Here is a 57,671-nt window from a genome sequence, read left to right on the forward strand (position 1 = left end):
GTACGACGCAGGGGTGACGGTCCGTCGTACGTCGTAACGTGGAGCCATGCAGATCTTCGGCGTGGACATCGGCGGGTCCGGCATCAAGGGCGCTCCTGTGGACCTGGACAGGGGAGACCTGACCCAGGAGCGGCACAAGGTGCTGACCCCGCAACCGGCGACCCCCGACACCGTCGCCGACGGTGTCAAAGAGGTGGTCGACCACTTCGGCTGGACCGGACCGGTCGGGCTGACGTTCCCGGGCGTCGTCACCGGCGGCGCCATGGTCCGTACGGCGGCCAACGTCGACAAGAGCTGGGTCGACACCGACGCACGCGCGTTGTTCGGCGGCCGGCTGGGCGGTCTGCCGGTGACGGTGGTCAACGACGCGGACGCGGCGGGCGTCGCCGAGATGCACTTCGGCGCCGGGCGCGGCCGCAAGGGCACGGTGGTGCTGCTGACCTTCGGCACCGGCATCGGCAGCGCCGTCTTCGTCGACGGCGTCCTCGTCCCCAACACCGAGCTGGGGCATCTGGAGCTGAACGGCCACGAGGCGGAGAAGCGGGCGTCCAGCAAGGCCAAGGACGACCACGAACTCAGCTGGGAGCGCTGGGCGCGCCGGGTGGGGAAGTACCTCGCCCATGTCGAGATGCTCTTCAGCCCGGAGCTGTTCATCGTCGGCGGCGGCGTCAGCCGCAAGTCCGAGAAGTTCCTGCCCCTCATCGAGGGCATCAAGGCGGAGATCGTTCCCGCCCAGTTGCAGAACAACGCGGGGATCGTCGGAGCGGCGATGCACGCGGCGGAGCACGGGTGAGGCGGTAGCCCTCGACGTACTGACGCGCCGACGCGGACGTGCTGACCGCGTCGACGGGTCCAGGCAGGCGCCGGCGGCGCTCCCGTCGGCGGCTCACCCCGGCGCGTCAGCCCGCCACGCGCTTGCGGACCGCCCGCCGCCGCGCTGCCAGCGCCACCCGCCGTACCAGCACCGTCACAACCGTGATCAGCGTCCCCGCGTACAGCCAGGGCGCCTCGGTGGCGAGCGCGGTCACCAGGCCCATCAGCTTGCCGAGGAACCCCACCTCCCCGTCGAGCACGGGCAGCAGCCCCACGGCGAACCCGATCGGCACCACGACGGGCGCGGTCAGCAGGTCGCCCTTGCGCACCCACAGCGCGGTCAGCGCGCACACCGGCAGGAACAGCACCCCGTACGCGGTGGAGGCCCCGTCGAAGAGCAGGAGGTCGAGACCGCCGAGCAGGAACATGACGGCCGCGCAGAACATCCCGGCGCCCAGGCCCGTCAGCCGCGGACCGGACGGCCGTCGCGGCGCGGGTGCCGGGGCCGCCGCCGGAACGGGGGGACGCCGTGCGGCAGGAGGCCGCCGCGCCGGGGGTACCGGCGGCCTGCCTCGTCGCGGTGCGTGCTGCTGCTGTCGCGTCCTGTGCTGCTCCACTGGACCAACCTAGGTCTGTTTATGTGGCGAACAGCCTGCCTGACACGCCGTGCGCGGCAGCCTGGCCAAGCGTTCGAACCGTCGCGGGGCCCGGCTGCGACACGCCGTAGACTGGTGGATCGGCCGCCTGGCCCCCAGTCTCCTCACGTACGGGAAGTCGCAACGTGTCGCTCACGATCGGAATCGTCGGTCTGCCGAACGTCGGCAAGTCGACCCTGTTCAACGCCCTGACCAAGAACGACGTGCTCGCGGCCAACTACCCGTTCGCCACGATCGAGCCGAACGTCGGTGTCGTCGGAGTGCCGGACGGTCGTCTCGCCCAGCTCGCCTCGATCTTCAAGTCGGAGCGGATCCTCCCGGCCACCGTCGACTTCGTCGACATCGCCGGCATCGTGCGCGGCGCCAGCGAGGGCGAGGGCCTGGGCAACAAGTTCCTCGCGAACATCCGCGAGTCGGACGCTATCTGCCAGGTCATCCGCGCCTTCAAGGACGAGAACGTCGTCCATGTCGACGGCAAGGTCTCGCCCAAGGACGACATCGAGACGATCAACACCGAGCTGATCCTCGCCGACCTCCAGACCATCGAGAAGGTCCTGCCCCGGCTCCAGAAGGAGTCGCGGATCAAGAAGGACGTGGCCCCGAAGGTGAAGGCCGTCGAGGAGGCCAAGGAGATCCTGGAGAAGGGCGACACGCTCTTCGCGCACGGCATCGTCCAGGGCAGCGAGCGCGCCGAGCTCCTGCACGACCTGCACCTGCTCACCACCAAGCCCTTCCTGTACGTCTTCAACGTCGACGAGGACGAACTGGTCGACGAGGACTTCAAGAACGAGCAGCGCGCCCTGGTCGCCCCCGCAGAGGCGATCTTCCTCAACGCCAAGCTGGAGGCCGACCTCGCCGAGCTGGACGAGGACGAGGCCCTGGAACTCCTCCAGTCCGTCGGCCAGGACGAGCCCGGCCTCGCCACCCTCGCCCATGTCGGCTTCCGCACCCTTGGCCTCCAGACGTACCTGACGGCCGGCCCCAAGGAGTCCCGCGCCTGGACCATCAAGAAGGGCGCCACCGCCCCCGAGGCCGCCGGTGTCATCCACACCGACTTCCAGAAGGGCTTCATCAAGGCCGAGGTCATCTCCTTCGAGGACCTCCTTGAGTCCGGCTCGGTCGCCGAGGCCCGCGCCAAGGGCAAGGCCCGCATGGAGGGCAAGGACTACGTGATGCGCGACGGGGACGTGGTGGAGTTCCGCTTCAACGTTTAGCCGCTGCCCCGGCGTTGAAGAGTCCGGTTCAGCGACGCAGGTCAGAAGGGGTCGGCCCGGTTCGGGGCCGGCCCCGTCGCTGTGCCTGCTGCCGGATCGGCGCCGGAACCGGCTGGTGGTGCGTCAGTTGAAAGAGGTGTGCCGCACCGTTTTTCCAGTCCCGCGCTTCAAAAGACGAACGCCGGCCACAAGATGAAGTTCCTTGCCGACCTTCAAGAGAGCTGATTCTCTGTATTTCCGGCGCCCACTCTGCTCCGTTTCCCCTTTCTGCGGATCGGAGTGAATCTTCGAATGGAAAGTCCTTCACTCTGTATTGCGGGGATCCCGGCGGCGTATATTTGACCGGGGTGGCTCGCTTACGGGCGAGGAGGCGATATGAGGCTGGACTGGGACGACGCGCGACGCCTCGAGGAAGCGCGCCTCAAATTCCTCAGCGGCGAGCCCGTGGACCTCGCGGTGCGCAGAGCTGTGCTCTTCTCCTGGCAGCGTTGCCGCTTTCGGGGCATCGCGGCGGATCACGTCAGCATCCCCTACTTCGGAAATGTGAACCAGGAGGACAGTGTTCTGTCCATCGCCGGGCCGGCCCTGGACAGACTGCAGTCCCAGTTGTCGGGGATGGATGTTGTCACGGCCCTCTGCAACCCCAAGGCGCAGGTGCTGGAACGCCGGGTGGGTATCCCCGCGCTGAGCCGCTCGCTGGAGGGCCTGCGAGTCGAACCAGGATTCGGTTGGTTGGAAGGAGCCGTCGGGACCAACGGCATTGGTACGGCACTCGCCGACCGGCGCCCGGCCTTCATCCGCGGCAGTGAGCACTTCGCCGATATCAACCGGAATTTCGCCTGCGCGGCAGCGCCCATACGCGATCCGCTCAGCGGACGAGTCCGCGGTGTGATCAATGTGTCAAGCATCAACGATCTCGGCGACCCGGTGATGCTTGTCCTGGTACAGGAGACGGCCAACGCCATCGAACGTCTGCTTCTCGACGACATAGAGGAACACGAGCGATCCCTGCTCCGCGCGTTTCTGCGAGCCCAGCGCAGGACGGCCGGCGGCGCCACGGCGCACCTGATCGCGAGCGACGTCGTCAGCACGGCGGGGGAACTGCTGCGCCGCGACGACCTGGAGGTCCTGCGGAGGGCGGCGGCAGAACTCATCTCCGCCGGACAGGCTGCGGTCGTCGAGGTACCTCTTGCCCGAGGTCGCACCGCCGTGCTGCGCAGCCGACCCGTGGAAGGCGCCACCGACGCCCTCACCGGTTTCGTCGTCGAGGCCCTGCGCGCCGATGGCGCGCTCCAGCGCCTGGAGCCCATGAGCCCTCAGGCCGCGGAGGCAACGCCCAGGCCGGCATCCGTGTCGGCGAGGCCTGCCCCGGCACACGCCTCGCCGTCCGTAGGTGAGCAGCAGGGCGCCGTGGAGGGCGGGCTCGTGGCCGTGGGCGAGCCTGGCATCGGGCGTCTGGCCGTGCGGGCGCGACAACGCCTCGAACTGCTGTGCAGGGCGGCGGAGCGCATAGGCACGACCCTGGACGTGACCAGGACCGCCGAGGAGCTGACCGAGGCAGCGGTCCCGGTCTTCGCCGACTTCGTCACGGTCGACCTCGCCGAGTCCGTGCTCATCGGCGATGAGCCGACGAACCCGGGTGAGGAGATGCGCCGGATCGCCCTCGGTGCCGTCCGCCGGGGGTCACACCTCTACCCGGCGGGGACGCGGATGGAATACACCCCGTCCATGCTGCAGAACCGCTGCCTGACGACCGCGCAGTCGGTTCTCGAACCAGAACTGGAGACGGCCTACGCCTGGACGGCTTACGACCCGGCACGTGCTGAGCAGATCCGTGAGGCGGGGCTGCACTCACTCATCGCCGTCCCTCTGTGCGCCCGGGGTGTCATCCTGGGCGTGGTGACGTTCTACCGCTCCGAGCGGCCTGGTCCCTTCGAGGAGGACGACCTCTCCCTTGCCGAGGAACTCGCGAGCCGGGCAGCGGTGTGCATCGACAACGCCCGCCGCTACACCCGCGAACACACCACCGCTCTGGCTCTGCAGCGGCGCCTGCTCCCGCACACTCTTCCCGAGCAGAACGCCGTGGACGTCGCATGCCACTACCTGCCCGCACAGTCAGCCGTGGGCGGGGACTGGTTCGATGTCATCCCGCTGTCGGGTGCCCGGGTGGCACTCGTCGTCGGTGACGTGGTCGGCCACGGTCTGCAGGCGTCCGCCACGATGGGCCGCCTGCGCACGGCCGTCCGCAACTTCTCGGATTTCGATCTGCCGGTGGACGAGGTGCTCACCCGACTGGACGACTTGGTGGTCCGCCTCGACCTCGACCCGGAGCCCGAAGGGGTCGAGCCGAGTGAGGTCGTCGGCGCGAGCTGCCTGTACGCGGTCTACGACCCCTCCTCAAGGCGCTGCACCCTGGCCCGCGCAGGCCACCCGGCACCGGCCCTGGTCCTCCCCGACGGTACGGTCGACTTCCTCGACGAGCCGGCCGGGCCGCCTCTGGGCCTTGGCGGCCTGCCGTTCGAGACCCTTGATCTGGACCTGCCCGAGGGAAGCCAGCTGATCCTGTACACCGACGGCCTCGTCGAGCACCGGGATCGCGACATCGGGACGGGACTCGAGCACATGCGGAGACTGCTCTGCGGTGCCCGTGGCTCGCCCGGCGAAACCTGCCGAGTGCTGGTCGAAGGTCTGCTGCCCGCCCGACGCGGCGACGACGTCGCCCTGCTCGTCGCACGCACCCGCGCCCTGGACGCGCGGCACATCGCGCGCTGGGATCTCGCCGATGACCCGGCCGCCGTGTCCCACCTGCGGGAGGAGGCCGTTCGTCAGTTGTCCGAATGGCAATTGGAAAGGCTGACCTTCACCACCGAGCTGATCGTCAGCGAACTGGCCACCAACGCCATCCGGTACGCGGCACAGCCGTGCGAGTTGCGGCTCATCCTTGACCGTACCTTGATATGCGAAGTCTCCGACTGCAGCAGTACCTCACCGCGTCTGCGGCGTGCCACCAGCACCGACGAAGGGGGACGAGGGCTGTTCCTCGTCGCCCAACTCGCCCAGCGCTGGGGGACCCGCTACACCCCGACCGGAAAGGTCATCTGGACAGAACAGTCACTGCGCTGAGGGTGCTGGTCACGGACACGGAGATCGTGATCCTCGCGGCCCGCTACCACTACTGAAGCGCCGTCGGCGGCGTCCACGTGGTGCCTTCCCCTACGCGAGGCGATCCAGTTCCTCTGTGATCGCCTCGCGCAGCGTGTCGTGCCGGGGGCCGAGCGCGTACCGCTCGTCGTGCCAGCGCTCGCGCGGATACAGCCACACCGGCCGGCCCACGAGGTCGGCCGGCTCCCAGTCGAAGCGCGGCCACACATGGGCGTGCAGGAACGGATCGGTGTTCCCCAGGATCTCCAGATTGACCCGCCGGAAAGCCGGGTCCAGCCGCCTGCAAGCATCTTCGACGGCCTCCCCCAGCTTGTCCATGTCGGACAGGAACGCCATCCGCCTGTTCTTCGGAAGCTCCGACAGTCGCTGCATCGCGGGATCGTCCACCAGAAGCACCGAGTACCCCGGCAGGAACTGCACGTCCCCGATCACCGCGAAGCCCGCGTCCAGCCTGCGGAGCACGGCGGGGTTCTCACCCCGCAGCGCACTGCCGATACGGTCCTTCCGCCAGTCACCGGTCATGACTGGCGAACGCCTTCCCACAACAGGCGTTCCTCGCTGCGTGGGTCGTTTTCCGGGGTCGGGTCCTCGGTGAAGACCATCGTCGTGCGGGTGGTCGTGTCGTAGGCGGGCCAGCCCGGGGTGCCCGTCTTCGCGAAGGAGAGCCAGGCCGTGTGCATCGCGTTCGCGAGTGGTTGGGGTGGGTGGGAGCCCAGTAGGGGGGTGTATGCGGGGTCGTGGAGGCGGTTGAAGGTGAAGGGGAGTTCCAGGGCGTGGCAGGCGCCCAGGTGACCGTCGAACTGGGGGGAGTGCCAGGCGAATTCGTACAGGTGGGAGCCGGGGACCGACTCGGCCAGGCGGATGGCGGGGATGCGGTAGAACCAGTCCGTCGCCACCGCGGAGAGGAGTTCGCCCGGGGCGGCGGTGGGGCGGGTCGCCCGGTAGACCGGGAGGGCCTTGGCCGGGTCCAGGCCGTATGCCGTCGTTGTGGCGCGGAGCGCGGAGTCGGGAATCGCGTCCAGGAGTCCCGTGGGGACCAGGAACAGGCGGTACTCCTCGCGGTTGCTGCCGATCAGGAGGTCGACGCCGCAGTCCGGGCCGGGCAGGGACAGGCCGGCCGTGACCGGTTCGAAGGGCATCAGGTTGAGCACCGCCTCGCCCCACAGGGCCGGGTCCGGGCGGGCGCTCACCTCCGCGCGGAGTTCGGCCTGGGCGGGGAGGAGGTCGGCCAGGGGGACCGTGGCGAAGGCCTCCAAGGTCGGTTCGATGCCGAGCTTCGCGGCCAGGCGGGCCGTGATCAGGGCCGCCGAGGGCGGGCGCAGGAAGTGGTGGCAGGCGCCGCTCTGCAGGATCGCCCGGTGGAACAGTCCGCGGGCCATGCCGGTGGCCAGCAGGACGCCGATGCTCATCGCGCCCGCCGACTCGCCGAAGACCGTCACCCGGTCGGGGTCGCCGCCGAAGGAGGCGATGTTGGCGCGGATCCAACGCAGGGCGGCCACCTGGTCCAGCAGCCCGCGGTTGTCCGGGACACCCGGCAGGTGGAGGAAACCGTCCGAGCCCAGGCGGTAGTTGAGGGTGACGCAGACGACCCCGCCGCGGGCGAAGGCGCTGCCGTCGTACGCCGACGCCGAACCCGAGCCGTTGGAGAACGCCCCGCCGTGCAGCCACACCATCACCGGCAGGCCGGCCCCCGGCTCCGGGGCGGGCGTCCAGATGTTGAGGTTCAGGCAGTCCTCGCCGGGGATGACGTCCTCCGGGATGAGGGCGTCGAAGGGCGGCGCGTAGGGCGCGTGCGGCACGGTCGGGCCGTAGGCCGTGGCGTCGCGCACGCCCGCCCAGGGCTCGGGCGGGCCCGGCGCCAGGAAGCGGCGGGGGCCGAACGGCGGGGCGGCGTACGGGATGCCCAGGAAGCACGCCACGCCGCCGTCCGCGGAAGTGGAAACACAGCCGCGGACGGCGCCCTGTTCGGTCGTGCATACCGTGGTGCGTGGTGTCATGCCGTGAGGATCCCCCGCAGGGCCGCGCCGAACTCCTCCGGACGTTCCAGATGCACCGCGTGCCCGGCGTCCGGGACGGCGACCTCGCGGACCGTGCCGCCGTGCGCCGCGTAGCGGCCCAGCACATGGCGGGTCTGCGCCACCATCGGCTGCGCGGGGGTCCCGTCCCAGCCGGGCACCGCGCCGATCGCGCCCAGGTGCGCCAGGTCGAACATCGAGGTGTCCGAGACGATCACGTCGTCCTCGCCGCGGATCCACAGCACCGGCGGCTTGGGGTCGATCAGATGCAGCTCGTCGAGGCGGAAGTGCAGCGGGGAAAGGCAGTTGAGAACACCCCGGGTGCCGGGAGCCACGCCAGGCCAGGCCGTCGACGGCACGCTGTCGCCCGGATAGTGGTCGTCGCCGGTCCGCGTGGTGAGCATGGAGTCGACGTAGGCGTCCTCCTGCTCGCCCTCGGGGCGCCACGGCGGCTTGACGTAGCAGGTCGCCAGGACGGAGCGGGGCGCGACCGGGGAGTCCTCGCCGCGCTCGCCCTTGGCCAGCAGCGCGACGAACTCCGGGTTCGCCGTGCCGCCGCCTGAGCCCGCCCCGTCCTCGGAGTTGAGGGTTCCGTCCACCCCGTGCGTGCCACCGAAGCCGTACGGGGAGACCGGGTTGACCAGGGTCAGGGAGCGCACCCTGGCCGGGTGGTCGGACAGGTACTGCATGATCACGCCCCCGCCCATGGACCAGCCCACCAGGTGCGCCCGGTCGATCCCGAGGGCCGCCAGCAGTGCGGCGAGGTCGTCGGCGTGGTCGCGCAGGCCGCGCGTGGCGTCGATGGGCAGCGGGTCGGTGCCGCCGAAGCCGCGCAGGTCCAGCGCGATCGGGCGGTAGCGGTCCGGCAGCAGGGCCATGGTGGGGTGCCAGAAGGCGGACGAGGAGACGTTGCCGTGGACGAAGACGACCGGTTCGCCCTCGTCCCGGAGGTCGGTGACCTGGACGGTCAGGCGGTCGGTGGATACCCGGCGGGTGCGGATGCTGCTGGTCATCGTCATCTGATCCTTTGTCCTTTACGAGAGCCAGGTGGCGACCTGGGCGGCGGCCGAGCCGTTCCAGCCCAGCTCCAGGTGGTTGGCGCCGACGATGGTCGCGGTGCCGCCGACCGTGGGGATGCCGGTGGTGTCGAGCGCGCTGGCGATGAAGACGACACCGTCGCTCGGCCCGCGGTTCTCGTTGAAGATGCCGACGACGGTGGGGGATCCACCGGCCAGCAGGTAGGTGGTGACGGAGGCGGGTACGCCGGCGGCGTGCAGCGGTTTGATCAGCGAGCCGGCGTCGATGGCGGCCTGGATGCCACTGCCCGCGGTGTAGAAGCCCTGGCCGCCGTAGTACGTCGTGTACCAGTCCTGCGCGGCGCCGTCGACCCCGTACCTCCCGTCCCAGCGGGCCAGCATCTGCCGCTGGCCGGGGTAGTTGTCGTAGCCGCCGGAGGGCGTCATCGAGAACTCGGGGTGCGCGGTGTACAGGCCGTAGCAGGTCATCCGCGAGTGCGGGGAGGGAGCGTTGACCGTGCCGCCGCACTCGGGCCAGATGGAGAAGTCGTGCGCCCAGCCGTGCGCGTACGGGTAGTCGTAGCCGCCGTTCGGACCGCCGACGGTGATCAGCCTGCGCACGTCGCCGGCGTACGCCCGTCCCCAGCTCGGCTTCAGCGACGACACGTACGCGCGGGTCGACATCTCGCCCTTGCTCCAGCCGACGAGGTCGACCTTGGTGACGCCGAGCTTCGCCTTGATGGCGGCGATGGCGTCGCCGACGATCTGCGCCTGCATCAGGTTGTCGCCCTGCTTGTGCGCGAAGCCGACGGCGAAGACGCGGTGGCCGCGCGCGGACAGGTACTGCATCAGCCCGGTGGACGGGCAGGACAGGGCGCCGCAGCCGTAGCCGCCCGCCTCGCCCGGGTTGGCCCAGGCTCGGTCCGCGGTGTCGTTGGCGCCGTGCACGAGCAGGACCGGTGTGGTGCGGCTGCCGGTGTTCCAACCGGGTGCCGAGTAGAGCAGGAAGCGGCCGGAGCTCGGGCGGGAGACCCCGCCGAAGTACGTGACGCGCTTTCCGTCCTGGTCGCCGCGGCCGTCGGCCGGATAGCCCTCGGTGCGGAATCCGGGGGTGGTGTCGACGTAGCGCTCCACGCGCTCCCAGCCGTTGGTGACGGTGCCGGCTCCGTAGCTCGCCTCGAGGGTGAGGTAGGACGGCGGTTCGGCGGCCGACGCGGTGCCGGCGCCGGCCACCGGTCCGGCCGCCACGGCCATCAGCAGGGCGAGCAGCATCCGCCACCGGCCCGCACGGCTTCGTCTGTTCGGCATGCTCCCGCCCTCTCCTGCGCGCATCCACGGCTCCGTCCCACCGCGGCGGCCCACATTAGGCAGGGGGCAGGGAGGGAGGGCATGTGTGCGGAACCCATAAGGAGGGCGGTCTATATGGGCCAGCAGCCAGCAGCCAGCAGCCCGCAACCCGCAGCCCACCTCGTACAGCCGGCAGGCGAGTGCCGGGTGGACGAGGTGGGCTGCGCGAGCGGCGGTCCGGCGGCTGAGCCGGCACGGCGGGGAGGGCGGGCTCGAAGTGGAGCCCACCCTCCCCGCCGTGAGATGTCAGGAGACCGCCGGCAGCGGCTCCGCCTCCGCGGTGGCCGGCTGAGCGGCCTCCCGCCGCACGCGGACGGTGTGCAGTCGCGCCGTGCACCAGATGCCAACCGCCGAGATGGCCATCAGCAGCACGGCCGGGGGCCAGTAGTGGCCGTCCGCCAGCGCGGCCAGGGACACACAGACCACCGGTGCGAAGCCGCCGAAGATCAGGTTGCAGACCTGGTACGACAGGGAGATCCCGGTGTAGCGGACGTGCGGTTCGAAGCCTTCGGCGAGGATCGCGGCGATCGGTCCGTACAGGGCCGACATCACGAACCGCATCGCGAGCATCATCAGGTAGATCAGCGCGACGCTGCCCGTGCCCATCACCATGAACTGCGGCGCCGCCAGGACGACGACTCCGGCGAGTCCGGCGATGACGACCTTGTGCGCGCCGACGCGGTCCCCGAGCCAGGCCAGGCCCGGGGTCACGAGCAGTTCGAGGAAGGCCGCCAGCGTCAGGCCGTTGAGCAGCATCGACTCGGACAGGTGCAGGTGCCCGGTGCCGTAGGACAGCAGGTAGCTGGTCACCACGTAGTAGCCGCCGGTGGCCGTGGCCAGGGCGAAGACGCCGACCAGCACGGTACGCCAGGCCTTCTGGAGCACCTCCGCGACCGGCAGCTTGGCCTCACTCCCGCGCTCCTCGCGCTCCTCGCGCACCTCGGACATCACCGGCGAGTCCTCGAGCTTGACGCGGATGACGAGTCCGATGGCGACGAGGACGGCGGAGGCGAGGAACGGCACGCGCCAGCCCCAGCTGAGGAACGCGTCGTGGCCGAAGAGGTTCATCAGGCTGAAGGCGCCGGTGGACAGCAGGGCGCCGACGGACGAACCGAGCTGGGCGAACGAGCCGAAGAAGGTCCTCCTGCCCTTCGGGGCGTTCTCCACCGCGATCAGCACCGCGCCGCCCCACTCGCCGCCGATCGCGACACCCTGGACCAGGCGCAGGACGATGAGCAGGACCGGAGCCAGGGCGCCGACCTGGGCGTAGGTCGGCAGCAGGCCGATGGCGAAGGACGCGATGCCCATCATCAGCAGGGTGATGACGAGGGTCTTCTTGCGTCCCACCCGGTCGCCTATGTGCCCGAACACCACGCCGCCGAGCGGTCGCAGCAGGAAGCCGACGGCGAACGTGCCGAAGGCGGACAGGGTCTTGAGCAGCGAGGGCATGTCCGCGGGGAAGAACACGTCGTTGAAGACGATGGCCGCGGCGGTGGCGAAGGCGTAGAAGTCGTACCACTCGATCGAGGTGCCGGCCAGGGCGGCCAGCGCGGCTCTGCGCGCGTTTCTCGGATCGGGCTGGTGGGTGCGGTCCGGCATGCGGGACCTCCGGCTGAGGGTGGGGACGGGGGAGCGGGAGAGCGGCGCGGTGGTGCGCGCCGCTCCCGGGGGGAAGGGGACGGAGCGGGGACGGGAGCCTCAGCGGCCGGGGGCCGCCCAGGCGCGGGTGCCGCCGATCCAGGTCTCGCGCACGCCGATGCCGGCGAGTTCGTCGGCCGCGGTGTGCAGGGGGTCGGCGTCGAGGACGACGAAGTCGGCGAGCATGCCAGGCGCCAGCGCGCCCACCGCGTGCTCGCGGTGCAGGGCGCGGGCGGCCGCGGCGGTGTGCGCGTGCAGTCCGTCGGCGACCGGCAGCCGCAGTGTCTCGTCGCCCAGGACGGTGCCCAGGACCGTGCGCCGGGTGGCGGCCGCGGAGACCGCCTCCAGCGGGGCGGGCGGGGCGACCGGCGCGTCGGAGCTGAACACGACCGGAACGCCGGCCGTGAGGCAGCGGCCCGCGGGGTTGTAGCGGTGGCCGAGCTCGCCGACGGCGGTCAGCGTGCCGTCGCCGGTCCGCAGGTGGTGCTGCGGCTGCATCACCGGGACGACCCCCAGCGCGCCCATGCGCTCGATCTGCTCGTCGATGGGCAGGCCGCAGTGCTCGATACGGTGCCGCATGTCCGGCCGGGGCCGGTCCGCCTGAGCCTTCTCGACCGCGTCGAGGACCATGCCGATGGCGTACGGGGACTGGGCGTGCGTCGCCGTCTGCAGACCCGCGCGGTGAGCCCGAGCGACGATCTCCGCGTACTCCTCGACCGAGTGGTACAGCTGGCCGTGGTGGCAGCAGTCGGTGGCGTAGCCCTCGGGGAAGTAGGCGGTCCAGCCGCCCAGCGTGCCGTCCGCGTAGAACTTGACGCCCTGCACACGGAACAGGTCGCCGCCGAAGCCGTGGACGACGCCGAGTTCGAGCGCGGTGTCCAGCAGCGCGGAGGTGAGGTACGCCGACACCCGCATGCGCAGGGAGCCGGACTCCTGCGCCCTCAGGTAGGTCTCCATCTCGCGGCGCGAGGCCTGCGCGTCGCCGACCGTGGTGACACCGGCGGCCAGGAAGACCTCCTGGGCGCGCGCCAGATGGTCGGCCATGACGGCGTCCGGTTCGGTGAGGTGGAAGTTCGGGCCGTGGTTGCCGATCTTCACCCCGCCCGGCCCGGTGAGCAGGTCGCACGCGGCGTCCCACAGCTGCCCGTCGGGCTCGCCGGAGGCGAAACGGCCGATGCTGCCCCCCTCGGGATCCGGGGTGCCGGCCGTGATGCCGCAGGTCCGCAGCGTGTGGGAGTTGACGACGCCGCCGTGACCGGAGGCGTTCATGACGTAGACCTCGCGGTCGTCGGCGACGCGGTCGAGGTCATGGCGGGTGGGGTGGCGGTGTTCGGCGAGGCGGCGGTGCTCGTAGCCGAAGCCGCGCACCGGGACTCCGGCGGGCAGGCCGCGGGCGGCCTCGCGCAGCACGTCGACCAGGGTGTCGATGTCCGGTACGCGCTCGGGCCGGCAGTCGACCCAGGCCAGGGCCTGGCCGTACATCACCGGGTGGCAGTGCGCGTCGACGAAACCGGGGTGGACCAGACCGCCGTCGAGCTCCAGCTCGCGGTCCACGCGGCCGAGCGCGGCGCGGGCGTCGTCGGCGGTGCCGACGTGCACGATCCGGTCGCCGCGCACGGCCAGGGCTTCCGCGCGGGTCGTGGTGCCGGCGGCGGCGATCGCGGCGCCGGTCACCAGCAGGGTGCGGTCGGGGGCGTCGAGGGGGTGGTGCATGGGGCCTGCTTTCGACCAGGGGACGCCGAAGGTGCGCGGAGGCGACGCAACGGCTGATTCGTTCGCCTGGACGATAGATAACGAACGACAGATTGGCTAGAGGTGCTTCGCGAAAAAATTTCGGAAGCCATCGGTGGTCTTTGGTTACGGATCGTTCGTCAGAGGGGGTGGCTGTCCGCGGTTCCCGCTCCGGCGTCCGGTGCCGGGGCCGGGGCTCCCGGGTCGTAGCGCTCCTTCACCAGTTCCATGTGCAGCCAGCTCTCCACGCCGCTCACCTGCTCGCACGCCCGCATCCGCTCCAGGGTGGCCAGGAGTGCGGGCAGCGACTCGGCCGTGATGGTGCCGACCAGATCGGCCCGGCCGAGGCAGGCGGACAGGAACGACACGCGGTCCCAGGAGGCGAGCTGCTCGGCCACCGGATCCGCGGGACCGTCCAGGCGCACCGCGAAGCCGCAGAGATGGCCCATGCCCAGCAGTTCGGGCCGCACCAGGGCGAGTACCTTCGCGACGCCGCCGTCGAGCAGCCGCAGCGTGCGGGACCGGGTGGCGCCCGCCGACAGCCCCACCCGGTCGGCGAGTTCGGCGAACGGCAGCCGGCCGTCGCGCTCCAGCTCGTCCAGGATCCGCCGGTCCCGCTCGTCGAGTTCGGCGGCGGCCGGCGGGTCGGGCAGCAGGTAGGGGTCCTTCAGCTGGCGGGTGGTGATCAGCGGATCGACCGTCCGTACGCCCGGCAGGGTGCGCACCCGCTCGATCGCCCGGTCCAGCTCGGCGAACCCCTCGGTGCGCAGCTCGGTCATGATGGCGCGCTGCCCCGCCGTGAGGGTGACGAACGGTGCCTGGGGCATCGCGGCGATGGCGCGCGCCACCGGTCCGGCCGCTCCGTTGGTGTCGATCGACAGGTGCGCCGAGGCGGTCAGCCCGCGCACGGCGGGGTGCACGATGGCCACCACGCGCACCGCGCCGGAGTCCAGCATCCGCTGGACCCGGGCCCGGGTGGCGGGCCGTGACAGGCCCACGCGCTGGGCCAGCGTCTCGTAGGTGAGGCGGCCGTCCGTCTGCAGCTCGCGCACGACGGTGAGGTCGGTGTGGTCCAGATCCACCTGGGCTGTTCCCCTCGGTTCCTTCGGTGTGTCGGCCCGTGGTGCGGCGGCGCCCGGGTCCGGTGTCATTCTCGGGCATCGTCCGCCGGGTCCACCGGCGGGTGATGCGCATCACTGCACGGTCGAGTCAATCACCAATGGACATCAGATCAGTCGAAACGTAAGTTGAGGACGTTCCAAACGGTCGAATCAGTTGAGGAGGTCGCCGTGGGGCAACCCGTGGTCGTCTACACGGACCTGGGCGAGCTGGACCCGGAGCCGGGCGTCCGGCTCCTCACCGACGCGGGTTTCGCCGTGCGGATCGCCGGCAGCCGCGACCCCGAGGCCATCGCGGCCGCGGCCCATGACGCGGTGGCGCTGATCGTCGGCTACGCACGCGTGGACGAGGCCCTCCTCGACCGCCTGCCGCGGCTGCGCGTCCTCGCCACCATGTCGGCCGGGTACGACATGATCGACGCCGCCGCGGCCCGCCGTCGCGGCCTGTGGGTGACCAACCTGCCCGGCACCGCCACCGAGGACGTCGCCGTCCACGCCCTCGCCTCGGCCCTCTCCCTCGTACGCCGACTGCCGCAGGCCGACGCCGTCGTGCGCGGCGGGGGCTGGGCCACCGACTTCGCCAGGGCCGAACTGCCGCGCCGGGCCAGCGGGTTGACGCTGGGACTGGTCGGGATGGGCCGCATCGCCCGGGAACTCGTCCGGATCGCGACTCCCGTCTTCGGCCGCCTCGCCGCCTACGACCCGCAGGCCGACCCCGCCGGATGGCCGGCCGGTGTCGACCGGCTCGGGCTCGACGAACTGGTGGGCGCGGCGGACGTGCTGTCCCTGCACGTCCCGCTCACCGACCGGACCCGGGGCATGGTCGACGACGGACTGCTTGCCCGCATGCGACCGGGCGGCCTGCTGGTGAACGTCGCCCGCGGCGAGCTCGTCGACCCCGAGGCCCTGCTCCGGGCGCTCGACAGCGGCCGGCTCGCCGGAGCCGCCCTCGACGTCCTGCCCGTGGAGCCCCCGCCCGCCGGCGACCCGCTGCGCGGCCACCCGCGCATCCAGCTGTCCCCGCACAGCGCCTTCCTGTCAGACGTCTCGCACCGCGCGTACGTGTGCGAGCCCGCCGAGAACGTCGTCGCCTGGCAGCGCACCGGCCGTCCCCTCACGCCCGTCGTCGACCCCGAGGCCTGAACAGTCCCGAAGGAGCCCCCATGACCGACCTGCTGAGCACGCCCGCCACCCGGAGCCCGGCCGCGCCGGCCCTCGATCCGGCCGCCGAGGAGCTGCGGCTGCGCCGCGAACTGGCCGCCGTCTACCGGCTCGTCGCGCACTTCCGCATGACCGACCTCATCTTCACGCACATCTCGCTGCGGCTGCCGGGCCCGGACCACCACTTCCTGATCAACCCCTACGGCCTGCTGTTCGAGGAGATCACCGCCTCGAACCTGGTGAAGATCGACCTGTCCGGCAACCCGGTCGAGCCGACCCCGTACCCGGTCAACCCGGCCGGTTTCGTCATCCACAGCGCGATCCACGCCGCGCGCGAGGACGCGCACTGCGTGCTGCACACCCACACCAAGGCGGGCTGCGCCGTCGCCGCCCAGCGCGACGGGCTGCTGCCGGTCAACCAGATGTCGATGGAGTTCCACAACCGGGTCGGCTACCACGACTACGAGGGCGTCGCCCTCAACCTCGACGAACAGCGGCGCCTCGTGGCCGACATCGGCGGCCACCCCGCCCTGATCCTGCGCAACCACGGGCTGCTGACGGTCGGCGAGAGCGCGGCCCAGGCGTTCCTGCGCATGTACTACCTGGAGAAGGCCTGCGAGATCCAGGTGACCGCGCAGGCGGGCGGCGGCCCCCTCGTCGTCCCGTCGGCCGAGGTCTGCGAGTACACCGCCCAGCAGCTCGCGGGCGAGGCGACCTCGGACTTCGAGGACGCCGACGCGTACGGACTCGCCTGGGCGGCGCTGCTGCGCCTGCTCGACCGGACCTGCCCCGACTACAAGGACTGACCACCGTCCCCACCGCCCCGGCAGGGAACGCGGTCAGACGAGCCGACGGTGGACGCGCAGCGCCAGGTGCAGGGCCAGCGCCCGGGGCGTTCCCGTCGGATCGCCGCCCAGGAGGTCGAAGGCGCGCTGCAACCGCGCGTAGAGGGACTGGCGTTGCAGATGCAGTTCCGCCGCCGCGCGGGTCTTGTTGAAGCCGGTCTCGAAATACGTCTCCAGGGTGGTGAGCAGGAGGTCGCGTTCCTCGTGCCGCAGGGTGAGCAGGAGCCCGAGCTGTTCCCGTACGAGCCGCTCCGCCGGGATGCGCAGCTCGTCGTCGAGCAGCAACCGCTCCGCACTCAGCTCGGTGGCGTCGACCACTCCGGCCCGGAACGCGCGCGTGGGGCGGCGCACGCACTCCAGCGCCGCGCCCAGCGAGACGGCCGCGTCCTCCAGGGCCGGCATCAGCGGGCCGACGGCGATCGCCGTCCGGTCGGACGAGCGCCACTCGGTGAGATCGGCGACGAGCCGGGCCCGCAGGCCGGCGGCGCCGTTGCGGTCCCGCAGTGACAGGAGCGTATGCACGGCGAGCGGGGACGGCACGTCGACCGCGGTCCGGCCGTAGCGGGACAGCAGATCGTCCAGGCGGCGCAGTTCCGCCGACGGCCCGGTGGCGCGGGCGGCCACCCCGATGACCGGCGCGTCGGCGCTGAAACCGATCGACACGCCCAGCCGGCGGATCCGCTGCGGATGCGCGCCGTCCGCGGCGGCCAGCCGGACGAGTTCACTCGCGGCGAACTCCCGCGGACCCGGAGGCCGGAACCGCAGCAGTGCCAGCTTCAGCGCCTCCACCGTCCGGTCCTGCGCCAGTTCCAGCGTCTCGACGTCCGCGTCGGCGTCCGGGTAGAGCACGAGGGTGGCCGCGGGGACCCCGCGGATCGTCAGCCGCGTCCCCATGCCGCCGAACGGGTTCGGCTCCTCCCGCGCGGGCCCGCTCCCCGGGTCCTCCTCCGGGCTGCTGACGGTGATGAGCCGGTCGTTCGCGTCGAAGACGGCGGCCGCCGCCGACGTGTGCCGCACGAGCGCGTCCAGCACCTCCTGTACGCCACCGCCCTCGGCGAGCAGCTCGGACTGCTCCTGGGAGAGCGCGTCCACCGAGCGCAGCCGCGCCACGGAGTCGTTGATCAGGGCGCCGTTGATCACCTCGGCGACCTCCACGAACGGGACCACCCGCCGCAGTTCGACGACCGGGAACTCCCGCGCGGCCGCCTCCTCGACGAGCGGCGCCGGAACCTCCCGGAGCTCGCCGCCGGTCTCGATCGCGACGCCCGTGACTCCCCGGACGGCCAGGCTCCGGACGTACGCGCGCTGCTCGTCCTCGCCGGCGCGGGCCAGCATGGTGCCGCCGGTCAGCAGCAGCTCACCGCCGCGCAGCAGCGGCGCCACCTCCAGGACCTCGCTGGAGTGGAGCCAGCGCACGGTCCGCTCCAGACCTCGCGATCCGGCCAGGACCCGGGGCTCGGCCGGTGCGAGGCTCGGATGGGCGAGGACCCGCGACAGCGACATCAGCATGACGATTTGTTTAGCACGGCGGGACAACTGTATGACAGATCGTTTCTTGTTCCGTGTGACCGGGACCACCAGGATTGCGGGGCAAGCGGCCCGCCCCAGCGTGCGAACAGGCCGTCTCAACCTGGGGGTCAACCCATGTCTGCTTCTTCCGCACCCTCGTCCCCGCCACCGTCCACCGTCCCCGAGGTCGAGGCCGCGTTGCAGCCCGTCCCGGAGTCGGCCCGGACCAACAGCGTGTCCGGCCAGTTCTGGATCTGGTGCGGCGCCAACATCGCTCCCATCAACTGGGTCCTGGGGGCGCTCGGCGTCAAACTCGGTCTGGGCCTGTCCGACACGCTCATCGTGCTGGTCGTCGGCAACCTCATCGGCATGGCCTTCTTCGGCGTCTTCGTCCTCATGGGCCAGCGCACCGGTGTGACCGGCATGGTCCTGGGGCGCGCCGCCTTCGGACGCCGCGGCAACTATCTGCCCGCCGGCATCCAGGCGTTCCTGGCGATCGGCTGGTGCTCGGTCAACACATGGATCATCCTGGACCTCGTCATGGCCCTGCTGGGCAAGCTCGGCCTGGTCGATCCGCACGGTGCCAACCACGCGTGGAAGATCGCGGTCGCGGCCGTGATCATGGCGGTCCAGGTGTGCATCTCCTGGATCGGCTACCGCGCGATCTCCGCCTTCGAACGCTGGACGGTACCGCCCACCATCGTGGTCCTGGTGGCCATGTCGGTGGTGGCCTGGTTCTTCCTCCACATCGACTGGTCGTACGCGGGCCCGCCCGGACACGTGCTCACCGGCGGCGCGCGCCTGGCCGCCATGACCGGAGTGATGACCGCGATCGGCATCGGCTGGGGCATCACCTGGTTCACCTACGCCGCGGACTACTCGCGCTTCGTCAGCACCGGCATGCCCCGGCGCAGGCTCTATCTGGCCAGCACCCTGGGGCAGTTCATCCCCGTGGTGTGGCTGGGGGTGCTCGGCGCCACCCTCGCCACCAAGAACGGCTCCGTCGACCCGGGCCGCCTCATCGTCGACAACTTCGGGGCGCTCGCCATCCCCGTGCTCCTGCTCGTCCTGCACGGCCCCGTGGCGACCAACATCCTGAACATCTACACCTTCACCGTCGCCACCCAGGCCCTGGACATCCGGGTGCCGCGGCGCACGCTGAGCAGCGTGGTCGGCGTGCTGTCCATGGTCGCCGTGGTCTTCTTCATCTACCAGTCGGACTTCGCCTCCGTCCTCGACACCTGGCTGGTCGGCCTGGTGGCCTGGGTGTCCACCTGGGGCGGCATCATGCTCGTCCACTACTACCGGGTCGAGCGCGGCTCGATCCAGGTCGACCGGCTCTTCGACCCCGTCGGCACCAGGCGGCTGCCCGACGTCAACTGGGCCGGCTACACCGCGTTCTTCGCCGGCGTCCTCGCCACCTGGCTGTTCATGTACGGGGTGATCCCGGTCTTCCAGGGGCCCGTCGCCGTCGCCCTCGGCGGCGTGGACCTGTCGTGGCTGGCCGGCGGGGTCACCAGCGCGACGGTCTACGCGGTGCTCGGACCGCGTGCGGCACGCCCGGCCCGGTCCGCTGTCCTCCCCTCCGTCCCGGAAAGGACCGACGATGAACTTCCCCTGGCCTGACGGTCGCCGCGCCGCCGCCGCGTTCACCTTCGACGTCGACGCCGAGTCGTGCGTCCTCGCGCACGACCCCTCGGCCTCGTCGCGAATGTCGCTGATGACCCACCAGGCCTACGGCCCGCGGGTCGGTGTGCCCAGGCTGCTGCGACTGTTGCGGCGCCAGGACGTGAAGGCCACGTTCTTCGTCCCCGGATTCACCGCCGACACCTATCCCGACATGGTGCGGAGCATCGTCGACGAGGGGCACGAGGTGGCGCACCACGGCTACCTCCACGAGCCGATGCGGGGCATCGGCGCGGCGCGGGAGGCCGAGTACCTCGACCGCGGCCTGGAGGCGCTGGACCGGCTCGGCATCCGCCCGGCCGGCTACCGGGCCCCGTGGTGGGAGATGAACTGGCACACCCCGGACCTGCTCATCGAGCGGGGCTTCCAGTACGACTCCAGCCTGCTCGACGGCGACACGCCGTACCGGCTGCACGGCACTGGGGCGGCGGGCAGCCTGGTCGAGATCCCCGTCGACTGGGGCCTGGACGACTGGGAGCAGTACGCCTTCTACCCCGGCTGGACGGGCAGCGGGGTGATCGAGAGCCCGCGCAAGGTGCACGAGATGTGGCTGCTGGAGGCGCAGGCGCACCACGCCGAGAGCGGCTGCTTCGTCCTGACCAACCACCCCTTCATCTCCGGCCGCCCCTCCCGGGCGGCGGCCCTGGAACGGCTGATCGAGGACGTGCGCGCCCTGGACGGCATGTGGATCACCACGCTGGAGCAGATCGCGGCCCACACGGCCGGGACCGTCAAGGAGGTCCGACGCATCGAGCGCATCGAGGCACCCGACTCACTCACCATGACCCACGGCTAGCACCGGCCGGGCAGCGCCCGACGAACGCGCTGAGCTCCCGCGGAACCGCCTGGGCGGACCGCCGGGAGTTCGGCGCGTTCGGCCTCCGGCGGCCGGGTGTCCGGGGTTGTGGCCGCCGGAGGCCGTGCCGCCGTCCGGCCTCCGGCGGCTCGTACCGTGCGCTGTGGCACAGCCAGGAGTGCGACGTGTCCGGGCCGCCCTCGGATGGGCCTGACCCATCCGTTCGGGCCGGGCTGTCCTCACGGCCGGGGCGGGCCGGGGGGGGGCGGCGGGTTCGGTGTTGGGCGTTCGGTGCGGTGAGGGTGGCTCACGGGCGGGCGGCGCGCGTTCCGCGCGGTCACCCCCGTTGCCGTGGCCCGTCCGGGCTGTGGCCGCCGAGTCGGCGGGTCACCTGGGCGGCGGCGGTGCGTACCGCCTCGCCGAGAAGCGGCAGCCGGTCGGGGGAGACGCGGAAGCGGGGCGTCGAGGCGAGGACGGCCGCGGCCAACTCGCCGCGGTGGTCGAAGACCGGTGCGGCCACGCCCGCCTCCTGCAACGAGGTCTCCCCGTAGTTCGTGGCGTAGCCCTGCCCGTGCATCGCGTCGAGCTGGGACAGATACGCCTCCACCGCCGTCTCGTCGAGCCCGGGCAGGACCAGCGTGCCGCTGGTGAGCAGGGCGCGGACGGTGCCGCCGGGCAACTGGGCCAGGAACACCCGCACCGACGAACTGGCGGCGGTGTGGTACCGGGTGCCCAGCGCGGTGGTGTGCTTGACCTCGTGAGGGCTGGGGACCTGCTCGACGCACACGGCCTCGGAGCCGTTCCACAGCATCAGCGCCGAGGTCTCACCGGTGCGCCGGGTCAACTCCCGCAGCACCGGGTGGGCGACGCGGCGCACATCGAGGTCCGCGAGCAAGGGCCCGGCCATGGCGATGACGCCCAGGCCGAGCCGGAAACGCCGGGAATCGGCGGCCCGTTCGACCAGGCCGGCCTGCTCCAGGGTGGCGAGGACGCGGGAGACGGTGCTCTTGTGCAGACCGACCCGGGCGGCGATGTCGGTGACCCCGAGCAGGGGCTCCCGCGCGCTGAAGCAGAGCAGGACGGAGATCCCGTTGCGCAGGGCGGAGATCCCCCGGTTCTCCGCCGTTGCCGTGTCCTCGCGGCTAGGGTCCGTCCGCCTGTCCGCCATGGGCGCTCCCTCGGTGTGCACGGCACTGCGCGGTGCCGCGCCGCCCCGAGGGGCCGGTGCGGCACCGCGTGCCGTCGGGTTCCCGGTCAGACGCCCAGGATGTTGTGCTCGGGGCCGAAGGGGAACTTGGTGATGTTCTCGGCGCCGTTCTCGGTCACGACCAGGATGTCGTGCTCACGGTAACCACCGGCGCCCGGCTCGCCCTCGGGCACCATGATCATCGGCTCCATGGACACCACCATGTTCGGTTCGAGCACGGTGTCGATGTCCTCGCGCAGTTCGAGCCCCGCCTCGCGGCCGTAGTAGTGGGACAGCACACCGAACGAGTGGCCGTAGCCGAACGTGCGGTTGGGCAGCAGGCCGTGGCCGATGTAGATCTCGTTGAGCGTGTGGGCGATCTCCGCGCAGCTGATCCCCGGCTTGATCAGTTCCAGACCGCGCCGGTGCACCTCGACGTTGACCTCCCACAGTTCGAGCGACCGGGCGTCGGGCTCGCCGTAGAAGAGGGTCCGCTCCAGCGCGGTGTAGTAACCGGAGATCATCGGGAAGCAGTTGAGGCTCAGGATGTCGCCGCGGCCCACCTTGCGGGTGGTGGGCCAGTTGTGGGCGCCGTCGGTGTTGATGCCCGACTGGAACCACACCCAGGTGTCGCGGATCTCGGTGTGCGGGTACGCGCGGGCGATCTCGCGGACCATGGCGTCGGTGCCCGCCAGCGCGACCTCGTACTCCGGGACGCCCTCGTGGATCGCCGCGCGGATGGCCTCGCCGCCCAGGTCGCCGACCCGCGCGCCCTCCTTGATCAGGGCGATCTCCTCATCCGACTTGACCATCCGCTGCCGCATGGCGGCCTGCGCGATGTCGGCGAACTCCGTGCCGGGGAAGGCGGCTTCGAACTTCCGCAGGGTGTCCAGCGGCAGGCTGTCGTGCTCGACGCCGATCCGGCGCGGGGTGACGGCCCGCCCCCTCAGCGTCTCCTTGATGACATGGATGTAGTTGTCGCGGTGCCAGTCGGTGTAGACGACGTTGTCGCCGAAGGTGCGCCGCCACGGCATGCCGGCGTCGATGTTGGCGGAGACGGTGATCTGGTCGTCCGCGGTGACGATCAGCGCGTAGGGGCGGCCGAAGGAGGTGAAGAGGAAGTCGGAGTAGTACTTGATGTTGTGGTACGAGGTGAACAGGGCGACGTCGGCGCCCGTTTCGGCCATCGCCTTGCGGAGCATCGACAGCCGGCGCTCCATCTCGGCGTCGGAGAAGGTCAGTCGCTCCTTCTCACCGTTGCGGATCAGCTTCAGGCGCTCGAGGTCGGCAGCGGACACGGGTAACTCCTTCGCGTCGGTTCTCGTCGGCTTTCATTGGTTCTTCATCGGTCCGGCATCTCTCCTTCGACCGGGGAAGAAGAGCGGTCCGGTGGCGGTGGGGCGGTCCTCAGTGCTCGCGCAGCGGCTCGCGTGAGGTCTCCTTCGAGGCCAGGACGGCCCAGAGCGAGACCAGCGCGGCGGCGACGAGGTACCAGGCGGGGGAGAGGCTGCTGCCGGTCCAGGAGATGAGCAGCGTGGCGACGAACGCCGCGGTCCCGCCGAAGAGGGCGTTCGCCAGGTTGAAGCTGATGGCGAAACCGCTGTAGCGGACCCGGGTCGGGAACTGCTCGGCGAGGAAGCTCGGCAGCGTCCCGTCGTTGAGGGTGAGCATGCCGCCGAGCAGCACCTGGATCGCGATGACGGTCAGCAGCCCGGCGCCGTCCAGCAGCATGAACGCCGGCACGGTGCACAGCGTGAACAGGGAGGACGCCGTGATCAGCATCTTCTTCCGGCCGAACCGGTCCGAGGCCAGGCCGGTGAGGAAGACGAAGGCGATGTACGCCGTGAGCGAGATGGTGGTGGCGAGGAACGACTCGGTGGTGCCGAAGTGGAGTTCCTCTGACAGGTACGTCGGCATGTAGCTGAGCAGCATGTAGAAGCCGACCGCGTTGAGCACGGTGGCGCCCATCGCGAGGACCAGCGGGCGCCGGTTGGCGCGCAGCATCTGCTTGGCCGGGGTCCGCACGACGTCCTGCTCCTCCAGGGCGCGGAACGCCGGGGTGTCCTCCAGCCGCATCCGGATGTAGCGGCCGATCAGGCCCATCGGAGCGGCGAGCAGGAAGGGCAGGCGCCAGCCCCAGCCGTGCATCTGGTCCTCGGAGAGGACCCCGGTGAGCAGGGCCGCGAGCAGGGAGCCGAGCAGCAGTCCCGAGGCGGTGCTGGCCGGGACCACGGAGGCGTACAGACCGCGCCGTCCGGCGGGCGCGTACTCGACCAGGAAGGCGGAGGCGCCGGCGTACTCACCGGAGGCGGAGAACCCCTGGACGACCCGGACCACCAGGAGCAGCAGGGGTGCGAACAGGCCGACCGCGTGATACGTGGGCAGCAGGGCGATGCAGAAGGTCGCCACCGACATGATCACGATGGACAGCGAGAGCGCGCTGCGCCGGCCGACCTTGTCGCCGATGTGTCCCCAGACGAAACCGCCGAGGGGGCGGACGAGGAAGGAGACGGCGAAGACGCTGAAGGTCGCCAGCAGGGCCGTCGTGCGGTCGGTGTCGGGAAAGAAGACCGTGGAGATGGTCGCCGCCAGATAGCCGTAGGCGGCGTAGTCGAACCACTCGACGAAGTTGCCGATGAAGCTGGCCGCCACCACGCGGCGGCGTACCGCGGTGCCGTCGGCGGGTGAGCCGGCCATGTCGTCGGCGGAGGGGGCGAGCGGCGGGGGTGGATCGGGCGGCTGGGGCCGCACCGGGGCGTTTGGCTGGTCGTTCATGGAACGGACTCCCCAACATGGAGTTGCATATCCAGCAACGGTGTTGCACAACGTAAGTGGAGCCCTGGGCTCGCGCAAGGGATTCCCTCATGGTTTTTCCGTAAGAGCATCCCTGTTGCGTCAAACGCAACAAGCCGCCGGTCTGAGGCCGGCGGCTGAGGGGGTTGTTGCGCTCAGATCGCTTCGCGGATCGCCCGCTCGAAGCCCACGACATGGCTTCGCGCGAGTTCCGAGGCCTTGCCCGGGTCGCCGTCGACGATGGCCCGCAGCAGCGGTCCGTGCTCGACGACGTGCCCCGCCATGCCGGGCAGCCGGTTCACGAACAGGCACCAGATCCGGGTGGCCAGGTTGTCGTAGCGGACGAGGGTGTCCTCGAGGTACGGGTTGCGGGTCGCGGCGTAGATGGCGCGGTGCACCCGCAGGTCCAGGCGCATCAGGGCGTCCGCGCCCTGCCCGGGGGTGTCCTCGCCCTCCAGTCGCCGCAGCAGCGCGCCCAGCGCCTCGCGGTCGGCGGCCGTGGCGCGCTCGGCCGCACATGCCGCCGCCATCGGCTCCAACTGGCGCCGCACCTCGGAGATATGGGCGAGGTCGGTGATGTTGACCTCGGTGGCGAAGGTCCCACGCCGCGGGTAGGCCACGATCAGCCGCTCGTGCTGGAGCCGCTTGAGGGCTTCGCGCACCGGGGTGCGCCCGAAGCCGACGCTCTGGGCGAGCAGATCCTCGTTCACCGGGGCGCCGGGCGGGATCTCCAGCATGATCAGCCGGTCGCGGATGTCGCGGTACGCGCGCTCGGCGAGGGTGAGCGTCTCCTCGGCGGTCGCCGGCGAGGCCTCTGTCCGATCCATCGCGCTACCCCCTTGACCCGTTCCGTCGGCTGTCCTACGTTACCGCACACAACTGATATATCAGTCTGGGAGTAGTCGCATATTAAGGTGGTGCTCTATGGCAGCGAGTCCGTCGACGACGGAGGCAAGCGGCCTTCTCTCCCTCCCCCTGGTGGCGGTGGACCCCGAGATCGCCGTCGCCGTCTCCGAGGAGCTCAGGCGCCAGCAGTCGACACTCGAGATGATCGCGTCGGAGAACTTCGCGCCGGCGGCCGTGATGCAGGCCCAGGGCTCGGTCCTGACGAACAAGTACGCCGAGGGCTACCCCGGCCGCCGCTACTACGGCGGCTGCGAGCACGTCGACGTCGTCGAGCAACTCGCGATCGACCGGGTCAAGGCCCTCTTCGGCGCGGAGGCGGCCAACGTCCAGCCGCACTCGGGCGCCCAGGCCAACGCCGCCGCGATGTCCGCCCTGCTCGATCCCGGGGACACGATCCTCGGGCTCGACCTGGCGCACGGCGGCCACCTCACCCACGGCATGCGCATCAACTTCTCCGGCAAGCTCTACAACGTCGTGCCGTACCACGTCCGCGAGTCCGACCTGCGCGTCGACATGGACGAGGTGGCCGAACTGGCCCGCGCGCACCGGCCGAAGCTGATCGTGGCCGGCTGGTCGGCCTACCCCCGCCGGCTGGACTTCGCCGCCTTCCGGCGCATCGCCGACGAGACCGGCGCGTACCTCATGGTCGACATGGCGCACTTCGCGGGACTGGTCGCGGCCGGACTGCACCCCAGCCCCGTGCCGTACGCGGACGTCGTGACGACCACCACCCACAAGACCCTCGGGGGTCCTCGCGGCGGTGTGATCCTCAGCCGGGCCGGACTCGCCAAGAAGATCAACTCGGCGGTCTTCCCCGGCCAGCAGGGCGGCCCCCTGGAGCACGTCGTCGCCGCCAAGGCGGTCGCCTTCAAGGTCGCCGCGAGCGAGGAGTTCAAGGACCGCCAGCGGCGCACCCTGGAGGGCGCCCGGATCCTCGCCGGCCGGCTGCTCGCCGACGACGTCGCCGAGGCCGGGATCTCCGTCCTCACCGGCGGCACGGAAGTCCACCTCGTCCTGGTCGACCTGCGCGACTCGGCGCTCGACGGACAGCAGGCCGAGGACCGCCTCCACCGCGTCGGCATCACCGTCAACCGCAACGCCGTGCCCTTCGACCCCCGCCCGCCGATGGTCTCCTCCGGCCTGCGCATCGGCACCCCCGCGCTGGCCACCCGCGGCTTCGGGGCGGAGGAGTTCCGCGAGGTCGCCGACATCATCGCCCGCGCCCTGAAGGAGGAGGAGCTCACCGACGAGGGCGCCGGACTGCTGCGCGGCCGGGTCACCGCGCTCGCCGAGAAGTTCCCGCTCTACGCCGACCGGACCGCCCCCGACGGCCGGACCGCGAACGCCGACCCCACCGGACCCGCCCTCCCGACCGGACCCGCCGAGCAGAACGGAACCGCCGGATGACCGCCACCCCGCTGCCGGAGCATCCCGACTGGCTCTGGCGCACCCCCGAGCCGCGCTCCTCCTACGACGTCGTCATCGTCGGCGCCGGAGGCCACGGCCTGGCCACCGCCTACTACCTCGCCAAGAACCACGGCATCACCAACGTCGCGGTCCTGGAGAAGGGCTGGCTGGCCGGCGGCAACATGGCCCGCAACACCACCATCATCCGGTCCAACTACCTGTGGGACGAGAGCGCCGCCATCTACGAGCACGCCCTCAAGCTGTGGGAGCGGCTGCCCGAGGAACTGGACTACGACTTCCTGTTCAGCCAGCGCGGCGTGCTCAACCTCGCGCACACCCTCCAGGACGTCCGTGAGGGCGTGCGCCGCGTCAACGCCAACCGCCTCAACGGAGTCGACGCCGAATGGCTGGAGACGGACGAGGTCGCCAAGGTCTGTCCGATCCTCAACGTCTCGCCCACCACCCGTTACCCGGTCCTCGGCGGCACCTACCAGCCGCGCGCCGGCATCGCCAAGCACGACCACGTCGCCTGGGCGCTCGCCCGCCGCGCCGACGAGATGGGCGTCGACCTCGTCCAGGGCTGCGAGGTCACCGGCTTCGTCAAGGACGGCGACCGGGTCGTCGGCGTGGAGACCAGCCGGGGCCGCATCCTGGCCGGCCGGGTCGGACTCGCGGGCGCCGGGCACAGCAGCGTCCTCGCCGAACGGGCCGGGTTCCGGCTGCCGGTGCAGTCGCACCCGCTCCAGGCGCTGGTCTCCGAACTGCACGAGCCGGTGCACCCCACCGTCGTGATGTCCAACCACGTGCACGTCTACGTCTCCCAGGCGCACAAGGGCGAGCTGGTCATGGGCGCGGGCGTCGACGCGTACAACGGCTACGGCCAGCGCGGCTCGTTCCATGTGATCGAGCACCAGATGGCCGCCGCCGTCGAACTGTTCCCCGTCTTCGCCCGCGCGCACGTGCTGCGCACCTGGGGCGGCATCGTCGACGTCACCCCGGACGCCTCCCCGATCATCGGCACCACTCCGGTGGAGAACCTCTACGTCAACTGCGGCTGGGGCACCGGCGGTTTCAAGGCGACCCCGGCCGCAGGCTGGACCTTCGCCCACACCATCGCCACCGGTGAGCCGCACCCCCTGAACAAGCCCTTCGCCCTGGACCGCTTCACCACGGGCGCCCTGATCGACGAGCACGGCGCCGCGGCCGTGGCCCACTGAGAGGAGGACACCGTGCTGCTGCTGAACTGCCCCTGGTGCGGTCCACGGGACGAGACCGAGTACCACTACGGCGGCCAGGCCCACATCCCCTTCCCCGAGGCCCCGGGGGATCTCACCGACGAGCAGTGGGCCGAGTACGTCTTCTACCGGGACAACCCCAAGGGCCCCTTCGCCGAGCGGTGGGTGCACTCCACGGGCTGCCGCCGCTGGTTCAACGTCGTTCGCGACACCGTCAGTTACGAAGTGCTCGCCGTCTACCGGCTCGACGAGCCCCGCCCCGATCTCTCCGATCTCCCTGGGCTTCGGGGGCTTGCCGGGCTTCCCGGGCGGAGCGGCCTTCGCCAGTCCGCCGATCCGGCCGGAGGGAACCGATGACCGACCAGGAATTCCGTCTGCCGCACGGCGGCCGCGTCGACCGCGGCACCGTGCTGCGGTTCACCGTCGACGGACGGCAGTGGACCGGCCACCCCGGCGACACCGTCGCCTCCGCCCTGCTGGCCAGTGGTGTCGTCGAGGTCGGAGCGTCTCTCTACCGGGGCCGCCCGCGCGGCATCGTCTCCGCCGGAGTCGAGGAGCCCAACGCCCTGCTCCAGCTCGACGGCCCGTGCTCGGAGAGCATGCTGCCCGCGACGGCCGTCGAGCTGTACGACGGGCTGTCCGCCACCACCCTGTCCGGGATGGGCCGGCTCGACCCCAACCCCGACCCCGCCGTCTACGACAAGAAGTACGCGCACACCGACGTCCTGGTCGTCGGAGCGGGCCCGGCCGGACTCGCGGCGGCCGTCGCCGCCGCCGGCTCGGGCGCCCGCGTGATCCTCCTCGACGACCAGCCCGAGTCCGGCGGTTCGCTGCTGTCCGGGCGCACCGGGACGGTCGGCGAGCAGGCCGCCCTCGACCGGGTCGCCGACATGCGCGCGGCCCTCGACGCCGCGCCCGAGGCCGTCGTGCTGGCCCGCACCACCGCCTTCGGCTCCTACGACGACAACTACGTCCTCGCCCTGCAACGGCGCACCGACCACCTCGGCGCCGGCGCCCCCGACGCAGCCGCGGGCGTCTCGCGCCAGCGGCTGTGGCACATCCGGGCCCGCCAGGTGATCCTGGCGACCGGCGCCCACGAACGGCCGCTGGTGTTCGCCGGCAACGACCGCCCCGGCGTGATGCTCGCCTCCGCCGTGCGCACCTACGTCAACCGCTACGCGGTGGCCCCCGGCTCGCGCACGGTCGTGAGCACCACCAACGACAGCGCCTACGACACGGTGGCCGACCTGCACGCGGCCGGCGTCCCGATCGCCGCCGTCGTCGACGCGCGGCCCCAACTGTCGCGGCGGGCGGCCGAGGTCGCCGTGGCGACCGGCGTCAAGGTGCTGACCGGCAGCGCGGTGACCGGCACCGCGGGCGAGGGCCGGATCACCGGCGTCACCGTCCAGGCCCTCGACGACGCCGGGGAACTCACCGGCGAGCCCGCCTCGTTCGACTGCGACCTGCTCGCCGTCTCGGGCGGCTGGAGCCCGGTGGTGCACCTGCACAGCCAGCGCCAGGGGAAGCTGCGCTGGGACGGTGACCTGGCCGCCTTCGTCCCCGACGGCACGGTGCGCGACCAGCACATCGCGGGTGCGGCCCGCGGAACGTACGACCTCGACGGCGCGCTCGCCGAAGGGGCCCGCGCCGGTGCGCAGGCCGCCACCGACGCCGGGTTCCCGGCGCCCGTCCCCGCCCCGCCGGCCGGCGACGCCCGCGACCGCGCCCCGGTGCGCGCGCTGTGGCTGGTGCCCGCACCCGGCAACGGCCCCGACGGCCCCGACGGCTCAGTCGGCGATCCCGGCACCTGGGACACCCACTTCGTCGACCACCAGCGCGATGTCACCATCGCCGACGTCTGGCGGTCCACCGGCGCCGGGATGCGCAGTGTCGAGCACGTCAAGCGCTACACCTCGCTCGGCACCGCCAACGACCAGGGCAAGACCTCCGGCGTCAACGCGATCGGCGTGATCGCCGCCGCCCTCGGCGAGGGCGCATCCCCGGGCGAGATCGGCACCACCGCCTACCGGGCGCCGTACACCCCGGTGGCCTTCGCCGCCCTCGCCGGACGCGAGCGCGGCGACCTGTTCGACCCGGAGCGCACGACGGCGATCCACGGCTGGCACGTCGCGCACGGCGCGGAGTTCGAGGACGTGGGGCAGTGGAAGCGGCCGTGGTACTACCCCCGGGAGGGGGAGGACATGGACGCGGCGGTGGCGCGCGAGTGCCGCGCGGCCCGCGAGGGCGTCGCCTTCATGGACGCCTCCACCCTCGGCAAGATCGAGATCCGGGGCGCGGATGCCGGGGAGTTCCTCAACCGCGTCTACACCAACGCCTTCAAGAAGCTCAAGCCCGGCTCCGCCCGCTACGGCGTGATGTGCAAGCCCGACGGCATGATCTTCGACGACGGTGTGACCCTGCGCCTCGACGGGGGCCGCTACTTCATGACCACCACGACCGGCGGCGCCGCCGCCGTACTGGACTGGCTGGAGGAGTGGCTCCAGACCGAGTGGTCCGAACTCGACGTGCGCTGCACCTCGGTGACCGAGCAGTGGAGCACGATCGCCGTCGTCGGCCCCCGGTCCCGCGAGGTCGTCGCCCGGCTCGCCCCCGACCTGGACCTGTCCAACGAGGCGTTCCCGTTCATGACGTTCCGCGGGACCACCCTGGCCTCCGGCGTTCCCGCCCGCATCTGCCGGATCTCCTTCTCCGGCGAACTCGCCTACGAGATCAACGTCTCCGCGTGGTACGGCCTCGCCGTCTGGGAGCAGGTGCACGCGGCCGGACAGCCGTACGGCATCACCCCGTACGGCACCGAGACCATGCACGTGCTGCGCGCCGAGAAGGGCTACGTCATCGTCGGCCAGGACACCGACGGGACGGTCACCCCGCACGACGCGGGCATGTCCTGGGCGGTCTCCAAGCAGAAGGACTTCATCGGCAAGCGCTCCTACAGCCGCCCCGACACCGCCCGCACCGATCGCAAGCACCTGGTCGGCCTGCTGCCCGCCGACGGCAGCACCCGGCTGCCGGAGGGCTCCCAGATCGTCGCGCCGGACGTCGCCGTCACCCCGCAGGACGGGCCGGTGCCGATGCTCGGCCACGTCACCTCCAGCTACCACAGCCAGGCCCTCGGCAGGCCGTTCGCCCTCGCGCTCGTCGCCGACGGACGCAACCGCATCGGCCAGACCCTGCTCGCCCCGGTCGGCGACGACCTGGTGCCCGTCCTGGTCGCCGACCCCGTGCTCTACGACCCCGAAGGGACCAAGCGAGATGGCTGAGCCGACCGACGCGGGACCCGCGGTGTTGCGCCGCAGTCCCCTGACGCACCTCCGGGACCGGATGCGCGCCGCCACGGTGACGGGGGAGCGCGGTGTGTCGCTGGAGGAGTGGCCCTTCGTCACCATGGTGAGCCTGCGCGTCGACCCCGCCTCCGAGGCGGCCGGTCGCATCGGCTCGGTGCTCGGCGCGCCGCTGCCCGGCCACTGCGGCGCGACCGCGCGGTCCGGCCCGCACTCCACGCTGTGGCTCGGCCCCGACGAATGGCTCGTGCTGTCGCAGAGCGAAGGGCCGGGGCTGCTCGCCGAACTGCTCGACGCGCTTGCCGGCGCCCCGGGCGCGGTCGTCGACGTGTCGGCGAACCGGACCACGCTGGAGCTGAGCGGCCCCTCAGCCCGCGCGGTCCTGGAGAAGGGCTGCGCCCTGGACCTGCACCCGCGCTCCTTCGGGCCTGGCCGAGCGGTGTCCACGCAGGTCGGACCGGTTCCGGTGGTGCTCTGGCAGACCGGCGAGAAGGCCTACCGGCTCCTCCCGCGGCCCTCGTTCGCCGACTACCTGGCCCGCTGGCTCATCGACGCGATGAGCGAGTTCCAGGGCGCCGAGGTGCCGTGATGGCCCTCAGCGTCTTCGACCTGTACTCGGTCGGCATCGGCCCCTCCTCCTCACACACGGTGGGGCCGATGCGGGCGGCCCGGCGCTTCGTCGGGCTGCTGGAGCGGGACGGGCTGCTGGACGACGCCGCCGGCGTCCGGGCGGAGCTGTACGGCTCGCTCGGCGCCACCGGCCGCGGCCACGGTTCTGACAAGGCCGTGGTCCTCGGCCTGGAGGGCGAGGACCCGGCCACCGTCGACACCGACCGGTCCGACGACCGGGTCGCGGCGGTGCGTGCCGGCGGCACGCTGCTGCTCGGCGGCAAGCACCGGATCCCCTTCGACGGCGACCGGGACCTGGTGCTGCACCGGCGCAGGTCCCTGCCCGCCCACCCCAACGGCATGGTGTTCCGGGCCCTGGCGGCGGACGGCCGGGAACTGGCCGCGCGCACCTACTACTCGGTGGGCGGCGGCTTCGTCGTCGACGAGGGGGCCACCGGCGCCGAACGGGTCGTCGCCGACACCACGCCGGTGCGCTTCCCGTTCGCCTCCGGTGCCGAACTGCTCGACATCTGCGCCCGGGGGAACCTGTCGATCAGCGAGGTGATGCTCGCCAACGAGCGGGCCTGGCGGTCCGAGGCGGAGGTGCGTGCCGGACTGCTCGACCTGTGGGCGGTGATGCGGGCGTGCGTGGACCGCGGCTGCCGCCGCGAGGGCGTCCTGCCCGGTGGCCTGCGCGTGCCGCGCCGCGCGCCGGGGCTCTTCCGTGAGCTGAGCGCCGCCGCCGTGGACGGCACGGACCCGCTGCGGGGCATGGACTGGGTGAACCTGTTCGCGCTCGCCGTCAACGAGGAGAACGCCTCGGGCGGCCGCATCGTGACCGCGCCCACCAACGGGGCGGCCGGGATCGTGCCCGCCGTACTGCACTACTACGCGCGCTTCGTGCCCGGCGCCGACGAGGACGGCGTCGTCCGCTTCCTGCTGACCGCCGCCGCCATCGGCATCCTGTTCAAGGAGAACGCCTCCATCTCCGGCGCCGAGGTCGGCTGCCAGGGCGAGGTCGGATCGGCCTGCGCCATGGCGGCGGGGGCGCTGTGCGAAGTGCTCGGCGGCAGCCCCGCCCAGGTGGAGAACGCGGCCGAGGTCGGGATCGAGCACAATCTGGGCCTCACCTGCGACCCGGTGGGCGGTCTCGTGCAGATCCCCTGCATCGAGCGCAACGCTGTCGCGAGCGTCAAGGCGATCAACGCGGCCCGGCTCGCGCTCGCCGGCGACGGCATCCACAAGGTCAGCCTGGACAAGGCGATCAGGACCATGCGAGACACCGGCCGCGACATGAAGGCCAAGTACAAGGAGACCGCCCGCGGCGGCCTCGCCGTCAACGTCATCGAGTGCTGACGTACAGAAGGGAGTTGCCGTCGCCATGGCTGACACCCCGGCCAACCCGGCCACCCGGGCCGCACCGGATTCCCCGGCCCCTCCGGTCGAGCACGTGCTCACCCTCGACTGCCCGGAGGCTCCCGGCATCGTGCACGCGGTCACCCGCTACCTGGTGGACCACGGCTGCGACATCGCCGACAACCAGCAGTTCGGCGACCGCCGCGGCGGCCACTTCTTCATGCGGGTGCGGTTCACCTCCGCCGCCGGCGGCGGGGACGAAATCGGCGTCCTGCGCCGGGACTTCGCCGCCGTGGCGGCCCCCTTCGCCATGCGCTGGCGGCTGGAACCGGCCGGCTCCAGGCGCCGCGTCCTGATCATGGTGTCCCGCTACGGCCACTGCCTCAACGACCTGCTCTTCCGCGCCCGTTCCGGCGACCTGCCGATCGACGTGGTCGCGGTGGTCTCCAACCACCGCGACCACGAGGCACTCGCCCAGTGGTACGGCATCCCCCACTTCCACCTCCCCGTGACCGCTGCCACCAAGGGGGCCGCCGAGGAGCGGCTGCTCGGCATCGTGGACGAACTCGGCGTGGAACTGGTCGTCCTCGCCCGCTACATGCAGGTGCTGTCCGACGGCCTGTGCGCGCGGCTCGCCGGCCGGCTGATCAACATCCACCATTCCTTCCTGCCGAGCTTCAAGGGTGCCAAGCCCTACCACCAGGCATACGAGCACGGCGTCAAGGTGGTGGGCGCGACCGCCCACTACGTCACGGCAGACCTCGACGAGGGGCCGATCATCGCCCAGGAGGTCATCGGCGTCGACCACACCCACACCCCCGAGGACCTCGTCGCAGTCGGCCGGGACATGGAGTCGGCCGCACTGGTCAAGGCGGTGCGTTGGCACTGCGAGGGGCGGGTGGTGGTCCACGGCCGGCGCACCGTGGTGCTCCAGTGACCGCTCAACCGTCCTGCGAATCGGATGAGTTGGTTGGCTGATCCTCGGCCAGCCGCCGGTGCTCGTGCACGCGGCTCGGAAGGCCCTCGGGGTTGGGGCCGTACACGGCGAGCAGGCGCGCGTACTCCGGTGCCCAGTACCGGCCCGCGGCGCCGGTGGGGACCTGGACGGCCTCACCGGCGCGCGCCTCGACGGTGACTCCGTCGCACTCGACGAACAAGTGGCCCTCCAGGACGTAGTTGAACTCGTCGTGCGGATGCTCGTCCGTCCACGACTCGCCCCGCAGTTCCCATTCCATGACCGCGGGAGAGGTCCGGGGGCCGTCGCCGGCCGGGACGAAGACACGACCCATGAGGCCCGAGGGGCGCGGCTCCAGCGGAGCGGAGGGGTACTTCCGTGGTGGCATCCGAGTCTCCTGCCTTCCTCTGCTTCTGCGTCCCGCGCTCGTGCGGAAGCCGCGGGGCGCGGCGGGACGACCATGGTGGGCCCGCGCGGGCCGGCCGTCACGGCCACTGTGACGCACCCCACTTCGCCGCTCGTCGACCGCCGTCCTGCCCGTGGGCCGCCAGGCCGTCCGCCCGGTGACGGTGCCGCGTGCCACGATGGACGCGCACCGCACGGCGGGGAGGCCCGTGCGGTACGGAGAGACGGGGGTGACGTGGAGGGGGAGGTTCCGCCGCGGGCCGGACGCGGGGTCCGCGAGGTGTGCGAGCAGGGCGCGCGGCTGCACGACGCGGCGCGGAGCCTGCGCACGGACCATGCCGGCGCCGTGGCCGCCGTCCGCGCGGCCTTCGAGCCCCTGCGGGCCGAACTCGTCGCCCTGGAGCTGGAGTCCATCCCCGTGGCACGGCTCAGGGACGTCACCGAGGGACGGCTGCGCCTCGGCGCCGTGGAGGCGGCGGGCCTGCGCACGGTACGCGCGGTGCACGAGGCGAGCCGCTACGAACTGCGGCAGGTGCCCGGCGTGGGCGAGCAGACCGCCGACCGGGCGCTGGCCGCCGCCCGGCAGATCGCGCGGGCCGTGGCCGACACCGTCACCGTCCGCATCGACGTCGACCATCCCGAGCCCCGCACCACCGCCCTGGTGGTAGCCCTGCACCGGCTCGTCGAGGCCGGCCCCGAACTGCGCCGCGCCCTGGACACGGCCGAGCGGCTGGACACCCGGCTGGCCGAGCTGCTGCCCGCGGCCCGGCCGGCCGGCGGACGGCTGCGGCTGGCACTGGCCCGCCGCGAGCGCCGCGAGCGCGCCCTGGCCGCGGCCGCCGAACTCGGCGCACTGCTCACCGACGCGACCGCCACCGGCGTACGCCTGCTGATCGCCCAGGCCTCCACCGACCTGCTGCGCCCGGCCGCCTCCGACATCGAGGCCTGGGTCGACTTCGAACTGCGCCCCGCGGAGTACTACAGCCTGCTCGCCGAGGTATCCGAGCAGCGCCCGGACGCCGCCGCGAGCGAGGGCTTCGTCCCGTCGGAGGTGGCCGAACGGGTCCACGCCCAGCGGCTCGACGACACCCACCGCCGGGTGTCCCTGCGCGGCTACCAGGAGTTCGGCGCCCGTTTCGCACTCGCCCAGCGGCGGGTGGTCCTCGGCGACGAGATGGGCCTGGGCAAGACCGTGCAGGCCGTCGCGGCCCTGGCCCACCTCGCGGCCGAGGGGCACAGCCACTTCCTGGTGGTCTGCCCGGCCAGCGTCCTCATCAACTGGACCCGTGAGATCCGCGCCCGCAGCACCCTGCGGGTCCTCGCCGTGCACGGCCCGGACCGGCAGGACGCCCACGCCGAGTGGCGCGAGCGCGGCGGGGTCGCCGTCACCACCTTCGACGTCCTGCACAGCCTGCCCGCGCCCGACGGCACACCGCCGGGCATGCTCGTCGTCGACGAGGCCCACTACGTCAAGAACCCGGACACCCGCAGATCCCGCTCGGTCGCCGTGTGGACCGGACGCTGCGAGCGCGTGCTGTTCCTGACCGGTACGCCGATGGAGAACCGGGTCGAGGAGTTCCGCGCCCTGCTGCGCCACCTCCGGCCCGAACTCGTGCCCGCGGTCAGCGGTACCGACGCGGCCGCCGGACCGCACGCCTTCCGCCACTCGGTGGCCCCCGCCTACCTGCGCCGCAACCAGGAGGACGTGCTCAGCGAACTGCCCGCGCTGGTGCACACCGACGAGTGGGTGGAACTCGGCCCCGCCGACCGGGCGGCCTACCGCGAGGCGGTCGCCGAGGGGAACTTCATGGCGATGCGCCGGGCCGCCTACGCGGATCCGGAGACGTCCGCGAAGCTGCGGCGGCTGCGGGAACTCGTCGCGGAGGCCGCCGCGAACGGGCTGAAGGCAGTGGTCTTCTCCTACTTCCGGGACGTGCTCGACGCCGTCCGCGAGGCCGTGGGCGACAGCGCGTTCGGGCCGATCTCCGGAAGCGTCCCGGCGGCCCGACGGCAGCGGCTGGTCGACGACTTCACCGCGGCGTCCGGCCACGCCGTGCTGCTCTCCCAGATCGAGGCGGGCGGCATCGGCCTCAATCTCCAGGCCGCCTCCGTGGTGATCCTGTGCGAACCCCAGGTCAAACCGACCCTGGAGCACCAGGCCGTGGCCCGGGTCCACCGCATGGGCCAGATCCGCGCCGTTCGGGTCCACCGGATGCTGGCCGCCGACAGCGTCGACGACCGGCTGCTGCGCATCCTGGTGCGCAAGGAACGACTGTTCGACGCCTTCGCCCGGCGCAGCGACATGGCCGACGCCACCCCGGACGCCGTCGACGTCTCCGACGCCGGCCTCGCCCGCCGCATCGTCGAGGAGGAGCAGCGGCGCCTGTCCGAGAGCGCGAAGGCCGGAACGGGCTGACCGGCACGACGGTATCGATGTGCCGATGCGCGGCGCCCTACGCCTTGTCCACGCCGGCCCCGTGGAACGGCCGGCCGCGATCCGCCCCCGAACGTCCGGGCCGTACGGGCCGAACGGGTCTCTCGCCACAGATACCACCAGACGGGAGACACGGGCCGCCGACGCCCGGCCCCGCCAGTCCACCGCCGCACAGGGGAGCCGCCGAGCCATCGGAAAGGCCAGCGTCGGGCGGGCGCGGGCAGGACCGGGCCGGGCCAGGCAGGCCGGGTTCAGCCGGGGTTACGGTCGGGCCAGGCCCGACTTCAGGCCCGCGCCGCACAGGGGGACCACCGCCGACTTTCCGCCGAGGGCGCCCTCGCGGATCGCCGCCCAGCAGACCGCGCCCGTCGACTCGACGTACAGGCCGCGGGAGGCCAGGTCGAGCTGGGCGTGGCGGATGCGGTCCTCCGTCACGGTCAGGAAGGTGCCGCCCGAGGCCCGTACCGCGCGCAGGATCTGGCGGGCCCGGGCGGGGTGGGGGACGGCGATGCCCTCGGCGTGGGTGGGGGCCACGGGGGTCGTGCCGGTGAGTTCCTCCGCGCCCTCCTCCCAGGCGCGGGCGAGCGGGGCGACCGCTGCCGCCTGCACCGCCCACAGCGCCGGACGCCGGTCCAGCAGGCCGGCCCCGAACAGCTCGGCGATCGCCAGCGCCGCGCCCAGCAGCAGCGTGCCGTTGCCCGCCGGCAGGACCAGGACCTCCGGCAGGCGCCCGCCGAGGTCCTCCCACAGTTCGTGCACGTAGGTCTTGGTGCCGTGCAGGAAGTACGGGTTGAAGACGTGCGAGGCGTAGAAGGTGTCCGGCTCGTCCGCGGCGCGCTGCGCGGCCCTGCCCGCCGCCTCGCGGTTGCCGTCGACCACCTCCAGGCGGGCGCCGTGCGCCTCGATCTGCTCCAGCTTCTTCGCGGACGTGCCGAGCGGGACGTACACCGTGCACGGCAGCCGCGCGCGGGCGCAGTACGCGGCGATCGCCGTGCCCGCGTTGCCGCTGCTGTCGGCGACCACCCGGCGCGGGTCGGCACGCAGCGCCAGCTCGGCCAGCAGCACCGCGCCCCGGTCCTTGAACGACAGCGTCGGCATCAGGAAGTCCAGCTTCGCCGAGACCTCGTCCGTCAGCGGCACCAGGGGGGTGCGGCCCTCGCCGAGGGACAGCGTGGGCGCCGGCAGCGGCAGCGTCTCCGCGTACCGCCACAGGGAGTTCACCCTCCCGGTGAGGGACTTCAGGGACGCCGGGGTGGGGGAGAAGTCGAGATCGAGCGGGCCGTGGCAGGTCGGGCAGCGCCAGGCGAGGGAGTCACCGGGCACGCGGACGCCGTCGGTGGGGCAGTAGCGGTCCGGCAGAGGTGTCATGCACGCAGGTTAAGGGGCGAGGTTCGCCGACGCCCCGTCATGACTCCCGCACGGCACGTCCGTCGCACTCGGCCTCGCCTCCGCACCCCCGGCGCTTCCGTTTTCGGTCATGCGGAGGTGTGACGGCGGCCGTAGCGGGGAGAAAGCGCCTGGGCATGCCTTCGCTCCCCGCAAGTCATCACTTCGAGTGATTCTCTGGCCCCTGCTTGCAAGTACAACCCGCGGTTGCCACGCTGTTGCTGTCTGTACAACTTGATGGGAGCGGCCAGTGACTTTCGGTGAGCAGCCGGCGTACCTGCGCGTCGCGGATGATCTCCGCAAGAAGATCGTCGACGGTCTGCTGCCCCCGCACACCCGGCTGCCCTCACAAGCCAGAATCCGCGAGGAGTACGGCGTCTCGGACACGGTCGCGCTCGAGGCCCGCAAGGTGCTGATGGCCGAGGGGCTGGTCGAGGGCCGCTCCGGCTCGGGGACGTATGTGCGCGAGCGACCCGTGCCGCGCCGGGTCGCCCGTTCCGGCTTCCGTCTGGCCGGCGGCGCCACGCCGTTCCGGCAGGAGCAGGCCGACGCCGAGGTGCGCGGCACCTGGGAGTCGAGCAGCACGCAGGCCGAGGCGAGCGGCGCCATCGCCGAGCGGCTCGGCATCAAGCCCGGCGACCGCGTGATGCGCACCAAGTACGTGTTCCGGAACGCCGGAGAGGCGATGATGCTCTCCACCTCCTGGGAGCCGCTCGCGCTCACCGGCCGTACCCCCGTCATGCTCCCCGAGGAGGGTCCGCTCGGTGGCATGGGCGTGGTCGAGCGCATGCGCGCCATCGACGTCATCGTCGACAACGTCACCGAGGAGGTCGGCGCCCGCCCCGGCCTCGCCGAGGAACTGCACGCCCTCGGCGGTGTCCCCGGCCATGTCGTGGTCGTCGTCCAGCGCACCTTCTACGCCTCCGGCCGCCCCGTGGAGACGGCCGACGTCGTGATCCCCGCCGACCGCTACCGGGTGGCGTACCACTTGCCGGTGAGGTAGGAGCCGCGCGGTAAGGGTCGTGCGGTGATTCCCCGAGGGTGGTGTGCGCCCCCTCGGTGCCCGGCCCGCCCGCCCCTCTGCCGCGCCGCCCCGCCCGGGCGCCGTATTCCGGCCGTTCTCGCAGGTCGCCACCGCGGCTGCCGCATGCCTCCGAGCGGATGTACAGAGGCCCTCGCACGGCGCGTTCGTCTCCGTGCGCCCCGGGCGGCCGATTCCCATGCTGGCCGGTTGCCTACCTCTTTGTGAAAAGCCGTATTCGCTGCGTGAAGGTTGGGCGTAGGGTCAGGCATATGCGGAGTGCGGTTTCCTCAACGGGCGGGACGCGGCGGGGGCCGGGAGCCGGACGCACAGGGGCGGGAAGGAGCAGTGGGGGCGCGATGAACGACGGCACGATCACCCTTCCCTGGCTCGTCGTCCGGCAGGACGACAACGGCAATCGGTACAGCGTGGGCAGGTACGCCACCCGCGCCGAGGCCCAGAAGATCGCGGAAAGCCTCGACGGTCCGGACACCCAGCTGTACTGGGTCGAGCGGATCGAGCAGAGCGCCGGCGGTGCGGGCGGCGAGGGCTGACCCCTTCACCGGACGCCGGCCCGCTCCCGTAGGCTCCGGCGCATGAGCGAACGGATCGTGGTGGTCGGTGCCGCCCTGCTCGACGGCGGCCGCCTGCTCGCCGCGCGCCGCAGCGCGCCCGCCGAGCTGGCCGGCCGCTGGGAACTGCCCGGCGGCAAGGTCGAGCCCGGTGAACGGCCCGAGGCCGCCCTCGTACGCGAGTTGCGCGAGGAGCTCGGCATCGACACCGAGGCCGTCGAGCGCGTTCCGGGCAACTGGCCCCTGCGACCGCCGTACGAACTCCAGGTGTGGACCGCGCGGCTGCGCCCCGGCTCCGCCGAGCCCAAGCCCCTCCAGGACCACGACGACCTGCGCTGGCTCACCCCGGCCGAGATCTGGAGCGTCCCCTGGCTGGACCAGGACGTGCCCGCCGTGCGGCAGACCCTCACCCACCTCCGAGCCGGCCCGGCGGACGGCGCCCCAGGGGCGTGAGAGTCATCGTGTGCTCCGTCAAAGTCCAGGGCGCACGGGAGACTGGTACCCCGACAGGCAACGTCCGCCCCGTCGCGACACCCGGCATGCTCCCCCGAACTCTTCGAGCAGGGGGACCCCCAGAGCACGCACCGGACGCCGCTCCTTGACGGGCGAACGTTGCCTGCCGCGGCACTAGGGCGCGCTCCGGGTACGCCGTTCGTGCCACACCGCACCGCCGCGAGCGGTACTGCCCCCTGGATACCGGGTATGTCCCCCTTAGTCCTATGAAACCGGACATGGGTGGCGCGCCGGCCTGCGAAGTGATCGGCGTGCCTGGGAAGTGAACGGCGTGATCGACACCGATGGCGACACCGCCGAGTGGACCTTTCCCGCGGATCCCGGCGCGGTGCGCACGGCCCGCGCCGCCGTCCGCGGCAAGCTGCGCAGCTGGGACCTCGACACGCTCGGCGACACCGCGGCCCTGCTGGTGAGCGAACTGGTCACCAACTCCCTGCGGTACGCGACCGGTCCCATCGGCGTTCGGCTGCTGCGCCCCGCGGACCTGCCCAACGTACTCCTGGTCGAGGTCTCCGACCCGCTGCCAGCCCCGCCCCGCGAACGTCCGGCCCGCCTGGACGACGAGTCCGGCCGCGGCCTGCAACTGGTCGCCTCCACCTCCCGCCGCTGGGGCACCCGGCCGGACGACACCGGCAAGACGGTCTGGTTCGAACTGGCCGTCCCGGGGTGAGCGGAGCGGTGGACGGGCCGTACGCGGAGCCCCCACCGCACACCGGTCGGCAGCGGCCTGCCACGGTTGTCCGCGAGCGGGATTCGACCCGGTCCTGCCTGGTTAGAAGACTGATGGTGTTGTGGCAGGACCGGACCGGAAAGCATCGGGATGGTCCTGTGATCGTGAACACCGTGTTGTGCGGCGCCGTAGTGCTGGATACTGCGGGCAGCCGCCCCCGGTGACCGGTGCCGGACGCGGTGAGCTGGAGGGGACGGTTCGCGTGAGCGAGATACCAGCGAAGGCCACGGAGTCCGAGGACCCGTCGGACGGCGCGAGGGCGGGGTCCGCGGGCGGCGGTGCAGCCGACGGGGCGCCGTCCGGGGACGCGATGTGGCAGAGCAGCCCGCCCGGCTCGATGTACGACTACATCAAGGTGGCCTCCTTCTCCATCGGCCCCGACGGACACGTCGACCAGTGGAGCCTGCGCGCCGAGCGGCTCTTCGGCATCCCCGCCGAACGCGCCGTCGGGATGGACCCCATCGAGGCGTTCGTCGACCCCGACCTGCGCGAGCACGGCCAGCGCAAGATGGCCGAGATCCTCGACGGGCGGGAGTGGACCGGCGTGGTTCCCTTCCGGATCCCGGACGGCGAGGACGGCCGGCGCGGTGAGGAGGGACTCGCCGAGGTCTACGTGATGCCGACGACCACGGTGGAGGGCGACAGGGCCGCCGTGTGCACCGTCGTCGACGTCCGCACCCTGCGGCGGATCGAGACCGACCTGGCCGCCTCGCAGGCGATTTTCGGCCAATCCCCGTTCGGTTTCCTGCTGATCGACACCGACCTCAAGGTCCGCCGCGCCAACGAGCGGTTCGCCTCCATCTTCGGCGGCTCGCCGGACGACCACCGCGGCAGGGGCGTGCACGACTACCTGCCGCGCGGCGAGGCCGAGCGGGTCACCGCCACCCTGCGCCGGGTGCTGGAGAACGGGCAGTCCATCACGGACATGCACGTCTCCGGCTTCGTGCCGGGAACCGACGAGCGCCGCCACTGGTCCGTCAACCTCTACCGCGTGCACAGCGGCAGCGGCCGCAGCATCGGCATCGCCTGGCTCGGGACCGACATCACCGCCCGCCGTGACGCCGCCCGCGAGGCCGCCGCCGCGCGGCGCAACCTCGCCCTCCTCAACGAGGCCGGCGCCCGCATCGGCAACTCCCTCGACCTGGAGACCACCGCGCGCGAACTCCTCGACGTCGTGGTCCCCGGCTTCTGCGACCTGGCGACCGTCGACCTCTACCAGGGCCTGCTGGCCGGCGACGAGACCCCGCCCGGCCTCGCCGACGGCAGCGCCGAACTGCGCCGCGTCGCCTTCGCCAGCGCGGTCTCCGGCGCGCCGTTCGGCGGCACCGGCGCACCCGTCGAACTCGGCGCCGTCCATCACTACCCGTTCAACTCGCCCCGCGCGGACGCCCTGCGCACCGCCCGCCCGACGACCGTGCCCGGTGAGGACGGCGGCCTCGTGCAGACCACGCTGGCCGTGCCGATGGTCGCCCACGACACGGTGGTGGGACTCGCGCAGTTCGCCCGGACCAAGGGCAGCGAGCCGTTCGGCCAGCGCGACCGCGAACTCGCCGTCGAACTCGCCGCGCGCGCCGCCGTCTGCATCGACAACGCCCGCCTGTACCGGCGCGAGCACGAACGCGCTCTGATACTGCAGCGGTCCCTGCTCCCGCCCGGCGACCCGGAGGCCTCCGGCCTCGACATCGCCTGCCGCTACCTGCCCGGCAGCGCCGCCACCGGCCGGCCCAGTGAGGTCGGCGGTGACTGGTTCGACGTCATCGAACTCCCCGGCCACCGCACCGCGCTGGTCGTCGGCGACGTCATGGGCCGCGGTCTGCGCGCCGCCGTCGCCATGGGCGAACTGCGCACGGCCGTACGCACGCTGGCCCTGCTCGACCTGGAACCGGCCGAGGTGCTCTCGCAGTTGGACGAGATCGCCCGCGGTCTCGGCGCGCCCGGCGGTGTCCAGCAGGCCACCCGGGCCGCCCGCCGCCCCCGCGAGGCCGACCTCTCCGAGGTGTACCTGGCGACCTGCATCTACGCCGTCTACGACGCGGTCACCCGGCGGTGCACCTTCGCCAACGCCGGCCATCTGCCGCCGGTGCTCGTCGAACCCGGCGAGTCCGCGCTGATGCTGGACGTGCCGCCCGGCATGCCCCTCGGCGTCGGCGGCGAACCCTTCGAGGAGGTGGAGGTCGAACTCCCCGAGGGAGCCCTGCTGGCCCTCTACACCGACGGCCTGGTCGAATCCCGCGACCACCCCCTGGACGAGGGCCTCCAGGCCTTCGTCGGTGCCCTCACGGACCCCTCCCGCCCCCTGGAGGACGTCTGCGACCACATCCTCAACACGCTCGGGTCCCACCACGGCGAGGACGACATCGCGCTGCTGATGGCCCGCGTCCAGGGCCTGCCCGCCGAGTCCGTCGGCGACTGGGCCCTGCCGCGCGAACCGCGCAGCGTCGGCCGCGCCCGCGAGTACGCCCGCGCCCAGCTGACCGCCTGGGACCTCGAACCGCTGATCGACACCACCGAACTCCTCGTCAGCGAACTCGTCACCAACGCCCTGCGCTACGGCGAGGGCGAGATCAGACTCCGTCTCCTGCTCGACCGCACCCTGGTCTGCGAGGTGTGGGACTCCGGCCTCGTCCAGCCGCGCCGCCGCCGCGCCCGCGACACCGACGAGGGCGGCCGCGGCCTCCAGCTCGTGGGCCTGCTCAGCGCCGCCTGGGGATCCCGCCGCACCCCACGCGGCAAGACGGTCTGGTTCGAACTCCCCCTGCCCGACGGGGAGAACGCCCTGACCGACCCGGCGGAGGCGCTGCTGAGCCTGTTCTGACCGCCCCGCTCGGCCACCGGTCTACGCCGCCGGTCCCGGACGGCGCCGTCCCCGGGTCCGCGGGCCGCCGTAGCAGGCGGGCGGGCCGCCGTCGGGATCCTCGGCCAGGAGGATGCCGCCGAGCACCGCTCCGGTGGCGCCGGCGAACGGGTCGGTGGTGGCGGTGTACGGGTTGCCGTGCAGGCGTACGTCCTGCTCCGCGAGGTCGCGGGCCTGGCGGGCCAGGGTGTCGGCGGTCTGCGGGTCGGTCGGGAGGAGGCGCAGTGCCTCCGCCAGCCGGATGCGGGCCGTGGCGCCGACCGCGGCCCGGTGCGTGCCGACGAAGTCGTCGGCGGCGGCGACGGCGCTGCGCGCGACGAGTTCCTCGGCGGCCGACAGGACACCGGCACGCCGGGTACCGACCGGCGCGGTCGCCCGTACGATCCGCCGCAGCGCGTCCAGCGGGTCGTACGGCCCCGCGGCCGGCTCGGCGTGTACGCGTACGTGGGCCAGCTCCAGGTCGGCGTGCGTGACACGGGCGCGCAGCTCGCCGGCGGCGACGTCGGCGGGGACGGCCGCCGAGGACGTGCCCGGCACGAGGGCGGGTGCCTCGCCGGAGGCGGTGGCCGTTTCCGGAGCCGGGCCGTCGGCCGTACGCTGCGCGGGCTTGCGGGACTTGGCGGACTTCGGGAGGCCCGGGACGGGCGCGGTGGCACGGTCCGGGTCGCCGGTCAGTTGCGCGGCGGCGGACTCGGCCGCTCGCCGGATCGCCTCGAGGTCCGCCTCCGCGCCGCTGAGCGCCGCCGGTACGAGTCGCTCGGCGGTCGACAGCTCCTCGGCCAGCCGCTCGACGCCGTGCACGAACACCGCGATCTGGGCGACCGCGCCCTCGGCCACGCGCAGGTGACAGGCGGCGGCCAGGGGGTTCCCCGAGTCTGCCGACTGGCGGGCCCGGTTCAGCCGGGAGGTGGCCAGCAGCAGCCGGTCCTTGGCCTGCTCCACGTGTCCCGTGACCGATGCGACGGCCGCCGGCCCGTACCGTTCGCGGAGCCCGGCGACGGTCGAGGCGGCGGTCCCCGTGCGCCCCGCCAACTTCCGGAACCGCGCCTCGGCGACCTCCAGCGCCTCACCCGGTCCCCGCTCCAGGCCGCGCAGTTCGTCGAACGCGGCGGCCTCCGCGTCCAGCAGCCGCCCCGCCTCCTCGCAGCGCCCGACCACGCCGGCCAGCGCCTGCCGCCGGGCGGCCGCGTCCGCGGGGACCCCGTGGTCGTACCGCTCCCGCATCCGGCAGGCGGCGGCGAGCTCCGCCTCCGCCTCCCGCACCGCCCGTGCGAACGGCTCGACGGCCGCCGCGCCGAACCGCGCCTCGACGAAGCCGAGTTCCTCCCGGCTGGTGCGCACCCAGTCGTCCGCGAGGGGGATCAACTCCATTGACCTGCCGCCGAGTTCACCGGACGGCGGTGGCGACCGCCGCGGCGCGGAGGGCGGGGAGGGGCCGCCACCGGGGGTCGTACGGGTCCTGGCCCGCCGGGTCCGCCGGACGTACCCGTACCCGGCGAGCGCCCCCGCCGCGCCCACCGCCACGAGCGGCAGGGCGAGATAGCCCGGTGACGTCTCGTCCTGCCGCGGTGCGGCGGTGGCGGCCACCGGACAGGTCTGGGGGAGCGCAACCGCGGCGCCGCTGTTGATCGTCATCCCCGGAAGCACCAGCCACACGAGGCCCGCGGCGCCACACAGCATCGTGTGCGCCACCCGCCCCGGCAGGCGGCGGGTCGCGCGCCGCGGCCGGGCCGCCCGGAACACCGATGCCGTCACATTCGGGAGCGTATGACCGCCCGAGCAGCCACGCGACCGGGCCGCGGCACTGGTGGGGCCGACGGGACACGGCAACGCGGGAGAGGACACCAGCATGAAGAACACCACCGGCAGACAAGAGACGTCCGACACGGGAAGCGGGACCGGCGCCCCCGGTGGGGAGGACGCGTCCGGTACGGACGACACCACCGGCGGTCGGGGGACCGCTGGCGCGGAGCCGGCGTCCGACCTGGGGGGCGAGACCGGTGCGGGTGGCGCCGGCGGCACGCACGACAGCCCCGGCGCGGAGAGCCGGACCGGCAGGGACGGCACAGCCGGCGCGGAGAATGCCTCCGGCACGGATGGCATCACCGGCGGTCGGGGGACCGCTGGCGCGGAGCCGGCGTCCGACCCGGGGAGCGCGACTGGTGCGGGTGGCACCGGCGGCACGCACGACAGCCCCGGCGCGGAAAGCGCGAGCGGCAGGGCCGGGATCACCGGCGGGGAGAACGCGTCCGGCACGGGCGACATCACCGGCGGGCGAGAGACCGCTGGCGCGGGGAGCGCCTCCAACGCAGAGAGCGCGACCGGTACGGGCGACACCGGCGGCACGCACGACGCCGTCGGCGCGGAGCCCGCGAGCGGCAGGGTCGGGATCACCGGCGGGGAGGGCGCGTCCGGTACGGACGATACCGCCGACGGGCAGGCGACCCCGGGCACGGAAAGCGCGACCGGCAAGGACGACAGCAGCCGCGCGGGGAACGCTACCGGTACGGACGCCACCACCGGCATGGCGCACGCGTCCGGTCCGGACGGCACCGCCGCCGGGCAAGAGGTCGGCGACGCGCAACGTACCGCGGACACGACGCCCTCCGACCCCGGCCAGGGGCGCGCTGGTCCGCCGCCCCGGCGGCGCCGTGGGCTGCGTTGGCTTCGTCGTGTCGCCCTCGGTGTCGTTCTGCTGCTGGTGTTGCCGCTGCTCGCCGCCGAGACCGCCCTGCGGGTGAACTACACGGGCGACCCCGCCGACGGGACGTACACCAGGGGCCAGGACGCGATCTGGCTGGGCCACGCCTGGGTGGACGGCCGGAAGAAGGACGCCGATGTCGCCGCCCTCGCCCGCCGGCTGCGCGGCACCGGCATCCGCGACCTGTATGTGCACGCGGGCCCGCTCGAACACGACGGCACGCTTTCCAAGTCCTCCTATCCCAGGGCCCGTTGGCTGATACCCGCCGTGCACCGCGCGCTGCCCGGCGTCCGTGTGCAGGCCTGGCTAGGCGACGAGCTGGCCACCGAGAGCCCGGACGGGATGCGGCTGGAACGGGCCGAGGCGCGCGCGGCCGTGGTCACCTCCACCCGCGAGATCCTGGCGGCCGGTTTCGACGGCGCCCACTTCGACCTGGAGCCGCTGCACTCCGGCGACCGCGACTACCTCGGCCTCCTCGACGACCTGCGCGCCGTCACCCGAGCCCACGGCGTCCCCCTGTCCGTCGCCGCCCACCAGATCGACCCGCTGCCCGCCTTCCACTCCCTGTGGGGCACGCTCACCAACCACCCCAAGTGGTGGTCGCAGGCGTACTTCGCCCAGGTCGCCCGCCGCGTCGACCAGATCGCCCTGATGTCGTACGACACCATGCAGCCGCTGCCGAGCCTGTACGGCGGCTACGTCGCCCAGCAGACCTCCCTCGCCCTGGAGGTCACCCCGCCCACGACCGACCTGTTGATGGGCCTGCCGTTCTTCCACGACAACCGCTTCGGCCACCGCGCCTCCGCCGAAACGGTCCCCGCCGCCGTCCGCGGCGTCCGTCTCGGCCTCTCCCGCACGGACCCCGGCCGCGAGCGCTTCGGCGTCGCCCTGTACGTCGACTTCGCCGCCACGGAGGACGACTGGACCGCGTACCGGGAAGGCTGGACCGACCTGTCATGATCACGGCATCGATGGGAGGATGAGCGGTATGCACTCGATGGCGATGGGGACGACCGCACTGGCCCTCGTGGTTGTGGCGGGAGTGGCAGTGATCGGGATCCTGGGGATCACGACCGGTTGGGTGCCGCCGGTCGGCTGGAAAAAGGTCCTGCGGCCCAAGCTGTGGGGGTACGGCACACTGACCGCTGCCGTCGGCATGGGCGCGTTCCTGTGCGTCGGCCCGCTCAGCAGCAGGCCGGCCGCCCACTTCAACCTCGCGCTGGTGGGCATGGCCGTGTTCTTCCTGGGCTCGTTCCTTCAGTACCTGGCCCAGCGCCCCGCCCGCACGGACTCCCTGAACCAGCCCCTGTGAAGGGACCTAGGACGACCGCCGCCCGATCTTCGAGCCCAGCCACACCAGCGGGTCGTACTTGCGGTCAACCGCCCGTTCCTTCAGGGGGATCAGCGCGTTGTCGGTGATCCTGATGCCCTCGGGGCAGACCTCCGTGCAGCACTTGGTGATGTTGCAGTAGCCCAGGCCGTGGTCGTCCTGGGCCGCACGCTTGCGGTCCAGGCCCGAGTCCGCGGCGGCGTCCAGCGGGTGCATGTCGAGTTCGGCGACGCGCATCAGGAAGCGGGGGCCCGCGTACGCCCGCTTGTTGTCCTCGTGGTCGCGTACGACATGGCACACGTCCTGGCACAGGAAGCACTCGATGCACTTGCGGAACTCCTGCGGCCGGTCCACGTCCTCCTGGAACATGCGGTACTCGCCGGGACCGAGACCGGCCGGCGGGACGAAGGCCGGGACCTCGCGCGCCTTGGCGTAGTTGTAGCCGACGTCCGTCACCAGGTCGCGGACGACCGGGAAGGTCCGCAGCGGGGCGACGGTGACCGTCTCCTCGGGCTCGAAGACCGACATGCGGGTCATGCACATCAGCCGGGGCCGCCCGTTGATCTCCGCGGAGCACGAACCGCACTTGCCCGCCTTGCAGTTCCAGCGCACGGCGAGGTCCGGCGCCTGGGTGGCCTGGATCCTGTGGATGATGTCCAGGACCACCTCGCCGTCGTTGACCTCGACCGCGAAGTCCTCCAGGCCCCCGTCCCGAGCGTCACCCCGCCACACCTTGAAGCGGGCCTCATAGCTGCTCACTCGTACAGCTCCTCTTCGGCGAGGTACTTGACCAGCTCCTCCTTCTCGAAGAGGGCGAGCAGGTCGGGGCGGATGGGTTCGGTGGTCTCCCGGGAGAGGGCGATCTGGCCGCGCACGGGGTCCGTAGCCGCCAGCCCGCCCGTCGGGTCGGTCAGCCGGCACAGCAGGTTGATCCGGCGCCAGGCGCGCTCCATCGACGGGCAGTCCTCGCGGGTGTGCCCGCCGCGCGACTCCGTGCGCTCCAGCGCGGACCGCGCCACGCACTCGCTGACCAGCAGCATGTTCCGCAGGTCGAGCGCGAGGTGCCAGCCGGGGTTGAACTGCCGGTGCCCCTCGACCCCGGCCCGCCGCGCCCGCACCCGAAGCTCGGCGAGTTTCTTCAGCGCCTGCTCCATCTCGCCCTCGCGGCGGATGATGCCGACCAGGTCGTTCATGGTCTGCTGGAGTTCCTGGTGCAGGGTGTACGGGTTCTCCGGCGGCCCGTCGACCGGTTCCCCGCCCTGCGCGCCCTCCGCCGAGAAGGGCCGCAGCGCCTCCGCGGCCGCCGCGTCCACCTGGGCGCCGTCCACGGCCGGGCGTTCGCGCGCCGCCCCCTGCGCGTACTCGGCCGCGTGCCACCCGGCCCGGCGGCCGAACACCAGCAGGTCGGACAGCGAGTTGCCGCCGAGCCGGTTGGAGCCGTGCATGCCGCCGGCGACCTCCCCGGCCGCGAACAGTCCCGGCACCCCGCGGGCCGCCGCCGTGTCGGAGTCGACCGCGATGCCGCCCATGACGTAGTGGCAGGTCGGCCCGACCTCCATCGGCTCCGCCGTGATGTCGACGTCGGCCAGTTCCTTGAACTGGTGGTACATCGAGGGCAGCCGGCGCCGGACGACCTCGGCCGGCATCCGTGTCGACACGTCGAGGAACACTCCGCCGTGCGGTGAGCCGCGGCCCGCCTTGACCTCGGAGTTGATCGCGCGGGCGACCTCGTCCCGGGGCAGCAGCTCCGGCGGGCGCCGGTTGTGGTCCGGGTCCTCGTACCAGCGGTCCGCCTCGTCCTCCGACTCGGCGTACTTCTCCTTGAAGACGTCGGGGATGTAGTCGAACATGAACCGCTTGTCCTCGGAGTTGCGCAGCACCCCGCCGTCGCCGCGGACCGACTCGGTGACGAGGATGCCCTTCACCGACGGCGGCCAGACCATGCCCGTCGGATGGAACTGAACGAACTCCATGTTCAGCAGCGGCGCCCCGGCGAGCAGCGCGAGCGCGTGCCCGTCGCCGGTGTACTCCCACGAGTTGGACGTCACCTTGAACGACTTGCCGATGCCGCCGGTCGCGATGACGACCGCGGGCGCCTCCAGCACGAAGAAGCGGCCGGACTCGCGATCGTAGGCGAAGACCCCGCAGACACGGTCGCCCGTGGCGGAGCCGCTGTCAGGCGCGGTCTTGAGGATCCTCGTCACCGTGCACTCCTGGAAGACCTTCAGACGGGACTCGTAGTCCCCGGTCTCCCTCTTGTCCTCCTGCTGCAACGAGACGATCTTCTGCTGGAGCGTCCGGATCAGCTCCAGGCCCGTACGGTCGCCGACGTGCGCCAGGCGCGGGTACTCGTGCCCGCCGAAGTTGCGCTGCGAGATCCGGCCGTCCTTCGTACGGTCGAACAGCGCGCCCCAGGTCTCCAGCTCCCACACCCGCTGCGGCGCCTCCTGCGCGTGCAGCTCGGCCATCCGCCACTGGTTGAGGAACTTGCCGCCGCGCATGGTGTCGCGGAAGTGGACCTGCCAGTTGTCGTGCTCGTTGACGTTGGCCATGGCCGCCGCGATGCCGCCCTCGGCCATCACCGTGTGCGCCTTGCCGAACAGCGACTTGCAGATCACCGCGGTACGCGCCCCGCGCTCGCGCGCCTCGATCGCGGCCCGCAGCCCGGCGCCGCCCGCGCCGACCACGACGACGTCCCACTCCTGCCGGTCCACCACGGACATCACAAGGCCCCACTCGTCGTACTCATCAGAAGAACCGCGGATCGTCGAAGACGCCGGAGGCGACCAGGTACACGTAGAAGTCGGCGAGCGCCACGCTGAACAGCGAGGCCCAGGCCAGCTGCATGTGGCGGGCGTTCAGCCGGCTCACGAACTGCCAGAGGCGGTAGCGCACCGGATGCTTCGAGAAGTGCTTGAGCTTCCCGCCCACGATGTGCCGGCAGGAGTGGCAGGAGACCGTGTACGCCCAGATCAGCAGGATGTTGACCAGGAAGACCACGGTGCCGAGGCCCATGTGGCCCCAGCGGTAGTGCTGGTCGCGGAAGGCCAGCACGGTGTCGTAGGTCAGCACGCCGGCGACCAGGATCGCCGCGTAGAAGAAGTACCGGTGGACGTTCTGCAGGATCAGCGGGAAGCGGGTCTCACCGGTGTACTTCCGGTGCGGCTCGGCGACCGCGCAGGCCGGCGGGGACGCCCAGAAGCCCCGGTAGTACGCCTTGCGGTAGTAGTAGCAGGTCAGCCGGAAGCCCAGCGGGAAGATCAGGATGATGATCGCCGGGGAGATCGCCCACCAGCTGCCGAACAGGTCGGCGTTGGGTCCCGCGTGCATGGTCCGGCAGTTCTGCGCCAGGCACGGCGAGTAGAACGGCGAGACGTACGGCGCCGCGTAGTAGTGCGCGTTCGCGAAAGCCCGCCAGGTCGAGTACACGACGAACGCGAACAGTCCGGCCGCAGTGGCGGCGGGCGCCAGCCACCAGCGGTCGGTCCGCAGATGCCGGGCGGCGATCGCGGCCCGCCCGGGGGAGCGGACACCGCCGCCGAGCGGATGGGGTTGTGTGCCGGGAGGTTCCGTACCTGTGGCCAATGCGGGACGCACCTTCCTGTCGGGCTCGCCTCCGGGGCACTGGAGCCGGTGTCGAGCCCCTTCGGGTCATGCGCGGTCGGGTTCAGGGGGCGTGGCGGTCGCGGGCGCCGAGTCCCTCGTCGTCCGAGTCCGTCCACAGGGAGACGTCGTAGGGAGCGTCGGAGATGGTGACGAGCGAGGGCCGCTGGGGGGCTGCTTGGCCCTGGGAGGCCTCACGCAGCAGGGCGACGCTCTCCCGCAGGTGGTCGGCGTCGGTACGCACGCGGCGTATCTCCAGCCCGCCACCGAGTTGCTGCTCCAGTCGGCCCACCGACCGCAGCAGATCGTCGAGGGCTCGCTGGACCGACGTCAGGTCGTCGTGCACGGACATGACGTGACCTCGCTTCCATGGGCGTACAGCCCTAGGCGGCAACGTTCATGCGCCTGCGAGTGTTGCGCGTCACACCTGTCGGTGGGAAGGGATGTGCCGCGATTGGCGGATTGCACATCCCACACGCACGCCCGCACGCGCTCTGTGTGCGCCGGGGACCACCTGCGCCGAACGGGTGACCTTCCGGACCCGCTCCGCCGTGTCGCCTCCGGCTGACGAACCCTTTCCCCTTCAGTGGGCCGTAGATCTGATGAACACCAAAATACCGCCAAATGGGATCAAACCCCACCCGTGCCACCGGCGGGAGCGGCTCCACGGAGGTAGCACAGATGTCCTACGACGGTGTCCGTCCGCGCGCGGTCATGCGCTCGGCCGCCTTCCTGACCGCCGGCGCCCTCGCGGTGCCACTCCTCGCCGGCTGCGGCTCGGACGACGAGGGCAGCAAGCCGCTGGCCGCCCAGGACATCGCGCCCGCAGCCCGCAAGCAGATCGCCGACGGAGGCAGGCTGCGCTGGGCGGTGGACGCGATGCCGCAGACACTGAACGCCTTCCAGGCGGACGCCGACGCCGGCACCACCCGCATCGCCCAGGCAGTGCTGCCCACCATGTTCCGGCTCGACGCGAACGGCCACCCTCAGCCCGACGCCGACTACCTGGACTCCGCCCGGGTGGTCGAGACCGAGCCCAAGCAGGTCGTCGTCTACCGGCTCAACCAGCAGGCCGTCTGGAGCGACGGCCGCGAGGTCGGCGCCGCCGACTTCGCCGCCCAGTGGCGCGCCCTGTCCGGCAAGAACTCGGCGTACTGGACCGCCCGCAACGCCGGGTACGACCGCATCGAGAAGATCGAGCGCGGCGCCAACGACCTGGAGGTCCGGGTCACCTTCGCCCGCCCCTACGCCGACTGGCGGTCGCTGTTCTCGCCGCTGTACCCCAAGGACGTCATGGGCACCGCGAACGCCTTCAACGACGGCGCCCGCAGGAAGCTGGCGGTCAGCGCCGGACCGTTCGCCGTGCAGAAGATCGACACCAAGACCAAGGACGTCGTCCTCGGCCGCAACCCGCGCTGGTGGGGCCGTCAGGTCAAGCTGTCCGAGATCGTGCTGCACGAGGTGCCGCGCGACAAGCGGGCCGCCGCCCTCGCCGAGGGTTCCGTGGACGTGGCCGACATCGACCCCGCCGACGTCCCGCGGATCACGTCCGCCGGCGCCCGGGGCGGCAGCCCCCTCCATGGCCCGGCCGGCAGCCGCACCGCCGCCAGGGCGCTGCTCTCCTGGGCGGTGCTGCACGGCTCCGACGACAAGGCCGCCGACCGCGAGCGCCGCGCCCTGGCGGCGGAGCGCACGTCGCTCACCACATACCTGCGGCAGCAGCAGGTGCTGCGCGACTTCCAGGTGCGCAAGTCGCTGGAGCCCGCGTACACCCAGCTCGCCCTCAACGGCTCCGCGGGCCCCCTGGCCGACGAGCGCGTCCGCCGCGCGGTGGCGCACGCGCTGGACCGCAAGGAACTCGCCGAGATCGCCCTGAAGCCGCTCGGCCTGCCCTCGGTCCCGGTCGGCAGCCACCTCGCCGTGTCCGGCCAGAACGCCTACGCCGACAGCAGCGACGCCCTCGGCGGCCAGGACGCCGCCCAGGCGCGGGACCTGCTCGCGGACGCCGGCTGGGTGCCCGGCCCGGTCAAGGAGCAGAAGGACCCCAAGAAGCCCGCGAAGCCCGAGAAGCCCGACAAGGCGGCCGGCGGCGAGGGCCACCACGGCTCACAGAACTCCGCCGGGGACGGCGACGGGACGTACATCGTCGGCCAGAACGACCACGCGGAGGACGGCAAGGCACCCGGCCCGAGCGAGCAGGAGCGGGACCACAAGGACCAGCAGGAGCAGCGCGGGCCGGGCGACGAGGGCGCCAGGCAACTCGCCCAGGACGGCAGGCAGTACACGAACGACCACCTCAAGCAGGGCAGCGCGCCCGGTGCCTACGCCCCCAAGGGCACCGCCGCGCCGCGGCCCGGTGCCGCCGCCGGGCCGCTGGCCAAGGACGGCAAGCCGCTCACGCTGCGCTTCGTGGTTCCTTCCGGCCCCGGCTCGGACACGCTGCGCAAGGTGGCCGACCGGGTCACCGCCATGCTCAAGAAGGTCGGCGTCGGCACGGAGATCACCAGGGTCCCCGACGAGAGCTACTTCCGGGACCACATCGCCTCCGGGCAGTTCGACCTCGCGCTGTACTCCTGGCCCGCCTCCGCCTGGCCGGCCACCGACGCCCGCCCCATCTACGCCAAGCCCGTACCGGCCGCCGACGGCTCCCTGAATGTCCAGCAGAACTACACCCGCGTCGGCACCGACCAGGTCGACCAGCTCTTCGACCAGGCCATCACCACCCTGGACGAGGGGGAGCAGGCCGGCCTGCTGCGCAAGGCCGACGCCCGCATCTGGGCGGCGGCCGGCTCGATCCCCCTCTACCAGCGTCCCCAGCTGACGGTCGTCCGCAAGAACCTCGTGAACGTCGGGGCCTTCGGTTTCCAGACCCCCGTCTACGAGGACATGGGCTTCCTGAAGAAGGGGGCGAAGCCGTCGGGCGGCGCGTCGCCGAAGGGCTGAGACCGGCAGGCCACGGCCGGAAAGCCGCGGTCGGGCGACCTCCGAGGGCCCGTCGGCCCCGGGGGTCGCCACCCTTTTCGGGAGAAGCCTGATTTGTGATCGCGCGGACACACTCCGCGTTTTGGCGGGCGCTTGCCCCGCCCTTTTTTTCGGGCGCACCTCGGCGGCCCGTACCATGGGTTGAGGCCGTGGCGTGTCCCGCCCGGCAGGGCCCGCGTAACACCGACGTACGCGCAGGTCGTCCGCACACTTCGGGAGTACGCCTCACTATGGCCACGCGCCACGACATCCGCAACGTCGCCATCGTCGCCCACGTCGACCACGGCAAGACCACCATCGTCGACGCCATGCTGAAGCAGGCCGGCGCCTTCGCCGCGCACCAGCTCGACCAGGTCGACGAACGCATGATGGACTCGAACGACCTGGAGCGTGAGAAGGGCATCACGATCCTCGCCAAGAACACGGCGGTGAAGTACCACCCCAAGGACGGCGGGGAGCCCATCACGATCAACATCATCGACACCCCCGGCCACGCCGACTTCGGTGGCGAGGTCGAGCGCGGCCTGTCGATGGTCGACGGCGTCGTCCTGCTCGTCGACGCCTCCGAGGGCCCGCTGCCGCAGACCCGCTTCGTGCTGCGCAAGGCCCTCCAGGCCCGGCTGCCCGTGATCCTCTGCATCAACAAGACGGACCGGCCCGACGCCCGGATCGACGAGGTCGTCAACGAGGCCTACGACCTGTTCCTGGACCTGGACGCCGACGAGGACCAGATCGAGTTCCCGATCGTCTACGCGTGCGGCCGGGACGGCATCGCCTCGCTGACCAAGCCGGAGGACGGCACGGTCCCCTCCGACTCCACAAACCTGGAGCCGTTCTTCTCCACGATCCTCCAGCACATCCCGGCCCCCGTCTACGACGAGGCCGCCCCCCTCCAGGCGCACGTCACCAACCTCGACGCGGACAACTTCCTCGGCCGTATCGCGCTGCTGCGCGTGGAGCAGGGCGAGCTGCGCAAGGGCCAGACGGTCGCGTGGATCAAGCGCGACGGCTCCGTGCAGAACGTGCGGATCTCCGAGCTGATGATGACCGAGGCGCTCACCCGCAAGCCCGCCGAGAAGGCCGGCCCCGGTGACATCTGCGCCGTCGCGGGCATCCCGGACATCATGATCGGCGAGACCCTCGCGGACACCGAGAACCCCGTCCCGCTGCCGCTGATCACGGTCGACGAGCCGGCGATCTCCATGACCATCGGCACCAACACCTCCCCGCTGGTCGGCCGCGGCGGCACCGGCAAGGGCGCCGACGCGAAGGCGGCCGTGAAGGACCGCAAGGTCACCGCCCGCCAGGTCAAGGACCGCCTGGAGCGCGAGCTGATCGGTAACGTCTCGCTGCGCGTCCTGGACACCGAGCGCCCGGACGCCTGGGAGGTGCAGGGCCGCGGCGAGCTGGCGCTGGCCATCCTGGTCGAGCAGATGCGCCGTGAGGGCTTCGAGCTGACCATCGGCAAGCCACAGGTGGTCACCAAGGAGGTCGACGGCAAGGTTCACGAGCCGGTCGAGCGCATGACGATCGACGTGCCCGAGGAGCACATGGGCGCCGTCACGCAGCTCATGGGCGTGCGAAAGGGCCGGATGGACAACATGTCCAACCACGGCTCCGGCTGGGTCCGCATGGAGTTCGTCGTGCCCTCCCGGGGCCTGATCGGCTTCCGCACCGAGTTCCTGACCCAGACCCGCGGCACGGGCATCGGCCACTCGATCCACGAGGGTCACGAGCCCTGGTTCGGCGCGCTGCAGACCCGTAACAACGGCTCCCTGGTCGCCGACCGTTCCGGTGCCGTCACCGCGTTCGCGATGACGAACCTCCAGGAGCGCGGCGTGCTCTTCGTGGATCCGGGCACCGAGGTGTACGAGGGCATGATCGTCGGTGAGAACTCCCGCTCCGACGACATGGACGTCAACATCACCAAGGAGAAGAAGCTCACCAACATGCGGTCGTCGTCGGCCGACTCGTTCGAGGCGATCGTCCCGCCGCGCAAGCTCTCCCTGGAGCAGTCGCTGGAGTTCTGCCGCGACGACGAGTGCGTCGAGGTGACCCCGGAGGCGGTCCGCATCCGCAAGGTCGTCCTCGACCAGCGCGACCGCGCCCGCGCCGCCAGCCGCGCCAAGCACAGCTGAGGAACGGCCGGGGCCGCTCCCCGGCCCGTCCTCGCTTCCAGGCGCCCACCCGGCGGTACGCGGGTGGGCGCCTGTTTCCCGCCGGTCGGCGACCGGCGGGCCGGTACAGGGTTTTCCCTATAACGGGGCGTCAGATCTGGCCTCCGAGCCCCACCTGTGGGAGCTTCGCCGGTGTCGCCACGGCCGGAATCCGCGGCTCGGCCGTCCTCGCCCGGCCCGTGAGACAGCACCGGTGGTGTCGGCATGGGCTCAACCGCCGGTCGGCGCAACCGGTTTTCCCTCTCCCTTGTCCGCTATCCGGACAGCGAAGCCCGATAGTTGTGTAACAAGTCCGTTTCGCTGTGATCTTTCACGAAACCCTTTGTCCGGATTTTGGGAGAAGTAGACGTCAGGTGTGATCGAACCGAAACCTTGAAGGTGTGGTTCGTTCCCGTTCGGATGGCAGATAGTTAGGCGCGTAGAGCTCGGAACAACGGGTCACGCGCTGCAGCCGGCGACGACTCGCGAGCGCGGGGGGCACCTGACGATTTCAGGCACCGGTGACGG

General features: G+C 72.0%; 45 protein-coding genes (1 of these 45 cut by a window edge). 25 read left to right on the plus strand and 20 right to left on the minus strand.

From position 1 onward, the window contains the following. Both ACWEK3_RS24920 and ppgK read left to right on the plus strand, forming a co-directional pair. Window positions 1-17, plus strand: the 3' portion of a protein-coding gene (locus ACWEK3_RS24920; RefSeq protein WP_450539369.1) for a 4-hydroxy-3-methylbut-2-enyl diphosphate reductase. Its footprint begins 991 nt before the window's first position; 17 of the gene's 1,008 nt are visible here — the last part of the coding sequence; its start codon lies off the left edge, out of view; its stop codon occupies window positions 15-17. A gap of 29 nt (window positions 18-46) precedes the next feature. Next, entirely contained in the window at window positions 47-793 is a 747-nt protein-coding gene (gene ppgK / locus ACWEK3_RS24925; RefSeq protein WP_450539370.1) for a polyphosphate--glucose phosphotransferase, read from the plus strand. Window positions 794-899: 106 nt separating this feature from the next. On the opposite strand, the gene ACWEK3_RS24930 is transcribed toward ppgK, so the two are convergent. Beyond that, on the minus strand, window positions 900-1,259 hold the full coding sequence (locus ACWEK3_RS24930; RefSeq protein WP_450539371.1) for a DUF6542 domain-containing protein: 360 nt from the start codon (window positions 1,257-1,259) through the stop codon (window positions 900-902). Window positions 1,260-1,594: 335 nt separating this feature from the next. On the opposite strand from ACWEK3_RS24930, the gene ychF reads away from it, so the two are divergent. Both ychF and ACWEK3_RS24940 read left to right on the plus strand, forming a co-directional pair. Then, window positions 1,595-2,683 (plus strand): redox-regulated ATPase YchF, encoded by a 1,089-nt coding sequence (gene ychF, locus ACWEK3_RS24935; RefSeq protein WP_376542624.1) that lies wholly within the window; start codon window positions 1,595-1,597, stop codon window positions 2,681-2,683. A 375-nt stretch (window positions 2,684-3,058) separates the two neighbouring features. Next, window positions 3,059-5,806: a SpoIIE family protein phosphatase gene (locus ACWEK3_RS24940; RefSeq protein WP_453250626.1), complete on the plus strand. Its 2,748-nt coding sequence runs from the start codon at window positions 3,059-3,061 to the stop codon at window positions 5,804-5,806. A gap of 90 nt (window positions 5,807-5,896) precedes the next feature. Here ACWEK3_RS24940 and ACWEK3_RS24945 read toward each other — a convergent pair whose 3' ends face one another. From ACWEK3_RS24945 to ACWEK3_RS24975, 7 genes are all read right to left on the minus strand, one after another. Next, window positions 5,897-6,367, minus strand: a complete 471-nt coding sequence (locus tag ACWEK3_RS24945) for an HIT family protein (protein WP_453250627.1) — start codon at window positions 6,365-6,367, stop codon at window positions 5,897-5,899. Further along, window positions 6,364-7,842, minus strand: a complete 1,479-nt coding sequence (locus tag ACWEK3_RS24950; RefSeq protein WP_453250628.1) for a carboxylesterase/lipase family protein — start codon at window positions 7,840-7,842, stop codon at window positions 6,364-6,366. Before ACWEK3_RS24950 ends, ACWEK3_RS24945 begins: the two co-directional genes overlap by 4 nt. Continuing rightward, window positions 7,839-8,873, minus strand: coding sequence for an alpha/beta fold hydrolase (locus ACWEK3_RS24955; RefSeq protein ID WP_453250629.1), 1,035 nt, complete (start codon window positions 8,871-8,873; stop codon window positions 7,839-7,841). Before ACWEK3_RS24955 ends, ACWEK3_RS24950 begins: the two co-directional genes overlap by 4 nt. A gap of 21 nt (window positions 8,874-8,894) precedes the next feature. After that, window positions 8,895-10,184: an esterase/lipase family protein gene (locus ACWEK3_RS24960; RefSeq protein WP_453250630.1), complete on the minus strand. Its 1,290-nt coding sequence runs from the start codon at window positions 10,182-10,184 to the stop codon at window positions 8,895-8,897. Between the two features lie 285 nt (window positions 10,185-10,469). Continuing rightward, window positions 10,470-11,822 (minus strand): MFS transporter, encoded by a 1,353-nt coding sequence (locus ACWEK3_RS24965; protein ID WP_453250631.1) that lies wholly within the window; start codon window positions 11,820-11,822, stop codon window positions 10,470-10,472. Window positions 11,823-11,921: 99 nt separating this feature from the next. Next, window positions 11,922-13,574, minus strand: a complete 1,653-nt coding sequence (locus ACWEK3_RS24970; RefSeq protein ID WP_453250632.1) for an amidohydrolase — start codon at window positions 13,572-13,574, stop codon at window positions 11,922-11,924. Window positions 13,575-13,732: 158 nt separating this feature from the next. Continuing rightward, window positions 13,733-14,674 (minus strand): Lrp/AsnC family transcriptional regulator, encoded by a 942-nt coding sequence (locus ACWEK3_RS24975; RefSeq protein ID WP_453250633.1) that lies wholly within the window; start codon window positions 14,672-14,674, stop codon window positions 13,733-13,735. A gap of 207 nt (window positions 14,675-14,881) precedes the next feature. On the opposite strand from ACWEK3_RS24975, the gene ACWEK3_RS24980 reads away from it, so the two are divergent. Then, window positions 14,882-15,853, plus strand: a complete 972-nt coding sequence (locus ACWEK3_RS24980; RefSeq protein WP_450539386.1) for a C-terminal binding protein — start codon at window positions 14,882-14,884, stop codon at window positions 15,851-15,853. Between the two features lie 20 nt (window positions 15,854-15,873). Beyond that, window positions 15,874-16,677 (plus strand): class II aldolase/adducin family protein, encoded by an 804-nt coding sequence (locus ACWEK3_RS24985; protein WP_450539388.1) that lies wholly within the window; start codon window positions 15,874-15,876, stop codon window positions 16,675-16,677. Between the two features lie 33 nt (window positions 16,678-16,710). Here ACWEK3_RS24985 and ACWEK3_RS24990 read toward each other — a convergent pair whose 3' ends face one another. Then, complete coding sequence (locus ACWEK3_RS24990; RefSeq protein ID WP_453062317.1) at window positions 16,711-18,225, minus strand: PucR family transcriptional regulator; 1,515 nt, start codon at window positions 18,223-18,225, stop codon at window positions 16,711-16,713. A gap of 135 nt (window positions 18,226-18,360) precedes the next feature. Here ACWEK3_RS24990 and ACWEK3_RS24995 point away from each other — a divergent pair, with 135 nt between their 5' ends. Both ACWEK3_RS24995 and ACWEK3_RS25000 read left to right on the plus strand, forming a co-directional pair. Further along, window positions 18,361-19,851 carry a purine-cytosine permease family protein gene (locus ACWEK3_RS24995; protein ID WP_453250634.1) on the plus strand — a complete coding sequence of 497 codons (1,491 nt, stop codon included), beginning with the start codon at window positions 18,361-18,363 and terminating at the stop codon, window positions 19,849-19,851. Continuing rightward, window positions 19,832-20,707: a polysaccharide deacetylase family protein gene (locus tag ACWEK3_RS25000; RefSeq protein ID WP_453250635.1), complete on the plus strand. Its 876-nt coding sequence runs from the start codon at window positions 19,832-19,834 to the stop codon at window positions 20,705-20,707. Before ACWEK3_RS24995 ends, ACWEK3_RS25000 begins: the two co-directional genes overlap by 20 nt. A 337-nt stretch (window positions 20,708-21,044) precedes the next feature. Here the strand turns inward: ACWEK3_RS25000 and ACWEK3_RS25005 are convergent, their stop codons facing one another. The 4 genes from ACWEK3_RS25005 to ACWEK3_RS25020 form a co-directional block, all read right to left on the minus strand. Continuing rightward, window positions 21,045-21,875: an IclR family transcriptional regulator gene (locus ACWEK3_RS25005; protein ID WP_453250636.1), complete on the minus strand. Its 831-nt coding sequence runs from the start codon at window positions 21,873-21,875 to the stop codon at window positions 21,045-21,047. Between the two features lie 86 nt (window positions 21,876-21,961). Further along, window positions 21,962-23,191, minus strand: coding sequence for a M24 family metallopeptidase (locus ACWEK3_RS25010; protein ID WP_453250637.1), 1,230 nt, complete (start codon window positions 23,189-23,191; stop codon window positions 21,962-21,964). Between the two features lie 109 nt (window positions 23,192-23,300). Continuing rightward, window positions 23,301-24,668, minus strand: coding sequence for an MFS transporter (locus ACWEK3_RS25015; RefSeq protein ID WP_453250638.1), 1,368 nt, complete (start codon window positions 24,666-24,668; stop codon window positions 23,301-23,303). Between the two features lie 173 nt (window positions 24,669-24,841). Next, on the minus strand, window positions 24,842-25,513 hold the full coding sequence (locus tag ACWEK3_RS25020; RefSeq protein WP_450539395.1) for a GntR family transcriptional regulator: 672 nt from the start codon (window positions 25,511-25,513) through the stop codon (window positions 24,842-24,844). 97 nt (window positions 25,514-25,610) lie between these two features. Here ACWEK3_RS25020 and glyA point away from each other — a divergent pair, with 97 nt between their 5' ends. The 7 genes from glyA to purU are packed head-to-tail and all read left to right on the plus strand — an operon-like array spanning window position 25,611 to window position 34,438. Further along, window positions 25,611-26,999, plus strand: a complete 1,389-nt coding sequence (gene glyA, locus ACWEK3_RS25025) for a serine hydroxymethyltransferase (RefSeq protein WP_453250639.1) — start codon at window positions 25,611-25,613, stop codon at window positions 26,997-26,999. Then, on the plus strand, window positions 26,996-28,216 hold the full coding sequence (locus tag ACWEK3_RS25030) for a sarcosine oxidase subunit beta family protein (protein WP_361413188.1): 1,221 nt from the start codon (window positions 26,996-26,998) through the stop codon (window positions 28,214-28,216). The genes glyA and ACWEK3_RS25030 overlap by 4 nt, the downstream gene beginning before the upstream one ends. Before the next feature lie 12 nt (window positions 28,217-28,228). After that, window positions 28,229-28,591, plus strand: a complete 363-nt coding sequence (locus ACWEK3_RS25035) for a sarcosine oxidase subunit delta (RefSeq protein WP_450539401.1) — start codon at window positions 28,229-28,231, stop codon at window positions 28,589-28,591. Then, complete coding sequence (locus ACWEK3_RS25040) at window positions 28,588-31,515, plus strand: sarcosine oxidase subunit alpha family protein (RefSeq protein ID WP_453250640.1); 2,928 nt, start codon at window positions 28,588-28,590, stop codon at window positions 31,513-31,515. Before ACWEK3_RS25035 ends, ACWEK3_RS25040 begins: the two co-directional genes overlap by 4 nt. Next, complete coding sequence (locus ACWEK3_RS25045; protein ID WP_453250641.1) at window positions 31,508-32,125, plus strand: sarcosine oxidase subunit gamma; 618 nt, start codon at window positions 31,508-31,510, stop codon at window positions 32,123-32,125. Before ACWEK3_RS25040 ends, ACWEK3_RS25045 begins: the two co-directional genes overlap by 8 nt. Continuing rightward, window positions 32,125-33,501 (plus strand): L-serine ammonia-lyase, encoded by a 1,377-nt coding sequence (locus ACWEK3_RS25050; RefSeq protein ID WP_453250642.1) that lies wholly within the window; start codon window positions 32,125-32,127, stop codon window positions 33,499-33,501. Before ACWEK3_RS25045 ends, ACWEK3_RS25050 begins: the two co-directional genes overlap by 1 nt. A 25-nt stretch (window positions 33,502-33,526) precedes the next feature. Next, window positions 33,527-34,438, plus strand: a complete 912-nt coding sequence (gene purU, locus ACWEK3_RS25055; RefSeq protein WP_453250643.1) for a formyltetrahydrofolate deformylase — start codon at window positions 33,527-33,529, stop codon at window positions 34,436-34,438. A 4-nt stretch (window positions 34,439-34,442) separates the two neighbouring features. Here the strand turns inward: purU and ACWEK3_RS25060 are convergent, their stop codons facing one another. Next, window positions 34,443-34,844 (minus strand): cupin domain-containing protein, encoded by a 402-nt coding sequence (locus tag ACWEK3_RS25060; RefSeq protein WP_450546536.1) that lies wholly within the window; start codon window positions 34,842-34,844, stop codon window positions 34,443-34,445. A gap of 252 nt (window positions 34,845-35,096) precedes the next feature. On the opposite strand from ACWEK3_RS25060, the gene ACWEK3_RS25065 reads away from it, so the two are divergent. Further along, window positions 35,097-37,277: a DEAD/DEAH box helicase gene (locus ACWEK3_RS25065; RefSeq protein ID WP_453250644.1), complete on the plus strand. Its 2,181-nt coding sequence runs from the start codon at window positions 35,097-35,099 to the stop codon at window positions 37,275-37,277. Between the two features lie 279 nt (window positions 37,278-37,556). On the opposite strand, the gene ACWEK3_RS25070 is transcribed toward ACWEK3_RS25065, so the two are convergent. Continuing rightward, complete coding sequence (locus tag ACWEK3_RS25070; protein ID WP_453250645.1) at window positions 37,557-38,663, minus strand: pyridoxal-phosphate dependent enzyme; 1,107 nt, start codon at window positions 38,661-38,663, stop codon at window positions 37,557-37,559. 268 nt (window positions 38,664-38,931) lie between these two features. Here ACWEK3_RS25070 and ACWEK3_RS25075 point away from each other — a divergent pair, with 268 nt between their 5' ends. The 5 genes from ACWEK3_RS25075 to ACWEK3_RS25095 all read left to right on the plus strand — a co-directional run bounded on the left by ACWEK3_RS25075 (window position 38,932) and on the right by ACWEK3_RS25095 (window position 44,332). Then, window positions 38,932-39,684, plus strand: coding sequence for a GntR family transcriptional regulator (locus ACWEK3_RS25075; RefSeq protein ID WP_365417901.1), 753 nt, complete (start codon window positions 38,932-38,934; stop codon window positions 39,682-39,684). Window positions 39,685-40,061: 377 nt separating this feature from the next. Beyond that, complete coding sequence (locus tag ACWEK3_RS25080) at window positions 40,062-40,256, plus strand: SPOR domain-containing protein (protein WP_453250646.1); 195 nt, start codon at window positions 40,062-40,064, stop codon at window positions 40,254-40,256. A gap of 42 nt (window positions 40,257-40,298) precedes the next feature. After that, complete coding sequence (locus tag ACWEK3_RS25085; protein WP_453250647.1) at window positions 40,299-40,727, plus strand: (deoxy)nucleoside triphosphate pyrophosphohydrolase; 429 nt, start codon at window positions 40,299-40,301, stop codon at window positions 40,725-40,727. A 322-nt stretch (window positions 40,728-41,049) separates the two neighbouring features. Then, the gene (locus ACWEK3_RS25090; RefSeq protein ID WP_450546540.1) at window positions 41,050-41,457 is read left to right on the plus strand and encodes an ATP-binding protein; all 408 of its coding nucleotides are present in this window, start codon (window positions 41,050-41,052) and stop codon (window positions 41,455-41,457) included. 262 nt (window positions 41,458-41,719) lie between these two features. Further along, complete coding sequence (locus ACWEK3_RS25095) at window positions 41,720-44,332, plus strand: SpoIIE family protein phosphatase (RefSeq protein ID WP_453250648.1); 2,613 nt, start codon at window positions 41,720-41,722, stop codon at window positions 44,330-44,332. Between the two features lie 21 nt (window positions 44,333-44,353). On the opposite strand, the gene ACWEK3_RS25100 is transcribed toward ACWEK3_RS25095, so the two are convergent. Continuing rightward, a complete protein-coding gene (locus tag ACWEK3_RS25100) occupies window positions 44,354-46,126 on the minus strand; it encodes a hypothetical protein (RefSeq protein ID WP_453250649.1) in 1,773 nt (590 codons plus the stop codon). Window positions 46,127-46,895: 769 nt separating this feature from the next. On the opposite strand from ACWEK3_RS25100, the gene ACWEK3_RS25105 reads away from it, so the two are divergent. Together ACWEK3_RS25105 and ACWEK3_RS25110 are read left to right on the plus strand one after the other, a co-directional pair. Further along, complete coding sequence (locus ACWEK3_RS25105) at window positions 46,896-48,032, plus strand: hypothetical protein (protein ID WP_453250651.1); 1,137 nt, start codon at window positions 46,896-46,898, stop codon at window positions 48,030-48,032. 19 nt (window positions 48,033-48,051) lie between these two features. Further along, a complete protein-coding gene (locus tag ACWEK3_RS25110; protein ID WP_453250650.1) occupies window positions 48,052-48,384 on the plus strand; it encodes a hypothetical protein in 333 nt (110 codons plus the stop codon). 6 nt (window positions 48,385-48,390) lie between these two features. On the opposite strand, the gene ACWEK3_RS25115 is transcribed toward ACWEK3_RS25110, so the two are convergent. The 4 genes from ACWEK3_RS25115 to ACWEK3_RS25130 all read right to left on the minus strand — a co-directional run bounded on the left by ACWEK3_RS25115 (window position 48,391) and on the right by ACWEK3_RS25130 (window position 52,357). Then, complete coding sequence (locus tag ACWEK3_RS25115; RefSeq protein ID WP_450546545.1) at window positions 48,391-49,161, minus strand: succinate dehydrogenase/fumarate reductase iron-sulfur subunit; 771 nt, start codon at window positions 49,159-49,161, stop codon at window positions 48,391-48,393. Further along, on the minus strand, window positions 49,158-51,125 hold the full coding sequence (locus ACWEK3_RS25120) for a fumarate reductase/succinate dehydrogenase flavoprotein subunit (RefSeq protein WP_450546546.1): 1,968 nt from the start codon (window positions 51,123-51,125) through the stop codon (window positions 49,158-49,160). Before ACWEK3_RS25120 ends, ACWEK3_RS25115 begins: the two co-directional genes overlap by 4 nt. Window positions 51,126-51,150: 25 nt before the next feature. Next, on the minus strand, window positions 51,151-51,987 hold the full coding sequence (locus tag ACWEK3_RS25125) for a hypothetical protein (RefSeq protein ID WP_450546547.1): 837 nt from the start codon (window positions 51,985-51,987) through the stop codon (window positions 51,151-51,153). An 82-nt stretch (window positions 51,988-52,069) separates the two neighbouring features. Continuing rightward, window positions 52,070-52,357, minus strand: a complete 288-nt coding sequence (locus ACWEK3_RS25130) for a hypothetical protein (RefSeq protein ID WP_361413207.1) — start codon at window positions 52,355-52,357, stop codon at window positions 52,070-52,072. 329 nt (window positions 52,358-52,686) lie between these two features. Between ACWEK3_RS25130 and ACWEK3_RS25135 the strand changes: the two genes are divergently transcribed. Both ACWEK3_RS25135 and typA read left to right on the plus strand, forming a co-directional pair. After that, entirely contained in the window at window positions 52,687-54,948 is a 2,262-nt protein-coding gene (locus ACWEK3_RS25135; protein ID WP_450546548.1) for an ABC transporter family substrate-binding protein, read from the plus strand. 269 nt (window positions 54,949-55,217) lie between these two features. Beyond that, the gene (gene typA, locus ACWEK3_RS25140; protein WP_361413208.1) at window positions 55,218-57,125 is read left to right on the plus strand and encodes a translational GTPase TypA; all 1,908 of its coding nucleotides are present in this window, start codon (window positions 55,218-55,220) and stop codon (window positions 57,123-57,125) included. Window positions 57,126-57,671: the final 546 nt, after the last annotated feature.

The sequence above is a fragment of the Streptomyces sp. NPDC004721 genome (genome assembly GCF_053601495.1).

What these genes read in the sequence shown, in the direction of transcription:
- ACWEK3_RS25020 (WP_450539395.1), bottom strand. Translation starts at nt 25,513, where the DNA reads ATGGATCGGACAGAGGCCTCGCCGGCGACCGCCGAGGAGACGCTCACC.
- ACWEK3_RS24985 (WP_450539388.1), top strand. Translation starts at nt 15,874, where the DNA reads ATGACCGACCTGCTGAGCACGCCCGCCACCCGGAGCCCGGCCGCGCCG.
- ACWEK3_RS25130 (WP_361413207.1), bottom strand. Translation starts at nt 52,357, where the DNA reads ATGTCCGTGCACGACGACCTGACGTCGGTCCAGCGAGCCCTCGACGAT.
- purU (WP_453250643.1), top strand. Translation starts at nt 33,527, where the DNA reads ATGGCTGACACCCCGGCCAACCCGGCCACCCGGGCCGCACCGGATTCC.
- ACWEK3_RS25005 (WP_453250636.1), bottom strand. Translation starts at nt 21,875, where the DNA reads ATGGCGGACAGGCGGACGGACCCTAGCCGCGAGGACACGGCAACGGCG.
- ACWEK3_RS25060 (WP_450546536.1), bottom strand. Translation starts at nt 34,844, where the DNA reads ATGCCACCACGGAAGTACCCCTCCGCTCCGCTGGAGCCGCGCCCCTCG.
- ACWEK3_RS24990 (WP_453062317.1), bottom strand. Translation starts at nt 18,225, where the DNA reads ATGCTGATGTCGCTGTCGCGGGTCCTCGCCCATCCGAGCCTCGCACCG.
- ACWEK3_RS25045 (WP_453250641.1), top strand. Translation starts at nt 31,508, where the DNA reads ATGGCTGAGCCGACCGACGCGGGACCCGCGGTGTTGCGCCGCAGTCCC.
- ACWEK3_RS25030 (WP_361413188.1), top strand. Translation starts at nt 26,996, where the DNA reads ATGACCGCCACCCCGCTGCCGGAGCATCCCGACTGGCTCTGGCGCACC.
- ACWEK3_RS24970 (WP_453250632.1), bottom strand. Translation starts at nt 13,574, where the DNA reads ATGCACCACCCCCTCGACGCCCCCGACCGCACCCTGCTGGTGACCGGC.
- ACWEK3_RS25000 (WP_453250635.1), top strand. Translation starts at nt 19,832, where the DNA reads ATGAACTTCCCCTGGCCTGACGGTCGCCGCGCCGCCGCCGCGTTCACC.
- ACWEK3_RS24955 (WP_453250629.1), bottom strand. Translation starts at nt 8,873, where the DNA reads ATGACCAGCAGCATCCGCACCCGCCGGGTATCCACCGACCGCCTGACC.
- ACWEK3_RS25080 (WP_453250646.1), top strand. Translation starts at nt 40,062, where the DNA reads ATGAACGACGGCACGATCACCCTTCCCTGGCTCGTCGTCCGGCAGGAC.
- ACWEK3_RS24940 (WP_453250626.1), top strand. Translation starts at nt 3,059, where the DNA reads ATGAGGCTGGACTGGGACGACGCGCGACGCCTCGAGGAAGCGCGCCTC.
- ACWEK3_RS25040 (WP_453250640.1), top strand. Translation starts at nt 28,588, where the DNA reads ATGACCGACCAGGAATTCCGTCTGCCGCACGGCGGCCGCGTCGACCGC.
- ppgK (WP_450539370.1), top strand. Translation starts at nt 47, where the DNA reads ATGCAGATCTTCGGCGTGGACATCGGCGGGTCCGGCATCAAGGGCGCT.
- ACWEK3_RS24945 (WP_453250627.1), bottom strand. Translation starts at nt 6,367, where the DNA reads ATGACCGGTGACTGGCGGAAGGACCGTATCGGCAGTGCGCTGCGGGGT.
- ACWEK3_RS24995 (WP_453250634.1), top strand. Translation starts at nt 18,361, where the DNA reads ATGTCTGCTTCTTCCGCACCCTCGTCCCCGCCACCGTCCACCGTCCCC.
- ACWEK3_RS24950 (WP_453250628.1), bottom strand. Translation starts at nt 7,842, where the DNA reads ATGACACCACGCACCACGGTATGCACGACCGAACAGGGCGCCGTCCGC.
- ACWEK3_RS24965 (WP_453250631.1), bottom strand. Translation starts at nt 11,822, where the DNA reads ATGCCGGACCGCACCCACCAGCCCGATCCGAGAAACGCGCGCAGAGCC.
- ACWEK3_RS25120 (WP_450546546.1), bottom strand. Translation starts at nt 51,125, where the DNA reads ATGTCCGTGGTGGACCGGCAGGAGTGGGACGTCGTCGTGGTCGGCGCG.
- typA (WP_361413208.1), top strand. Translation starts at nt 55,218, where the DNA reads ATGGCCACGCGCCACGACATCCGCAACGTCGCCATCGTCGCCCACGTC.
- ACWEK3_RS24960 (WP_453250630.1), bottom strand. Translation starts at nt 10,184, where the DNA reads ATGCCGAACAGACGAAGCCGTGCGGGCCGGTGGCGGATGCTGCTCGCC.
- ACWEK3_RS25110 (WP_453250650.1), top strand. Translation starts at nt 48,052, where the DNA reads ATGAGCGGTATGCACTCGATGGCGATGGGGACGACCGCACTGGCCCTC.
- ACWEK3_RS25070 (WP_453250645.1), bottom strand. Translation starts at nt 38,663, where the DNA reads ATGACACCTCTGCCGGACCGCTACTGCCCCACCGACGGCGTCCGCGTG.
- ACWEK3_RS25050 (WP_453250642.1), top strand. Translation starts at nt 32,125, where the DNA reads ATGGCCCTCAGCGTCTTCGACCTGTACTCGGTCGGCATCGGCCCCTCC.
- ACWEK3_RS25105 (WP_453250651.1), top strand. Translation starts at nt 46,896, where the DNA reads ATGGCGCACGCGTCCGGTCCGGACGGCACCGCCGCCGGGCAAGAGGTC.
- ACWEK3_RS25015 (WP_453250638.1), bottom strand. Translation starts at nt 24,668, where the DNA reads ATGAACGACCAGCCAAACGCCCCGGTGCGGCCCCAGCCGCCCGATCCA.
- ACWEK3_RS25085 (WP_453250647.1), top strand. Translation starts at nt 40,299, where the DNA reads ATGAGCGAACGGATCGTGGTGGTCGGTGCCGCCCTGCTCGACGGCGGC.
- ACWEK3_RS24930 (WP_450539371.1), bottom strand. Translation starts at nt 1,259, where the DNA reads ATGTTCTGCGCGGCCGTCATGTTCCTGCTCGGCGGTCTCGACCTCCTG.
- ACWEK3_RS25135 (WP_450546548.1), top strand. Translation starts at nt 52,687, where the DNA reads ATGTCCTACGACGGTGTCCGTCCGCGCGCGGTCATGCGCTCGGCCGCC.
- glyA (WP_453250639.1), top strand. Translation starts at nt 25,611, where the DNA reads ATGGCAGCGAGTCCGTCGACGACGGAGGCAAGCGGCCTTCTCTCCCTC.